Consider the following 57671-nt stretch of genomic DNA (forward strand, 5'->3'; position numbering starts at 1 on the left):
TTTTCGATCAACAGCCAGGACAGGACGCAGGCGACGATGCCGACGACAAGGCCCCAGTGCACGTCCATGCCTGGAATGTTGCCGATGCGGTAGGCATCCGCCAGCGGCTCGGTCGAGGGTTTGTTGAGCGAGGCCGGATCGCGCAGCGGCCCTTCGACCAGATGGTTCATCAGCGCGATGGCGATATAGGCCATCAGCAGGCTGGATATGGTTTCGTTGACGGCGCGGTAGTGGCGGAGTGCGCCGACGGCACCTATCCAGATGCCGCCGGCGACCACGCCCGCCACGCCCATCAACAGGATGACCACGAAAGCCGGCGCGCCATTCGCCGCGACGCCGATGGCGGCGGCGGCAACGCCGCCCAGCACAATCGCGCCTTCGCCGCCGATGACGACGAGGCCGAGCCGAGCCGGCAGCGCCACGCAGAGCGCTGCCAGCAAAAGCGGTGCGGCCCGCGACAGCGAGTTCTGGATCGAGAACCAGGAGCCGAAGCCGCCGCGCCACATCGTCACGTAGAGTTGCACCGGTGATTTGCCGACCAGCGCGATGAACAGGCTGAACAGCGCCATGCCGACGATCAGCGCCGCGAGCGGTATGACGAAGGCTTCCGCCCGCCGTGCCACCCATTCGAGTGCCGCCGGATAATTCCTGGCGCCAAACAGCGCTGGTGCGCTCGCGGTACTGACCGTGTCTGCCATGGCCCCGTCTCCGATCCGGTTCAGGCGGTCGAACCGACCACGCCCTCGACGAGGTAGTCCATGCTTTCGAGCTCGAGCGCGGTCTCGACGAAGGCCTGGCCCTCGGTCGCGACGACGACGCCCTTGTTGCTCTTCAGCGGACCCTTGATGACGGAAAATCCGCCTTTCATCATTTCGGCCAGCGTGCCGTCGAACTGCTTGCGGGCGGCATCGCCGACGGCGGGGCCGAGCGGGCTCATCTTGACGAAGCCGTCTGCCAGGCCACCGCGTGTGAAATTGGGCAGCGGCGTGCCGGCCACCAGATCGTCGACGAACATCTTGTAGACCTTGGCCCAGTTCCATTCCGCGCCGGTCAGGTATTTCTCCGGCGCCAGCGGGCTCTGGTTGGCATGATAGCCGCAGACGAAGGCGCCACGTCCGGCCGCCGTCTCGACCACCACCTTGGGGCTGTCGACATGACAGGTGATGACGTCGGCGCCCTGGTCGACCAGCGCATTGGTGGCCTCCGCCTCCTTGACCGCCAGCGACCACTCGCCGGTGAAGATCACCTGGCAGGTGATGGTCGGGTCGACCGAGCGCGCGCCGAGCAGGAAGGAATTGATGTTGAGCAGCACCTGCGGGATCGGCTTTGCCGCGACGAAGCCGAGCTTCTTGGTTTTGCTGGTGTGGCCGGCGACGACGCCGTTCAGATACTGGCCCATGCCGATATAGCCGAAATAGGAACCGGCATTCATCGGATGCTTGTCCTTGTTCCACATGCCGCCGCAATGACGGAACTGCACGTCGGGGAATTTCGCGCACATGGCCAGCATATGCGGATCGAAATAGCCGAACGAGGTCGGGAAGATCAGCGACGCACCGTCGAGATTGATCATCGATTCCATCGTCTTCTGCACGTCGACCGTCTCCGGCACGTTCTCCTCTTCGACGACGGAAATGCCTTCGATCCCCTTCAGCGTGGCGGCGCCTTCGGCATGCGCCTGGTTGTAGCCGTAATCGTCCTTTGGCCCGACATAGATGAAGCCGACGGTTGCGGTCGCGGCGAAGGCCCTGCTGATCGGAAACGATGCGGACGCAAGACCGAGCGCCGCTCCGGCGGCGGAAGTCTTGAGCAGGTCGCGGCGGCTAAGCATGAATCGCTCGGTCATGTGAATGCTCCCTCTATGGGGCCTTTGGGGCCGGTTAACACCTCAATGAAAGAAGTGTATGCAATCAGCGTGCCAGTTTCAGAAATGGGATTTATTCAGCAATATCAACGAGTGTGCCGATGTGGCCTGCACAAAGCCGGAGCAATTGCATACACTTTTTGCCTCTAAAACGGCCAATTTGACATGAAGGCTAAAACATAGGCATACAGAGCTGCGGAGGAATCGAAGCCGGTGCGTGGCTTATGGCTGCGCGAAGAGACTGGACGGAGGAGACGTGTCGGCAAAGCGCAATTTGATCAGGTCGGGCACGACCGTCGATCAGATGGTGAGGGCGATCAGCGACCGGATCGTCACCGGTTTCCTGCGTCCCGGCGAAAAACTCGACGAAGCCTCGCTCGCCGCCCGCTTCGACGTCTCACGTACGCCGATCCGGGAAGCGCTCAGCCGGCTCAGTGCCATGGGACTGGTCGAAAGGCGGCCCAACCGCGGCGCCACCGTCGCGGTGATGACGCAGGAGCACCTCGCCTCGATGTTCGAGAGCATGGCCGAGCTCGAAGCGATCTGCGCGCGGTTCTCGGCCGAGCGCATGACCGCCGGCGAGCGCCGCACGCTGGAGGCTGAGCATCAAGCCTCCGCGCGCTTTGTGCAGCTCGGGGCCGAAGAAGAGTATGAGCTTTTCAACACCGGGTTCCACACCCGGCTCTATCGCGGCGCCCACAGCAAGCACATTTATGAACTGACCGTCATGACCCGCAGCCGTCTGGCGCCGTTCCGGCGCGCGCAATTCATGCTGCCCGGCCGGCTGGCCCAGTCGTGGCAGGAGCATGACGCCATCGTTACCGCAATCATGCGCGGCGACAGTACGGCCGCCGGAACAGCCGCCAAGGATCATGTCTCGATCGTCAGCGAGGCGAGCGCCGTCTTTGCCATCGGCGACCGCGCCAAAGGCAAGGCCGAGCCGTTTCCGACATCGGCTTCCTAGCCTCAATCGACCAGCACGGCCACCACGGCGGCACAGTCGCCAGCCTTGACCAATCCGGGGAAATGCCGCGCCGCCAACAGACCGGACATTTTGGCCCGGATCTCCTGCGGAGCGCCCCCGGTGCGGCCGATCGAATGGATGCGCGCCAGCACCTGGTTTTCTGCCACCGGCTCGCCGAGATCGATCATGGTTTCGATCATCCCGTCGTCCTCGGCGAACGAGAAGCAATCTCCCGATGGCATGTCGAGCCAGCGGGTCGGCTGCATCTCGACCGCGCCGGCGACGATGCCGGCATGGCGCAGCACATTGAGCATGCCGCGACGCGCGATCCGCACCGTTTCCGCGCGCGAAGTTCCGCCGCCGCCGAGCTCGGTGGTGATGAACAGCTTGCCCATCTCTTCGGCGGCAGTGTCGAACATGCCGACCGCGTCGATCTCCAGCATCTTCATCGACCAGGGTGCCGAGAAAGCTTCAACCGCAGCGAACCCCTTCTCTTCCAGCACCTTGTCGGGCCGGATATGGGCGGCGCAGAACGGCACGAAGTCGAGCGTCTTGCCGCCGGAATGGAAATCGAGCGCGATGTCGGTGCGCGGCAGAAGTTCGCGCTGGAAATAATCGGCGATCTTCTCGGTCACCGTACCGTCGGGCCGGCCGGGAAAGCTGCGGTTGAGATTGCCCTTGTCGATCGGCGAGGTGCGCGTGCCGGCGCGGAACGCCGGATAATTCATCGCCGGCACGATGATGACCGTGCCGCTGACCTGCCTCGGATCGAGCGTGCGGGCGAGATCGTAAAGCGCCAGCGGCCCCTCATATTCGTCGCCATGATTACCGCCGGTGAGCAATGCACTCGGCCCGTTGCCGTTGCGGATGACGCAGATCGGGATCATCACCGATCCCCAGGCGGAATCGTCACGGCTGTAAGGCAGGCGCAAGAAACCGTGCTGCACGCCGTCGCGCTCGAAATCGACGCTCGGCGTGATCGGTGATGGGCGAAGGCTGGACATCGGGCTCAATTCTTCACCACCAGCTTGCGCGGCACATTGGCCAGGCACGCGACCCCGGTTTCGGTAATCAGGATGGATTCGGTGATTTCCAAGCCCATCGTCTCCAGCCACAGGCCGGTCATGAAATGGAAGGTCATGCCGGGCTTGAGCTCGGTGCGGTCGCCTGGGCGCAGGCTCATCGTGCGTTCGCCCCAGTCCGGCGGATAGGAAAGCCCGATCGGATAGCCGGTGCGGTTGTCCTTAACGATGCCGTATTTCTTCAGAACCGCGAAGAAGGCGTTGGCGATGTCCTCGCAGGTGTTGCCGGGCTTGGCGGCGGCAAGCCCGGCCTCCATGCCTTCCAGCGTCGCCTTTTCGGCATCGAGGAATTCCTGCGTCGGTTTGCCGAGGAAAACGGTGCGCGACAGCGGACAATGGTAGCGGTTGTAGCAGCCGGCGATCTCGAAGAAAGTGCCCTCGCCCGATTTCATCGGCCTGTCGTCCCAAGTTAGATGCGGTGCCGATGCGTCGGCGCCTGACGGCAGCAGCGGCACGATCGCCGGATAGTCGCCGCCAATGCCGTCGACGCCGCGCGTGCCGGCATCATAGATCTCGGCGACCAGGTCGCATTTGCGCATGCCGACTTCGATCTTGTCGACGATGCGCTGGTGCATCGCTTCGACGATGCGGGCGGCTTTGCGCATGTAGTCGATTTCGGTCGGGCTCTTCACCGCGCGCTGCCAGTTGACCAGTGCCGTGGCATCGACGAAGCGGGCATTGGGCAAGTGCTTCTGCAGCGATGCGAAGGCAGCGGCAGAGAACCAGTAATTGTCCATCTCGACACCGATGCTGAGCTTGCCCCAGCCACGATCGGCGAGCACGCTGGACAGAAAATCCATCGGATGGCGCTCGGTCGACTGCACATAGTTGTCGGCATAGCCGACGATGTTGTCGTGCGCGAGATAGGCGGTGCGCTTGGCGCCGTTGGCGTCCTGGCCGCGCCCGTACCACACCGGCTCGCCCGACGGTGGCACGACGACCGCCTGGTGTACGTAGAACGACCAGCCGTCATAGCCGGTCAGCCAGGCCATGTTGGACGGATCGCTGACAACAAGCAGATCGACGCCCTTGGCCTCCATCGCCTTCCGCGTCTTGGCGAGGCGCTCCGCATATTCGCCGCGCGAGAATTTCAAATTAGGCTGCATTGTTCTTGGTCCTCGTTTGTTGGGCCTTGCGGCCGGTATCAGCTTTCGAAAATCGTACCGGTCTTGGCTGCACGCGCACGGTCGCGGGCGAGCGTGGCGATCGCCGTGTCCTGCACGCCGGTGCCGGTCAGATCGGCAATGGTGATGTCGCTGTCCGAACGCCGGCCATGCCTTTCGCCGGCGATGATGTGGCCAAGCTCGGTGATCTCGGCATCGGCCGCCATCACGCCCGCCACGATGGCATGGTGCAGTTCGCCCAGGCGCCGCGTCTGTTTCGCACTGTCGGCGATGTAGAGGTCGGCCATGCGCAGGATCGCCGGCGCGATCTCGTTCTTGTGCTCCGCGTCCGAGCCCATCGCGGTGATGTGCTGGCCGGCGGAGACGAAGCCGGCCTTGATCAGCGGCTCGGTCGACGGCGTCGTGGTGACGATGATGTCGGCATCGGCCGCAGCCTTTGCCGCGTCCGGCTCGGCGTGAACGGCGATGCCCAGTCTTTCGGACAATGCGTCCGCCGCGGCTTCGGCCTTGGCGGCATCCCTTGCCCAGATCCGAGCCTCGGTGATCGACCGCACCAGCATCAGCGCCTCGAGCTGCAGTCCGGCCTGAACACCGGCGCCGAAGATTGCGGCAACGGAGGAGTCCGGACGCGACAGATGTTTGGCGGCGACCGCGCCGGCCGCCGCCGTGCGGATGTCGGTGAGATAGCCATTGTCGAGCAGCAGCGCCTCGACCAGCCCGGTCTTCGCCGACAGCAGCACCATCATGCCGTTGACGCTAGGCAGGCCGAGCTTCGGATTATCGAAAAAGCCGGGGCTGATCTTGATCGCAAAACCGTCGATGCCCGGCACATAGGCGGTCTTGACATCGACCTCGCCGCGATGCTCGGGAATGTCGAGCCGCAGGATCGGCGGCATCGCCACCGGCAAGGTAGCGAGCGCGCGAAACGCGTTCTCGACACAGGCAACGGCATCGAGATCAAGCTTCACGATCTTGCGCAATTCAGCTTCGGTGAGGATCGTCATTCGGCTCATGCTGCGCTCTCCGCAATTGCTTCGCCGCAAATGATCTTGCGGTGCAGTGTCATGTCGATGTTGCGGCCGGACAGCACGAGCACCGTCGGGCCGTTCGCCCCGACCTTGCCGGCAAGCACAGCCGCAATGCCGACCGCGCCGGCGCCTTCGACGATCTCGCGCTCCTGCTCATAAGCATGGCGGATGCCGGCGGCGATCTCGTCCTCGCTGAGCAGGATCACATCATCGAGCAGATCACGGCACATGGCGAAGGTCAGCCGGTTGTCGAGCCCAATGCCGCCGCCGAGCGAGTCGGCCAGCGTCGGCAGTTCCTCGACCGACACCGGATGCCCGGCGTCGAGGCTTGCCTTCATCGCCGCACCGCGCGCCATCGAAACGCCGATGACCCTCGTTGCCGGGCTGACGCCCTTGACGGCAGCGGCAACGCCAGCCGCCAGCCCACCGCCGGAAAGCGGCACCAACACCAGCGCGGCGTCCGCAACTTGTTCCATGATCTCCAGCCCAAGTGTTCCTTGCCCGGCAACGACCGCAGGATGATCGAAAGGCGGCAGCATGATCAGCCCCTCTTCCGCGACCAGCCGTTCGACCTCCCGCTGCGCATCGTCCTGGCTGTTGCCGACGATGCGGATCTCGGCGCCGAGCCGACGGATTTCCTCGAGCTTGTTCTCAGGCACCAGCCGCGACATGCAGATCGTCGCGTGGATGCCTTGCAGTCGAGCGGCATAGGCAAGCGCCCGGCCATGGTTGCCGGTCGAGGCCGCGACGACGCCGCGCGCGCTCTCCTCTTCTGTCAACGAGGCGATAGCGTTTGAGGCACCGCGCAACTTGAAGGCGCCGGTGGTCTGCCGATGTTCGAGCTTGAGATAAACAGGAGCGTCCAAGTGTTGGGAAAGACTCGGGGAAGTGACGGTCGGCGTGCGCTCGACCTTGCCTGCGATGCGCTCGCGTGCGGCGCGGATATCGGAGAGGCTCACCTTGGAAGCGGTCATGGCTCTGCAATCAGTTCAGCGGCAGCGTCATCAGACGGCCGAATTCAGGGCGCGACATCTCATCTCCGCAGAGCCGCAGGCAATTCCAGGCTGTCGCCTGGTTGCTGGTGACGACGGGACGGCCGATGGCTTCTTCCATACCGACAACTGCCAGCGCCGACCGCAGCGCCGTGCAGGAGACGAACAGCGCGTCCGAGTGTTCGGCCGTCGCCTCGCGAGCCAGATCGACCAAGGATTTCGGCACAATGCGCGCCATCTCGCGATCATCCTCGAAGCCGAGACAAGTGAAGCTGGCGATCTCGAAACCGTGCGCCGCGAAATAGGCCGCCATCGGCCGGCTGGTCTCCACCGTATAGGGAGTGAGAATGCTGATTGTCCTGGCGCCCAGCGCCTTCAGGCCGCGCACCGCCGCCATCGGCGGCGTCACCACCGGCGCGCCGGGTTTCGCGGCCTTCACCGCCGCCTCGATTTCGGCATCGCCGATCACGACGGAGGCCGAGGTGCAGGAATAGCAGATCGCGTCGAGCGGCTCGTCAGGAAGGATCAGGGCCGCGCCCGCCGTCAGTGACGGCTGCATCTTGCGCAAATTCTCCGGCGTCGTCGGGTTGGCGTAGGGAATACGCGCGACATAGACGCCGATACGATCGCTTGCCACCATGCGGTGAAAATCCGGTTCGCTCGTATGGTCGGTGGCAAGGATAATCAGGCCGACCCGCTTTTCCAGCGGACGTGCATCGAGCGCTGGACGGGCCGAGCGCAGGCGGATATCGGGTGCAGCGCTCATCGTTCGATCCGCCCATAACGGTGTTCCAGCCAGCGCAGCAGCACCACCGAGAACAGGCTGATGGCGAGGAAGAAGGCGCCGACCAAGGTGATCGGTTCGATATACCGATAATAGGTATTGGCGACGCTCTTGGCCTGGTTCATCAGTTCCAGCACGGTGATCGCCGACAGCAGCGGCGTCTCTTTGAACATGGCGATGAAATAATTGGCAAGCGCCGGGATCATCGGCGGGATCGCCTGCGGCATGATGATGTGCGTCCAGGTCTGCGTGGCGTTCAGATTGCAGGCCTTGGCCGCTTCCCATTGGCCGCGCGGCACATTATCGATGCCGGCGCGGTAGACCTCGGCTGTGTAGGTGCCGTAATGCAGCCCGAGACCGATGACGCCCGCCACCAGCGGCGGCAACAGGACGCCGAAATCCGGCAGCACGTAGAAGATGAAATAGAGCTGCACCAATAGCGGCGTGCCGCGGATGAACTCGGCAAGGAAGCCGATCGTGCGCGACAGAGCCCTGTTCGGCGAACGGCGCGCCAACGCGATGCCCAGCCCAACGATGGCCGCCAGCACCGAGCCGAGCAGCGTCGCCAGGATGGTGATCTTCACCCCCTGGATCAGCGTCGGCAGGATCTGCCGGACAAAATCCCAATCCCATTCCATTACAGAGCCCGATCCATCAGACGCGCACCCCGTCGAGGCCGCGCGCCATGCGGCGTTCCAGCGACCGCACGCCCCATGAGATGAGTAGCGCCAGCACGAAATAGATGACGAGAATGGTGCTGAACGGCACCAGCGTGTTGCCGGTCTGCGAGCGCACCACCTGCGCCTGGAAGGTCAGGTCGGCAAGCGAGATCAGCGAGACGACGGCGGTGGCCTTGAGCAATTCAATGGCGTTGTTGCCGAAGGTCGGCAGCATCACCAGCAGTGCCTGTGGCAGGATGATATGGCGCATGGCTTGCCAGCGGCCGAGATTGAGCGCGGTGCAGGCCTCGTATTGTTCGCGGCCGATCGACTTGATGGCGCCGCGCACCACTTCCGCCGCATAGGCCCCGACATTCAGGCCCAGCGCCAGCACGCCGGCCTGCAGCGGCGTCAGCGAGATGCCGGCGAAAGGCAGCACGAAATAGGCCCAGAACAGCTGCACGAAGATCGAGGTGCCGCGGAAGAACTCGATATAGGCGGTGGCCAGCGCGCGTAGCACAAAAAACCGCGACAGCCGCCCCAGCCCGGCAAGAAAGGCCATGATCAAGGCCAGCACCGACCCCATCAGCGTCAGCTCGATGGTGACAAGCGCTCCTTGCAAAATCAGGCCGAAATAGCCGGACCATTGGGTCATTGGTCGAAAGGGCTCCGCATTGAATATTTGGCGAGGCGATCACTTCAGCGTCCTTCTCCCCGTTCACGGGGAGAAGATGCCGGCAGGCAGATGAGGGGCAGAGCCCAATCTGTCAAAAGCTGGCGTCGCCCCTCATCCGGCCCTTCGGGCCACCTTCTTCCCGTGAACTGGGAGAAGGAAAACGCGCCTACTTCGCCGAGCAGAGCTTGTCGCGCGTCGTCGACATCGCCGCCGCCGCCGAGAAGCCGTAGGGTTCGATGATCTTGGCGAACTCGCCGGACTTCTTCAGCTTCGCCAGCTCGACATCATAAGCATCACGTAAAGCTTCGTCGCCCTTCTTGAAGGCCGCGCCATCGCAATAGACCGGCGCACCGACCACCGGCGCGATGACTTCGAGGTTCGGATCATTGGCTTTCTTGACCAGGTCGTTGATTGACAGCACGGGCAGCGAATAGGCATCGATGCGGCCGTCCTGCAGCATCTTCACGCCGCTCTGGCCGTCCGGCACGACAATGACGCGCTCGCGCGGCACACCTGCGGTGAGCGCCAGCTTTTCCTCAGTGCCGCCACCCGGCGCGCCGATCGTCGCGCTCGTGTCCTTGGCGACATCCTCGTAGCTCTTGAAGCCCTTCGGATTGCCCTTCTTCACCAGCATCGCCTCGGCGTCGCACAGCACCGGCTCCGAATACACGACCGCAGCACAACGTTCCGGCTTCATGAACAGGCCGGCGGTGACGACGTCGAAACGGCCGGCCTGCAGGCCAGGGATCATGGCGCCATATTCCGAGATCGAGGCGACGATATCGTTGACGCCAAGGCGTTTGAAGATTTCCCGGGCAACGTCAGGCGCCGCACCCGAAACCTTGCCGTCGGCAGCGACCGCCGTATAGGGCGGCTCGTTGGCGATGGCGACGCGGGCAAAGCCTTGCGCCTTGAGCTCTTCGAGCTTGCTGTCATCGGCCGAGCCGGCCGTCGAGGCGGCCAGCACCGCCGTCAGCGCAATACCGGCGACGCCGGCCAAAATGGCAAATTTCTTCATTGTTCCCAACTCCTTGTTTGTCTGTCTTCTTGGCTTGCTTGAGGCGACGCCGCCTCGCATGGCAGTCAGACCCGATGTCCGGCCGCAATGATCTTCTTCAGGAAACCTTGCGTGCGCTCCTGTTTGGGATGGCGGAAAATCTCGTCGGGCTTGCCTTCCTCGACTATTCTGCCGCGATCGAAGAACAGCACCCGGTCGGCGAAGTCATGGGCGAAACCCATCTCGTGGGTGACCAGCAGCATGGTCATATCGGTCTCGGCGGCGAGCTTGCGCATGACGTTGAGCACCTCGTCGACGAGTTCCGGGTCGAGCGCCGAGGTGACCTCGTCGAACAGCATGATCTTCGGCGACAGCGCCAGCGCCCGGGCAATCGCGACGCGCTGCTTCTGGCCGCCGGAAAGCTGCGCCGGCATCGCTTTGGCCTTGTCGACCATGCCGACCATGTCGAGCAGCTCCATCGCCCGCTTTTCGGCGGCGGCCCGCGGCATGGCTTTGGTCAGCATCGGTGCCAGCGTCACATTGTCGATGACGCATTTGTGCGGAAACAGATTGAACAGTTGGAAGACCATGCCGATCTTCTGGCGCATCTTTGCCAAATGCCGTTCATCCGCCGTCAGCAGCCGGCCGTTGCGCTCCATATGGTACAACTGCTCGCCGTCGACCTGGATGTGGCCGCTGTCAATGCGCTCGAGCGTCATCAGGATGCGCAGGATCGTCGTCTTGCCCGAACCCGACGGGCCGATCAGCGCCAGCTTCTCGCCGGGCATGACTTGCATCGAGAGGCCATCCAGCACCTTGAAGGTGCCGAAGCTTTTCGAAATGCCGTCGATCTTGATGATGGGCGCCGACAATGAATTTCCCGTGCTGGAGAAGCTGTGCCTTTAACGATGCGGATCGCGGCAAATCATGTCAATCAAGAAAATAATATCATGACAATATTTCGGACTCCGCACAATTCCCCGCCAATTGTTGCCTAGATCGCAAGCAGGAGATGCTCGGGATCGCCGAGCAGAAGCTTGGTGACAACGCCGAGACCGGCACGCAGTTCCCCCTCCGTGGTCGAGCCCAGCGAAATCCGCACGGCTGGATGCCAAGGCATCTGCGAAATGCGAAACGACGTGCCGGGCGCGATCGCCACGCCCTGCAGGCGGGCCTGGGAAACAAAGCCTTCCTCGCCGCGATCATCGGGCAGTTGCAGCCAGACATGCAGCCCGTCGCGATGAGCCCGATAGTCCACTCCGGCGAGCGCCTCGGCGGCGATGTCCAGACGCCGCCGCAAAGCCATCCGCTGCCATCGAACGAGTTCCATCGCGGTGCCGTCGGTCACCCATTTGGTGGCGATCTCGGCCACCAGCGGCGTCGCCATCCAGTTCGAGACGAGGTGGCGGTTGGCAACCGCGGCGACATAACGATCGGGTGCCGCGAGATAGCCGATGCGCAGGCCCGGCACCACGATCTTGGTGAAGGAGGTGACGTAGAGCGTGCGCTCGGGTGCAAACGCCGCGACCGGCGGCGGCCGGTCCTCGACCAGCGGGCCGAGGACGTCGTTTTCGATAATGGCGATGTCATGCCTGCGCGCAACGGCGGCAATCTGTTCGCGCCGGGCGGCGTCCATCAGCGTCGCCGTAGGGTTGATCACCGAGGGCTGCACGAACACCGCGCGGATGTCCGACAGCCGGCAGGCCTCGTCCAGCGCTTCCGGGATCAGCCCATTGTCGTCGATCGGCAAACCCTCGAGGTTGAAACCGAGATAACGCGCCAGCGGGATCAGTGTGTGATGGCCGATCGCCTCGGTGGCGACGGTCGAACCGGGCGGCGCCACGCTCATCAGCGCCACTGTCATCCCTGCGGTGGCGCCGTTGGTCAGGCTGATGTTCTGCGGCGACGCGTCGAGGCCGCAGAAGCGTAGCCACTCGACACCCACCGCGCGGTGGCGCGGGAACACCATGTTCGGCCTGAACGACAGCGCCGAGCTCGACGGCAGGTTTTCGGCGAGCCAGCCCAGCGCCTGCTTCAGCCGCTCCAGATGCATCGGTTCGCAGACCGGCTTCAGGATAGAGAGGTCGATGACCTCACCCAGCCGCTCCGGCAAATAGGGCGGCTCCGGCTCGCGGCGCTGCGTCTGCACGAAGCTGCCGCGGCCGACCTCGCCGGACACCAGCCCGCGGCGGATCAGTTCCTCATAGGCGCGGCTGACCGTCTGCACGGAAAGTTTGAGATCGTCGGCCAGCTGCCGGTGTGTCGGCAACCGAGCGCCATTGGCCAGGCGCCCGTCATGGATGGCCCGCGCGAACTGGTCGGCGAGCGATTGGTAGGCCGGCCGCCGGATAAGAGCGGGATCTGGACGCCAAAATGTCATGACTTATTAGAGATCGAAATCAGTGCAATTGACAATCGAAATAATGCGCCGTCATGGTGTCCGGCACTGGAAGTGGACGATCATGGCTGCAGCGAAACTCGATCCGATCGACCTGAAAATCCTCGAGGCCATCCAGCGCGACGGCCGCATCACCAAGCTGGCGCTGGCCGAGAAGGTCGGCCTGTCGCCGACGCCGTGCTGGATGCGGCTGCGCAAGCTGGAAAAGGCCGGCATCGTCTCCGGCTATCACGCCAGGATCGCCATGCGTGCCATCGCGCCGGTCGCCACCGTGCTGATGGAGGTGACGCTGGCCAGCCACCGCCAGGCCGATTTCGACCGTTTCGAGCGCGTCATCCGCGACATCCCCGAGATCGTCGCCTGCTGGTCTGTCGGTGGCGGCGTCGATTACCTGCTGAAGGTGATGGCGCGCGACATCGACNATCGACGCCTATCAGCGGCTGGTTGACACTCTGCTCGAACGCGAGATCGGCATAGACCGCTATTTCACCTACATCGTCACCAAGACGGTGAAGGAGGAGAGTGTGCTGCCAGTGGCCGATCTGCTGCCCGCATTTTCCTGATACAGGAGAGATCGTCTGCCCGGGCGATGCAATAGAGACAATCTCTCTACGTGCAGGCACCGAAACAGCCTCTCTGTTTGCGCGGCAGAGATAGTCTTGCGGCGTCACCCGAACCGGGAGCCCGATGATGTCCGCACATTTTGCCCGCTCGCAGCGCCATGAAGCGCTTGATCGCCTCGCCGACCGACGGCTGCTGCGTGAACTCGCCTATGTCGATGGCCACTGGACGGCAAGCGAGACCGCGGAGAGTTTCGAGGTGACCGATCCGGCCACCGGATCCACCGTCGCTTTCGTTGCCGCGCTCGATGCCCGGCAGACGACGTCGGCGATCGATGCGGCATCGCGCGCCTTTCCCGCCTGGCGCGCATTGCTGCCGCAGGAACGTTCGAAAATCTTGCGCAAATGGTTCGATCTGATCGTCGCCGCCAAAAATGATCTGGCGCTGCTGATGACGCTAGAACAAGGCAAGCCGCTGAAGGAATCGCTCGGCGAGATAGACTACGCCGCCTCTTTTGTCGAATGGTATGCCGAGGAGACCAAACGCCTCAACGCCGAAAGCGTCACCAGTCATCTGCCGGGCGCGGAGATGATGGTGCGGCGCGAGCCGCTCGGCGTCGTCGGCGTGGTCACGCCGTGGAATTTTCCAGCGGCCATGCTGACCCGCAAGGCGGCTGCCGCTCTTGCCGCCGGCTGTACCATCGCCGCGCACCCTTCCTCGGAAACGCCGCTGTCCGCACTGGCGCTGGCCGAGCTTGGCGAACGTGCCGGCCTGCCGGCTGGCGTGTTCAACGTCCTCACCGGCAAGGCTTCGACCATCGTTGGGCGGATGTGCGAAGACCCGCGCGTTCGCGCCATGAGCTTCACCGGCTCGACCGAGGTCGGCAGGTTGATCGCCGCGCAGAGTGCGCCGACGATGAAGCGTCTGGTAATGGAACTCGGCGGTCATGCGCCGCTGATCGTCTTCGCCGACGCCGATCTCGACAAGGCTGTGGCCATCGCGGTCGACGCCAAATTCGCCACCTCCGGCCAGGACTGCCTCGCCGCCAACCGCATCTATGTCCAGCGTCCGCTATACGATCGGTTCTGCGCTGCTTTCGCCAAACGCGTCCAGGCATTGCGGGCCGGCAATGGCCTGGCTGACGACACCGAAATCGGACCCTTGATGCATGAACGCGCCGTCAAGAAGGTCGAGGAGCAGGTCGCCGATGCGCTGGCCAAAGGCGCGCGCTGCCTGACCGGCGGCAAGCGCCATCCGGCCGGGCCGCTGTTTTACCAGCCGACCCTGCTTGCCGACGTTGGAGACGACGCTTTGATCATGCGCGAGGAGACCTTCGGTCCGGTTGCGGCAGTGACGCCTTTCGACAGCGAGGACGAGGTCATCGCCCGCGCCAACGCCACCGAATACGGCCTGGTTGCCTATGTCGTGACTGAGAATGGCGGCAGGCAATTGCGCATGGGTCGCGCGCTCGACTATGGCATGGTCGCCATCAACCGGGTCAAGATCACCGGCGCGCCGGTCCCGTTCGGCGGCGTCAAGCAGTCCGGCATCGGCCGCGAGGGCTCGCGTCACGGGCTCGAAGCCTTTACCGATCTCAAATATCTCTGCCTCGACGTTGCGTGAGCCGCGCCCGACACATTTTTCTCAGGAGTAAAAAAATGCTCGACCAGTCAAACGAACTCGCCGCCTGGGATCGCGATCACTTCTTCCATCCCTCGACCCATATGGGCACCCATGCGCGTGGCGAGAGCCCGACGCGTGTGATTGCCGGTGGCGAAGGCGTCACCATCTGGGACAATACCGGTAAGAAGAGCATCGACGCCTTCGCTGGGCTCTATTGCGTCAATGTCGGCTATGGCCGCCAGAAGATCGCCGACGCCATCGCCGCGCAGGCCAAGAACCTCGCCTATTACCATGCCTATGTCGGCCACGGCACCGAGGCTTCGATCACGCTTTCCAAGATGATCATCGACCGCGCGCCGCAAGGCATGTCGAGGGTCTATTTCGGCCTCTCCGGTTCCGACGCCAACGAAACCAACATCAAGCTGATCTGGTATTACAACAACGTGCTCGGCCGGCCGGAGAAGAAGAAGATCATCTCGCGCTGGCGCGGTTATCACGGCTCCGGCATCATGACCGGATCGCTGACCGGCCTCGACCTTTTCCACAACGCCTTCGACCTGCCGCGTGCGCCGGTCCTGCACACCGAGGCGCCCTACTATTTCCGCCGCGCCGACCGCTCGCTGAGCGAGGAGCAGTTTTCGCAATACTGCGCCGACAAGCTCGAGGAGATGATCCTGGCCGAAGGGCCGGAAACGGTCGCCGCCTTCATCGGCGAGCCGATCCTCGGCACCGGCGGCATCGTGCCGCCGCCGGCCGGCTACTGGGAGAAGATCCAGACGGTGCTGAAGAAGTACGACGTGCTGCTGGTTGCCGACGAGGTCGTCACCGGCTTTGGCAGGCTGGGCACCATGTTCGGCTCCGACCATTACGGCATCAAGCCCGACCTGATCACCATCGCCAAGGGCCTGACCTCAGCCTATGCGCCGCTCTCCGGCGTCATCGTCTCAGACAAAGTCTGGCAGGTGCTGGTGCAGGGTTCCGACAAGCTCGGCTCGCTCGGCCATGGCTGGACCTATTCGGCGCATCCGATCTGCGTGGCCGCCGGCGTCGCCAATTTGGAACTGATCGACGAGATGGATCTGGTCAGGAACGCCGGCGAGACTGGCGCCTATTTCCGCGCCGAGCTGACGAAAGCCGTCGGTGGCCACAAAAACGTCGGCGACGTGCGCGGCGACGGCATGCTGGCGGCAATCGAGTTCGTCGCCGACAAGAACGATCGCGTGTTCTTCGATGCCTCGCAGAAGATCGGTCCGCAGATCGCGACCGCGCTTGCGGCAAGCGGCGTCATTGGCCGCGCCATGCCGCAGGGCGACATTCTCGGTTTTGCGCCGCCGCTCTGCCTGACGCGGGAAGAGGCCGACATCGTCGTCTCCAAGACGGCCGATGCGGTGAAGAGCGTGTTTGCCAACATCTGAAGAACCGACATGCCAACATCTGAAGAACCGACATGAATGCCATGACCAAGACCATCCCCGCCACCATGGCCGCCGTGCAGTTGATCGGGCACGGCGGACCGGAAAAGCTCGTCTACCGCACCGACGTCAAAGTACCCTCGCCCGCCCCGGGTGAGGTGCTGGTCAAGGTCACCGCTTGCGGTATGAACAACACCGATGTCTGGGTGCGACAGGGCGCGTATGGCACTGAGGAGGATGCCGCCGCTGTGTCGACCTGGCGTCGACAGGGCAATACGCTGACCTTCCCGCGCATCCAGGGCACCGACACGGTCGGCAACATCGTTGCCGTCGGCGACGGCGTGTCGCCGGCTCGCATCGGCGAGCGGGTGATGGTCGATTTCTCCATCTACAATCGCGACGACGATTCATTGGCCGACATCGACTATATGGGCCATGGCCGCGACGGCGGCTATGCCGAATACCAGACAGTGCCTGCCGAGAACGCCCATGTCGTCGACACCGATCTTAGCGATGTCGAGCTCGCCACTTTCTGCTGCGCCTATCTCACCGGCGAGCAGATGCTGGAACGCGCCGCGTTGAAAGCCGGCGAGCGTGTGCTGGTCACCGGCGCCTCGGGCGGCGTGGGCTCCGGCATCGTGCAGCTGGCGCGGGCGCGCGGCGCCATTCCCTATGCAATTGCCGGCAAGGGCAAGGAACAGGCCGTGCGTGACATCGGCGCCGAGGCGGTGATCACACGTGGCGTTGCCGATCTGCCGGCCGCCGTCAGCGCGGCGACCGGGGGCCAGCCGATCGACGTCGTCGCCGATCTGGTCGGCGGCGCGATCTTCAACGACCTCCTGCGCATCTTGAGGCCGGAAGGCCGCTACACCACGGCTGGTGCAATTGCCGGCCCCGTCGTGCAGCTAGATCTGCGCACCATGTATCTGAAACAGCTGCAACTGCATGGCTCGAGCCAGGGCACACGGGCGGATTTCCGCCGCATCGTGCGCTACATCGAGGAGAAGAAGATCCGGCCGCTGGTCGGCGGCGTCTACAAGCTGTCTGATTTCCATCGCGCCCAAGCCGATTTCATCGCCAAGGATTTCGTTGGCAAGCTGGTCGTCGTGCCGGATGCGGTCGGCATCGCTAAATAGCGCGATCAGCTTGGCGATCGGACCTGCTTGACGGCAGCCTCGAGCGATCTTTCAAACGCGTCGATCACCTGGTCGACCTGCGGCTCGGTGATGATCAGCGGCGGGCAGAAAGCCAGCGCATCGCCCATATTGCGCGAGATGACGCCGTTCTGCTGCATGAAGCCGTTGACGAGCCCGCCCAGTTCACCGGTCTTCCCCCACGGCGCCTTGTTCGCCTTGTCGCCGACCAGTTCGACCGCCGCGATCAGGCCGATGCCGCGCACCTCGCCGACAAGCGGGTGCGAAGCGAGCGTGCGCAGCCGCTTCTGCATATGCGCGCCGACCGCACGCGCATTGCCGACAAGGTCGCGCTCCTCGATCAGCTTCAGGTTCTCGAGCGCGACCGCTGCCGCAACAGGATGGCCGCCGCCGGTGAAGCCGTGGCCGAAGGTGCCGATACGATTGCTTTCGTCGGCAATCGGCTGGAACACCTTGTCGTTGATCAGCAAGGCCGAGATCGGCAGATAGGACGAACAGATCTGCTTCGACAGCACCATGATGTCGGGCCTGATGCCGAAGGTCTGCGAGCCGAACATCTCACCTGTCCTGCCGAAGCCGCAGATCACCTCGTCGGCGACCAGCAGGATGTCGTATCTCGACAGCACCGCCTGGATCTTTTCCCAGTAGCCGGAAGGCGGAACAATGACGCCGCCAGCACCCATGATCGGTTCGCCGAAGAAGGCGGCGATGGTTTCCGGTCCTTCGGCCAGGATCAGCTTTTCCAGCTCGTCGGCGAGCCGGCTCGAAAACTGCTCTTCGTTTTCACCCGGCAGCGCCTCGCGCCAATAGTGCGGTGTCGAGGTATGCAGCACATTGGCGATCGGCAGATCGAACGAGATGTGGTTGTTGGGCAGTCCGGTCAGGCTCGCCGAGGCAATGGTGACGCCGTGATAGCCCTTCTTGCGGCTGATGATCTTCTTGCGCGCCGGCTGGCCGAGCGCATTCGACCGGTACCAGATCATCTTCATGGCCGTATCGTTGGCCTCGGAGCCGGAATTGGTGATACGCCTTGCTCATCGGCACCGGCGCCATCTGCACCAGTCTCTCGGCGAGATCGATCAGCGGCGAATGCGATTTGGAGCCGAAGTCGTGATAGTAAGGCAGCTTCGACATTTGCCGTACCGCCGCATCGACCAGCCGCCTCTCCGAAAAACCGACCGCGACGCTCCAAAGCCCGGCCATCGCCTCGATATAGCGGTTGCCGGCGAGGTCCTCGACATAGATGCCGTCGCCCTTCTCGATGACGAGCGGCCCTGCCTCCTGATGCTTGCGGGCGTTGGTGTAGCCATGCATGTGATAGCTTATGTCGCGGGCTTCGGGCGAATTCGGTCGTGCGTCCATGACGGCTCCTGTGCTGCACGCAGAAACAGTTCCGCCGCCGGTCCGGCTCGGCAGGTCCCCGTGCATTATGCGGTTTGATGCATCTTTCTCGAACGATATAGTGTCAAGCGCTTTCGACAGGGCCAGCGGATGGATGGACGCATGCAGAACTTCGGCTTGACCTGATCGTGGACCAAATCGACTGCATTGTCGCCGGCGCCGGCGTCGTTGGCCTGGCGATCGCGCGAGAGATGGCGAAGCGCGGCATCGACACGCTGGTGCTGGAAGCCGAGAGCGCCATCGGCACCGGAACAAGTGCGCGCAATTCCGAGGTCATCCACGCCGGCCTCCACTATCCACTTGGATCGCTGAAAGCCCGGTTCTGCGTGGCGGGCCGGGAAAAGCTCTATCGCTACTGCGACGAGTGTGCGATCCCGCATTTGCGCTGCGGCAAGCTCATCGTCGCCACAAATGCCGAACAGGAGCCGGTGCTCGCCTCGATCCGGGCCAATGCGCGCGCTTGCGGCGCCGGCGACCTGGCGCCCTTGAGCGAAGCCGAGGCACATGCGCTGGAACCCAGCCTCAAGTGCACGGCGGCGCTGCTGTCGCCGGCCACCGGGATCGTCGACAGCCATGCCCTGATGCTTGCCTTGCTGGCTGATGCCGAGGAGCACGGGGCGGCACTCAGCCTCAACACCCGCGTCGCCGCCGGCCGCATCGAAGCGGGCCGCGTCGTGCTCGACACGGTGGACGCTACCGGCGGCGAGCGCTTCGAGACCGCTACCACACGCTTCGTCAATGCGGCCGGGCTTAGCGCCGCAGCGCTTGCCCGCTCGCTTGAAGGGCTAGATCAGCAGTTCGTGCCAAAGCTCCATTACGCCAAAGGCAATTATTTTTCGGTGGCCGGCCGGGCGCCCTTCTCGCGGCTGATCTATCCAGTACCCGAACCAGGCGGACTCGGTGTTCATCTGACGCTCGATCTCGACGGCGTCACCCGCTTCGGGCCGGACGTCGAATGGACTGATCAACTCGACTATCGCGTCGATCCAGCTCGTGGCGAGCGCTTCTACAGCGAGATCCGCAAATACTGGCCGAACCTGGCCGATGGCAGCCTGCAGCCCGCCTATAGCGGCATCCGGCCAAAACTGTCCGGTCCCGGTGAGGCCAATGCCGACTTCGTCATCCAGGACGTGGCGGTGCATGGCGTGGACAGCCTGCTCAACCTGTTCGGCATCGAAAGCCCCGGCCTGACCTCCTGCCTGGCGATTGCCGATCATGTCGCGCAGCGCCTCGCGCCGAAGTTGTAGCGTGCGGCGCCCGCGCCACGATCTGAGGCGCATTGCGTGAACTTTCAGGCGCAAGTCGCCTAAGAGGCACATCGCGCACTTGCAGCCCGCTCCGCGCTCTGATTCCCTGCATTCTGGGCTGTTCTGATTCGCACTGCCCGGTTCAAAGTTTTCGCAGTGCGCCCGGGACAAGCTTCCAGCGACCACTCGGCGTATCCAGGGAGAACGGCAATGAACACCGCGACGAGGCCGGTAATCTCGGAGATGAGGCCTAAGATCACCGTCGTCGGGGTCGGCGGCGGCGGCGGCAACGCCGTCAACAACATGATCGCCGAAGGCCTGCAGGGCGCGGAATTCATCGTCGCCAACACCGATGCCCAGGCCCTTGCCATGTCGAAGGCAACGAGGCTGATCCAGTTGGGCGCTCATATCACCGAAGGTCTGGGCGCCGGGTCCCTGCCCGAGGTCGGCCGTGCCGCGGCCGTGGAATCCATCGACGAGATCATGGATCACCTTGCTGGAACGCATATGTGCTTCGTGACCGCCGGCATGGGAGGTGGAACCGGAACAGGTGCCGCGCCTGTTATAGCGCAGGCAGCGCGGGCAGCTGGAATACTGACCGTCGCCGTCGTCACCAAGCCATTCGTCTTCGAAGGCAGGCGCCGCATGCACGCTGCCGATGACGGCATCGAGCGCCTGCGCGAAAGCGCCGATACCGTCATCGTCATCCCCAACCAGAACCTGTTCAGGATCGCCGACGCCAGAACCACGTTCGCCGACGCATTCGCCATGGCCGACCGGGTTCTCTATGCAGGTGTCGGCTGCATCACCGATCTGATCGTCAAGGAAGGGCTGATCAATCTCGACTTCGCCGATGTGAAGTCGGTGATGCGCGACATGGGTCGCGCCATGATGGGAACCGGCGAGGCCGCCGGAGAAGGCCGTGCCAAGAAGGCGGCGGAAGCGGCAATCGCCAACCCGCTGCTCGACGAAGCTTCGATGATGGGCGCCAAGGGCGTCCTTGTCTCGATATCGGGCGGCATGGACATGACGCTGTTCGAGGTCGATGAAGCGGCTACCCGCATCCGCGAGGAGGTCGACAACGATGCCGACATCATCGTCGGCGCCATCTTCGACAAGGCACTCGCCGGAAAATTCAGGGTGTCGGTCGTCGCGACCGGCTTGCGGCGTGGCCTGGAGATTCCACTGCTGGCGGAACCGGAAGTTCGAATGAACTGAACGCGTATCGCGTGCGGCTCGCTCAGCTGATTGCCAGCCTCTCCTCACCAGGGCCGCGTGCCATCGATGACTTCCATGGCGCGTGCAGCAAAACGGCCGGCCAGCGGCGACACGTCGGCCGCATCGGCCGCAACCGCGCTGCCGGCCATCACGCGGTCGGCGATGCCGACGAAAATCACGGCAAAGCGGAACATGGCAAACACCAGATGGAAGTGCTGCAGCGGCGCCGTCAGCACTGCGTAGGCAAAGTAATGATCGAGGAATTCGCGCTGTGTCGGAATGCCGAGCGCTGCCTGATCGAGGCCGAGGATGCCGCCATATTCGTCAGGCGAGGAATGCCAGGGCATCGAGCAGAAGCCGAGATCGGCAAGCGGATGGCCAAGGGTCGATAAAGTCGCCATGCGCGATCGAGACGTGGCCGTCATCTGGCGGAAGATGTCGCGGCAGCCATTCGGCGACGGCTTCGAGCGCGGTGATGCGCTCGCTCGGCGATTCCCGCAACTGTCTGGTCCAGCGCGCGATCTGTCGTTCAAAATAGTTCCCGGGACGGCCATAATCGCCGAGCCCGACCTCTTCCGGCCGGACTGCGTGCAGTTTTGCCAGCGCCTCGGCCATGCCAAAATAGATGCCGCGCCGCTCGTCCGGCGCCAGTCCCGGCAACGAGCCATCGTGGAACACCCGGCCGTCGAGCCGCTGCATCAGGTAGAATGGCGTGCCGAGCGGCTCGTCGCCGTCGTGAAAGAGCACCGGCCGCGGCACCGGCACCTCTGTCGCCGCTAGCGCTTCGATCACCCTGTATTCGCGATCGACGGCATGAGCGCCGCGCAGGATCGGTCCCGGAGGTTTCTTGCGCAGCACCATGCGGCGGCCGCCGTAGTCGACGAAATAGGTCGGGTTGGATTGGCCGCCGACGATCCGCTCAAGCGACATCTGGCCATCGCCAAAATGCGCTCTCAGAAAATCCTCTGGCAGCCGCGGCCGGAACGGACGAACCGAGCAACAGCCAGGACACGATTCCAAGCGCCAGGGAGAAACGCAAATTCCGAGTAGTTTTCGGCATCTCGTCCACAGAATTTCTCCTCCTCTGTCAACAGTCTACCAAATCTCCCAGTAGAACATTACCAAAAAATCAACGCTCTCACCATTTTCGATATTCTGTGGACTGGAAACTGACCTCCCTCTTCTTCTATCTTGAACCTGCTGGCGGCATATCGTATCGCATCAGATCAATTCGATGATAGCACAGCCATAGCCGTCCAGGGTCAGCACTCCGGAGACAGGCCTTTTGCCGTCGAGCAGGTTGCTGCCGGCGGGAACGCCGCTTACCGCAACCGGCGTGTCCTTGATGTTTTGCATGAACAGAAGCTGGCGTTCATCATTCTCGCGCATCGTCACCTCGACGCCGTCCGGCAGATCCGGAACCAGAGGCTCCACGTTCGCGTCGGCGAAAGTGCGGGTTGCGAGCTGAGCCGTCAGTTCCGGAGTCAGGTAGGTGCCGACATAGAGCACACGGCCCTTGCCGACGGCGCGGGAAGTGATTGCAGGCGCTCCCACCGCGTAGCGGTTCGACCAAACCCCGATAATTTCGACTTCCGGTTCGACTGCGAGGTTCTCATAGAAATAACCGGCATCGAACTCGTGGTTGCCGAAGGTATAACGACGGATGCGGCGGCTGGATTCGGCCGGTCTGTCAGGGGGAATGACGAGCCCGCCGGAGCGCGACATGGTGTTGAACAGGCCATTGGCCCCAGGTGCCGCCAGCCGCCCGAAATCCTCGACGCGAACACCGGTCAGCTTCGACAGCGACCGGCCCGGCGCTGTCTCGCGGATGACGTGGTTGTTTTCGTCGCGGGTTCCCGTGCGCGCGCCAACGATGACGGTACCGCCATTTTCGGCAAAGACTTGCAGCCGCTCGGTCCAGCTGTCCTTCCAGATCACCCAATGCGGCACGTAGAACACCTTGAGCTTCGACAGATCGTCTTCCGGGTGGATGAAGCCGCAGGCGATGCCGCGGTCATAGCAATACTGATGCAGCAAGGTTGCGTCGTCCTGCGGGCTTGGCAAGCCGATCGGGAAGGTTTTGTGGGCTTCCTGATTGTCGAAGTCCGAGCCGGCGATGCCGACATCCATCCGCACATGGGTGCCTAGGATCTTGTCTTTAAGCGCCATCATCTCGGTGGCGAACTGCCTCGCTTCGTCATAGCGGCGGCGAGCGACATCATCGTGATCGATGATGCCCATCCAGTATATCTCGGCGCCGAAATGCGCGGGACGCCAGCGGAAGAACATGATGCCATCGGCGCCACGCGCAACCGACGACATCGCCATGCGTCGCATTTCGCCCGGCTCCGGCGTCAGCGTGCAGAAGCCCGGCTGGGCGCCAAAACCCGACTGTTGTTCCGGCACTATGTAGTTGCCGGAAAATCCCCTGCAGATGTCGAGATGCAGTGCCTGGATCTTGGCGTGGTTGCCGAGGCGAAAGAACTCGTCATAGAGGAACGGGTAGATATCGTAGCCGACAAAGTCGAGATCGGTGGAGAACTGGCCTCGAAAATCGATATCGCGCAATCCGCCGAGATTGTGGAAGATGAACCAACCGGCATTCGTGGCTCTCAGGATCTCGACCTGGTCGTGCTGGAACCGTGCTGTCGAAAACGCGAGAAAACGGTGGTAGTCCTGGAGGTGACCGGGACCGGGAAAGGACGGGGAAAAATCCAGCGGGAAGACAATTTCCCTGAAATCGCCGTAAGCCGTCGCCCAGAAATCGCCACCCCAGGCGAAGTTCAGCCTGTCTATCGTCTTGTAGGTTTCCTGGAGATAAGCCTGGAATTCCTTCAATGCCGACGGCGAATAGGATTCCGGCATGCTGGTGTTGAGTTCGTTGTCGGTCTGCCAGCCTATGACATTTGCATTGTCGCGGTAGTGGTCCGCCATCGCCCTGGTAATCTTGCGGCTATAGTCGCGAAACACCGGGCTGCTGGTGTCGGCATACTGGCGCGAGCCGTGGCCCATCGACCGGCCATTTCCATCAAGCCGCAGGATTTCCGGATGCTTTGCGGTCAGCCAGCGCGGCGGGGTGGCGGTCGGCGTGCACAGGATCGTGTTGACGCCGCGACGCGCGAGGCCCTCGATTGCCCGGTCGAACAGGTCGAAATCGAAGGTGCCTTCACGCGGTTCGAAAATGTGCCAGGCGAATTCGCCGAGGCGGGCGACGTTGAAGCCGGCCTCGGCCATGCGCCTGGCGTCATTGTCCCAGTAACTCTCGTCCACATGCTCGGGGTAATGCGGCGCGCCGACCAGAAAGCGGTCGGTCTGGATCGTCCGCCAGACCGACAGGGCGCGGCCGTTTGAAGTCTTGTTCACGAAGGATACTCCTGCAGGTCAGTCGGTGATGGTGGGTTTACGGGCACTGATGGTCCGCTCATCGACAGAGGAAAAGAGATAGACGTCACGCGGCTCGACCTTTAAGCCGACGGTCGCGTCGGCAGAGACAGCGCTCGCATGGCCGATCTGGACGGTGACGTTGCCGCTGCCGCTTTCAGAACTGACGCATTGCAGCGGGCCGGCGTCGGCATAGAGGATGGTCTCGCGGCCGAGATGCTCGACCAGCCGCACCCGTCCTGCAAAACTCGCTGTCCCTTCCGCGGCCAGGCTGATGCTCTCCGGCCGAATCCCCATTGTCACCCTATCGCCGACCTGTACGGATGCCGCTTCCGTCAGTTCGACAGCCAAAGGAGAAAGACCGGCGGTCGACAGCGTGGCGGCGCCGCCGGAGACAGCGGCGACGGTCACTTCGAAAAAATTCATTCGGGGTGCGCCGAGGAAGCCCGCGACGAAGAGATTGGCCGGATTGCGGTAGAGTTCGAGCGGAGCGCCCACCTGCTCGACCGAGCCGCGATTGAGCACGACGATACGGCTCGCCATTGTCATCGCCTCGGTCTGGTCGTGCGTGACATAGACCATGGTGGCGCCGAGCCTGGCGTGCAGATCGGAAAGCTCGACGCGCATCTGCGTGCGCAGCGCTGCGTCAAGGTTGGATAGCGGTTCGTCGAACAGGAACACGTCGGGCGAGCGGGTTATGGCACGGCCAATCGCCACACGCTGACGCTGGCCGCCGGAAAGCTGTTTCGGCCGCTTGTCGAGCTGGTCGGTAATGCGAAGGATCTTGGCGGCTCGCAGCACGGCGGCATCGATCTCGGCCTTGGGGCGATGCGCCATGCGCAGGCCGAAACCCATGTTCTCGGCGACGGTCATATGCGGGTAAAGCGCATAAGACTGAAAAACCATGGCAATGCCGCGCTCACCCGGCTCGGTGGTGGTGACATCACGGTTGTTGATGAGAATTTCACCGGTCGAAACGGTTTCAAGCCCGGCAATGATCTTCAACAGCGTTGACTTGCCACAACCGGACGGCCCGACGGTGACAATGAACTCGCCCTGTTCGACGCTGAGATCAATGCCGCGCAGTGCATGATAGGTGCCATAATTCTTTTGTATCTGCCGGAGTTCAAGACTGGTCATGGAGCCCTGCTTGCAAAATCGGTTTCGAATCGGATGGGCGACGCCTTGAAGCCATGGTCGTTCATCCCTTGACCGCTCCCATTGTGAGGCCGGTGATGAAGTGCTTCTGCATAAGGAAGAACATGGCGACTGGTGGCAAAGCCACGACGATGGTTCCAGCCGAGATCAAGTTCCAGGCCGAGATCCATTCGCCGCGCAGATTGGCAAGGCCGGCGGTGACCGGTTTTACGGTATCGCTGATGGTGAGCACGACCGCCCAGAAATAATCGTTCCAGATGAAGGTGAAGAGCAGGATGGCAAGCGCCGCGAGAGCCGGCCGTACCAGTGGGACGACGACGTGTACCAATGTCTGAAACGGTGTCGCGCCCTCGGCCCTGGCTGCCTGAAACAGCTCTCCCGGCAAGGCGGCGATGAAGTTGCGCATGAACAGTGTTGCAAACCCGGTCTGGAAGGCGATGTGGAAGATGATCAGGGCCGACATCGTGTCGTAGAGGTTGAGCCGCACCATGAGATCGCGGACCGGGATCATCATGATCTGGTGCGGCAGGAAGTTTCCGCCGACGAACAGGGCGAAGACGAGCATGTTGCCGCGAAATCGGTAACGGGCGAGCACGAACCCGGCGAGCGTGCTCAAGATGAGAACGCCGATCACCGAGGGGATGGTGATCGTCAGGCTGTTGAGGAAGTAGCGGGCCATCGGCGTCTGGGTGAAGACTGCCGTGTAGTTGTCGACCAGGCCGAATTGGGTCGGCCAGCCCCACAGATTGCCGCCCATGACATCCTGCGTAGAGCGGAACGAGGTAAGAATGATGGCAAAGAGCGGCGCCAGCCAGACAATCAGGATGCCGACCACCAGCACGACATAGAGGCGACGCTGCCAAATAGCAGTTTCGGGAATCGGGCGGGGAAACATCAGCCGCCCCTTTCATCGGCGCGGATCATCCGCGTCAGGTACCAGGCGATGAAGACCGCCATGATCACGAACAGCACCGAGGCAATGGCCGCGCCATAGCCGAAGCGGTAGGAAAAGATGGACTGCTCGAACATCTGATAGGCAAGCACCTCGGACGAACCGAAGGGGCCGCCGCTGGTCATCACCGAGACCATGTCGAAGGAACGCAGTGCGCCGACGACGGTGACAGCGATGGCGATAAAGGTGACCTGTGTCAGCTGCGGCAACACGATGTGGCGCAGCATGTTCCAGCCCCTGGCGCCGTCGACCCGCCCGGCGCCGATCAGGTCCTCGCTGAGATTGTTGAGGCCGGCGAGATAGAGCACCATGCAGAAGGCGATCTGCGGCCACAACGCTGCGATCACGACGGCGAAGGTGACGAAGTTTTCATCCGACAGCACTGCCGGGGCGGTCGCGCCGAAGGTGCGGAAGATCAGGGCGAGAAGTCCGAATTCCGGCGTATAGACCCAGGTGAAGACAACGCCGACGGCAACCGAAGCCAGCACCAGCGGAATGAAGAACAGCGACTTGAGCAGGCGCATGCCGCGGATTTTCTGGCTGACGAGCAGCGCGATGGCGAGGCCGAGCGGCGGCGCCAGCATGAACATCACCAGCCAGATCAGATTGTTCTTCAGCGAAACATAGAACTGCGGGTCGGCGAACAATTCGCGGTAGTTGCCAAGGCCGATCCAGACCATCGGGCTGAAGCCGTCCCATTCGTGCAGGCTGATCCATAGGCTCTCGACCGCAGAGGCCAGAATGACGACGGAAAACAGCACAGCAGCGGGCAGGATCAGAAGTGTCGGTGTCAGCCACCAGCGATGGCGGCGCCAAAGCTTCGTCATTTTGGGAGACCTCATTCACCGGAACGCATCGGGGAGCGGGCAAGACCCCGCTCCCCTCGGCTGGGAGGCGCTAGATCTTGAAGATCCGGCGACGGGTTCCCTCGAGTCGCTGAAGAATGGCATCCCGGCGCTCCGGCTTGGCCATGAATTCCTGGAAACCGACCAGACCCGCCTGGGCCATGTCGGGATCGGTGTCGCGGTCGTAATATTGCGACGTGCCGGCCACCGTCTTGAGGCTTTCCACAGCCGCGTTGACCAGCGGGTCCTTGCTGGCTGGAAGGTCGTTGCGCGGCGGAACGTTGCCGCCAGGTTCCAGATAGGGGCCGAAATTTTCCGGCTGGTAAAAGAAGGCGAGGAACTCGCGGGCACCCGCCTTGTTCTTGGCGTTGGCCGGGATGTGTACCGAATTGACCGAGAATTCTTCGTAGCGGTCGAGGGCGGCGTCAATCTTCGGGAAAGGCGCGAATGTCAGCTGCTCGAGATCCTGCTCAGGGAAAGTAGCCTTCACGAAGGCACCGAGGTTCATCATGCCGGCCTTCTTCTGGGCGAGGAAGGCGCCGGCCTCCTGCCAGCCGAACGAGGTTTGATCCGGCGTGAAGAAACCCTGCCTGATCAGCTCCTCCCAGTGGTCGAAAACAGGCTTCAGCGCCGGGTCGGTATAGGCCATCTTGCCGTTCATCAAGGCGAAGTGCTTGTCGAGACCATTGATGCGCAGGTTCATCTGATCGAACCATCCGGCCGCCGGCCAGAGTTCCTTGGTGCCGATGCTGACGGGGATTAGGCCGGCGGCCTTGGATTTCTGGCCGTAAGCGAGGAATTCGTCCCAGGTCGCCGGTACCGTAAGTCCGTGCTCGGCAAAGACGTCCTTGCGATAGAACATGCCCCACATCGTGCCGCCGGTCGGCAGTCCATACTGCTTGCCGTCGACCGTGACGGCACCGGTCGTAGCACCCAGCACGTCCTTGTATTTTTCCTTCTCGAACAGATCCGAAATGTCGTCGAACAGGCCGCGGTTGACGAAGGCACGCATGCGGTTTCCGGAGAACCAGAAGCAGACATCCGGCGCGCCGGCCACAAGGTAGTTGCGGATCGCGGTCTTGTGGGCCTCGTGATCCATGTTGTTGATCACAACTTTGGTGCCTGACTGCTTCTCGAAATCGGCCGCGATGCGCCGCAAAATCTGCAGGGCATCGGCATTGTTTTCATCTGAAATGATGGTGACTTCGCTCGACTGGCTGAGTGCCGGCATTGGAAAGCCCGTGAGCACCGCGGCGGAAACGCCACCGGCTCCCTTAAGGAAATTGCGCCGCGTCGACGGCTTTTCGATCCACTTGAACGTCATTGTCACTCCTCCCTTGTTGTTAATTCTGCCCGGCATCGCGGCCGACGCGGTCGTCCCCCTCACCCGGCGCTGTGCGAACCCGACAACGCATCTCCCGGGCAAGACAACATGCTTGCCCGCTCCTTCAGAGCGCGGTGGCTGCCGGTATGAACCGGATTATTTTCGTTAACCCCGGTTCGGGTGTTGAACAGTTGGGCAAACTTACGCATATGTTTGATCGAGAGGCAATAATTAATTTACAAAATTAAGGAATAAATCCGTGAAGCTCAAGGGTGACCCGAGCACGACCCGGGCGATGAACCGGAGACTGATCCTCAATCTCTTGCGGCAGGAGGGTCCGCGCAGCCGGGCCGACATAGCGTCCGTTACCGGCCTCAGTCCGGCGGCCGTCACCTTCGTCGTGGCGGACCTCATCGAGGATGGCCTGCTGATCGAGGGCAAGACAGTCGTGGGCTCGGCCGGGCGCCGCCCTATCCCGGTGGATATCAACTACGCAAACGGCCTCGCCATAGGTTTCAAGCTGATGGTCGGGTCGGTCGAATGCGTGGTCACCGATCTTGCGACCAATCCGCTGGGTTCCATGCGCGTCAAGCTCTCGGACAGCGATCCCGACCGTATTACAAAGGCGTTGGCCAAGGCGGTGCCGGAGCTGATTGCGATTGTCGATCGGCCCGGCGCCAAGCTTGCCGGGATCGGCGTTTCAATGCCTGGCGTTATAGACAACCAGAAGGCCGTGTGTATCCGCAGCAATCGCTATAACTGGGACAACGTTCCCCTTGGCCCGATGCTGGCCGAACGGGTGGACGTCCCCGTGTGGCTTGAGGACGACACCAATGCCTACGCCATTGCCCAGCAACTCTTCGGCCTCGGACGCCAGCACCGCAATATGGCGGTGCTGGCGATCGGCGTCGGGATCGGCTGTGCGCTCGTCTTCGAAGGCAAACTCTATCGCGGTGCGAACGGTGCTGCCGGCAAATTCGGTCACACCTCCTATGAGGAGAACGGCCGCCTTTGCGAGTGCGGAAAACGCGGCTGCCTGATGGCCTATTACGCCGAGCCGGCGATCCTGCGCACATGGCGCGAAGCCACCGGGCACGACGAAGCGGATTGCAAAGCGACCCTTATGGAAGCCTTGGCAGACCGCGAACCGCGAGCCGTCGCCATTCTCGAAGAAGCCGGACGTGGCATCGGCCGGCATCTCGCCAATCTTGTCAACATCACCGACCCGGAGGTCATTGTTGTCGGCGGTGAAGCGGTATCGTTTGGCGACGCGCTGTTTGGCCCGATGCGGGTGATGCTCGGGCAAAACACCTTTCGACAAGCACCGCCAATGCTGCTGGACTGGGAGGACAATTCCTGGGCAAGAGGGGCGGCTGCACTGGTGACGCAGAAGCTCTTCGATTTCGAGACATCGGCCGGCAACGCCGCGCCGCTTTCAAAGCGGGCTTTATGGTCGGCATAGGCGAGTGAAATAGACAGCCCTGCGCCTCAGGCCGCCCGAACGCTGCGCGCTCCGCGCGTCCAGGCCGGCAGCCAATCGCCATGCGCAACCAGCAAATCATCGACCAGCGACCATATCTGGTCGAGGTCGAGCTCAGCCGCCGTGTGCGGGTCCATCATCGCCGCGTGATAGATGTGCTCGCGGTTCTCGGTCATCAGCGCCTGGACCGTCAGCTCCTGGACGTTGATATTGGTGCGGATTAGCGCAGTAAGCTGCACCGGCAGGTCGCCGATGAAGGTGGGTTGAATGCCGGAGGCGTCGACGAGGCACGGCACCTCGGCCGCGCAATTATATGGCAATGACGTGATGCAGCCATTGTTGCGGACATTGCCGTAGATCACCGACGGCTCGCCGGTCCAGACCGAATTCATGATCGAGGACGCATATTCCTTCGACTGCTCCACTTCGATCTTGTCAGCCGAGCGATAGGCTTCCGCTTGCCCCTTCCAGCGTTCGATCTGCTCGATGCAGCGCTTCGGATACTCGTCGAGCGGGATACCGAATTTCTCGATCAGATCTTCGCGCCCGTCCTTGATGAAATAGGGCGTGTATTCCGCGAAATGTTCGGAGCTTTCAGTGACGAAGTAACCGAGGCGCTTCAGCATCTCGTAGCGCACCTTGTTCGGGCAGCGCGGGTTCCACCCCGGCTTCGGCGCCCGCCCTTCGCTATAGGCGCGCAGCAGATCCGGATAGAGGTTGCGATAGGTGCCGTCCGGCTGGCGATGCTCGAACTTCAGGTAGAAGGCCATGTGATTGATGCCGGCCGAGCGATAGCGAATCTCCTCGTAGGGAATGTCGAGATCATGCGCCAGCTCCATTGCCGTGCCTTGCACCGAATGGCAGAGGCCGACCTGCTTGATGTCGGGGTATTTCTCCGCGATCGCCCAGGTGTTGATCGCCATCGGGTTGACATATTGCAGCATGATAGCCTGCGGGCAGACCGCGAGCATGTCTTCGCAGATCTTCCACAGATGCGGCACGGTTCTCAAGCCTCGCATGATGCCGCCGACGCCGAGCGTATCGGCGATGGTCTGGCGCAGCCCGTATTTCTTCGGAACTTCGAAGTCGGTGACCGTGCAGGGCTCGTAGCCGCCGATCTGGAAGGCGACGACGACGAAATCGGCGCCCGCCAGCGCCTTGCGCTGGTCCGAATAGGTTTCGGCTTTGGCCTTTACGCCAAGCGTCGAGATCAACTTGCCAACGACGATTGCACTTTCTTCAAGTCTTTGCGGATTGATGTCCATCAGTGCGATCGTCGCGCCGGATAAAGCCGGACGCTGCAATATGTCACCAACGATGTTCCTCATGAACACCGTCGAGCCAGCTCCGATGAAAGCGACCTTGGGATTTCTTGCCACAATAACCTCCGGCATAACAATCAGGCTACCTCGAAAGCGGCTTTGACCAGCCGTTCGGTATAAGCGGTTTTGGGATGGGACAGGACTTCGTCGACAGGCCCCTCTTCGACGATCCGGCCGTGCTGCATGACGATGACGCGATGGCACAGCGCCCGCACGACTTTGAGATCGTGCGAGATGAAGATGTAGCTCAGGCCCCGTTCGCGCTGCAGCTTGCGCAGCAGTTCGATGATCTGCGCCTGGACCGAGAGATCCAGCGCCGATGTCGGCTCGTCGAGTACGATGAATTCCGGTTCGAGCGCGACGGCGCGGGCAATCGCAATACGCTGGCGCTGGCCGCCGGAAAACTCGTGCGGGAAGCGCGACAGGATATCGCCCGGCATGCCGGCGCTGATCAGTGCCTCGCGCACCCGCTCGATCCGATCGTTCCTCGTGGCGCCGATGCGGTTGACGACAAGCCCTTCCTCGATGATCTGGCCGATCGTCATGCGCGGGTTGAGCGACGAGAACGGGTCCTGGAAGACGACCTGCATGCGCGACCGCAGCGGCCGCATCTGCGCCCGCGAACAGCCATGGATCGGCTGGCCATCGAAATAGATCTCGCCGCTGTCCGTGGTGTTGAGCCTGAGCAACGCCTCGCCGAACGTGGTCTTGCCCGATCCGGATTCGCCGACGAGGCCCAGCGTCTCGTGCCGCCGGAGGGTCAGGCTGAGGCTGTCGACGGCGACAAGTTCGCGCAGATCCGGCTTCATGAACGTGCCGTGCCGCAGCATGAAGGAGACGCGCACACCCTTGGCCTCAAGAATGACGTCGGCGCCTTCCGGCAACGGATTTGCCTGGCCGCGCGGCTCGGAGGCAAGCAGGTGGCCTGTGTAGGGATGCTGCGGATTGGCGAACAGCTTCTCCGTCACATTGTGCTCGCGCATCTCCCCATGCTGCATGACGTAGACATAGTCGGAGAACTGCCGCACCACGGTCAGGTCGTGCGTGATCAGGATCACCGCCATGCGCAGTTTCTTCTGCAGGTTGCGGATGAGATTGAGGATTTGCGCCTGAACCGTCACGTCGAGCGCCGTCGTCGGCTCATCGGCGATCAGCACGTCCGGATCGTTGGCCAGCGCCATGGCGATCATCACACGCTGGCGCTGACCGCCGGAAAGCTGGTGCGGATACTGCTTCAGCCGCGCCTGGGGCTCAGGAATTTGCACCTGCTGCAGCAGCTCGAGCGCCCTTGCCTCGGCCTGCCTGCGGCTCATCTTGCGATGCACCCGTATCGCCTCGACGATCTGGCTGCCGATCGTGTAGATCGGGTTGAGCGAACTCATCGGCTCCTGGAAGATCATCGAGATGCGGTCGCCGCGCAGTTTGCGCCGGGCACGCTCGGAAAATTTCAGGATGTTCGCCCCATTGTATTCGACGGTCGATTTCGGCGACACGACCGCACGCTTCGACAACAGTCCCATGACGGTGCGCGCCGTCACCGACTTGCCCGATCCGGACTCGCCGACAATGGCGATCGTCTCGCCGCGATAGAGCTGGAAGGAGATGTCCTTGACCGCTTCCACCATGCCGTGCTCGACCTTGAAATCGACGGCGATGTTGCGGGCATCGATGACCGGGTTTTCCGAACGTCCATCATGGTCGAGCCGGACAGGCGGTGCGAAAGATTTGACGAGCGCGTGTTGCATCATGTCACGTCAATAAGGATCGACTGCATCGCGCAGTCCGTCGCCAAGCGCGTTGAACGCGAAGACGGTGACAAGCACGAAGCCGACCGGCGAGAGGATCCAGGGATAGGTGCCAATGACCGAATAGGTGGCGGTGTCTTGCAGCATCAGCCCCCAGGAGATCAGTGGCGGCTTCACCGCGAAGCCGAGAAAACCGAGGAAGGATTCGAGCAGGACGACACTGGGGATCGCCAATGTGACGGCAACGATCACGTGGCTCATCACGTTTGGGAAAATGTGCTGCATGATGATGCGGCCATCCGTGGCGCCGACCGCCATCGCCGCACGGACGTAGTCGATTCGCGCCAGCGCCAGGGTCTTGCCGCGCACCTCGCGCGACATCTGCGCCCAGCCAAGCGCCGACATGACGACGATCACGAAGGCCAGGAAGACATTTGTCGGCGCCGTCACCGGAACCAGCGACGTTAGCGCCAGATAAAGCGGCAATTGCGGAAATGCGAGCACCAGTTCGACGAAGCGCTGGACCCAGACATCGAATGTGCCGCCGAAATAACCCGACACCATGCCGACCGTCGTGCCGATCACGGTGACGATGAAAACCACGGTCAATGCGATCATCAACGAGATGCGCGAACCGTAAATCGCACGAGCCAGCACATCGCGGCCGAATTTGTCGGTGCCAAGGAAGTGCACCGGCTGGCCGTCGGTCGAGCCGAAGAAGTGCCGGTTCGCGGGAAGCAGGCCGAGCAGTCTGTACTCCGCTCCCTTGACGAAGAAGCCGAGCAGCCGCGGATGGTCGTAGTCCGGCCCGACGACGGGTTGGAAGGTAACCGGGTCGAGGTCTTCCGAATCCGCCAGGGCATAGACGCGTGGCTGGAAGACGAAGTTGCCGTCCTTGTCATGGAAGCTCATCATCTGCGGCGGGGCGAAGCCGACATCGGTCACCTTGGGATCCATCGGTGCGAAGAAGTCGGCAAACACCGCCAGCAGCACCAGAAACGCGACCAGGATGAGCCCGGCCATGCCGGTCCAGGACCGTTTCAGGCGGCGCCAGACGAGTGCGATGTAGCTCTCATTGCCGCGCGGCTTGATCTTGGCCGGCTCCTCGGCAAGTGGCGGCAGCGAGGGCTCGAACACAAGCATCTCAGGACCCTGCATATTGGCGCACACGCGGATCGAGCATGACGAGCAGCATGTCGGCGATGATGTTGCCGACGATCAGCGTCGCCGACAGCACCATCATGAAGGTCGCCGTGACATAGACGTCGCCAACCGCCATCGAACCGACGATCGCCGGGCCGACGGTCGGCAGGGCAAAGATGATCGCAGTCTCGATCTCGCCGGTCAGCATATAGGGCAGCACCACGCCCTGATACATGACCAGCGGATGCAGCGCATTGGGCACCGCATGGCGCATCACGACCGCACCACCGCTGAGACCCTTGGCGCGAGCGGTTTCGACATATTGCGCGTTCAGCGTGTCGAGCAAATTGCCGCGCATCACCCGCATGTTGTAGGCGAGCCCGCCAAAGGTGGCGATGGCGACAACCGGCCAGACATGCCGGACGAGATCGACGAACTTCGCCCAGGACCACGGGGCCCCGCCAAATTGCGGCGAAAAGAAGCTGCCGATCTCGGACACATTGAACTGGAAGACCAGCAGGTAGACGATGATCAGGGCCATCAGGAAGCGCGGCACCGTCATGCCGAGGAAGGAAATCGCTGACAGCGTACTGTCGATCCAGCTGTACTGTCTGGTCGCCGCCCAGATGCCAAAGCCGATGCCCAGCACCGAAGCCAAGAGATGGCAGACAAGCGCAAGCAGCAGCGTGCGCGGCAGCCGCTCGCCCACCACGTCGGCGACGGGCTTGTTGTAATACAGGCTGTAGCCGAAGTCGCCGCGGGTGACGATGCCGGCGATCCAGTTCAGGTATTGGAGCGGAACCGGCTTATCGAGGCCATGCTCCACGCTATAAGCCTTCGCCTGCGCATCGGCCTCGGCAAAGGAGGCTCCACCCTGGTTGATGAGCTGCAAGCGGATGTAGTCGGCATAGTTGCCCGGCGGGGCCTGGATGATCGCGAAGGTAACCACGCTCAAAATGGCGAGAACCGGTAATGCGGATGCTATGCGCATAAGCAGAAATCGCAGCATCGGCCGTTTCTCTCCTCGCTCGGTTTCAGTTATCCCCTTGCCGCTGGCTTTGTCCCGGCCGCGCCAGCAGCGCGGCCGGGAATTTTCAAGTCAGGGGAGGAAACTCAGTTCGTCGGACCCTTGTCGCCGGGCTTTCCGGGAAGCTGTTCGGGGAACAGTTCATATTTCTGCTGCTTGTCGACAGCGACCCAGACCCTTTCACGAATGATCGAATCTTCGGCCCAGTTGAACATGAAGATCGGCGTTCCCTGCGGGATATTGGAGAAGCGGTTGTTGATGATCAGCGCGCCGGGATATTCGGTCAGCCCGACGGTATAGACGTGTTGCGTCGAGATCTTCTGGAACTGCTTCATCAGGCTGGCGCGCTCGTCGTTGTCCTGCGCCGAGACGAACTTGTTGACGATGTCCACGAGGTCCTTCTCGAACGGCATCAGATCGACCTGGCCGTTTTCCGGAGCGCGATGGTTCCAGCTTGTGCGTGGGCCGATCGGCGCCAGTTGCTCGGTGTTCTGTACGACCGAGGTGAGCTCCTCATCATTGCGCCTGACCATCCAATCGAAACGGCCAGAATACATGGACGCGTCGCGCTGGACGCCGTTCAACCCGTTCAGGACAACGCGAAGACCTAGCCTCTCCATCTGGCCGACGACGCCCTCCGCGAGGCTCTTGTCGGTGGTGTAGTCATTGTTGACGAGCATCACGATCTCGACATTCTTTCCGCCGGCGGTGCCGGCAGGAAAATTGACGAAGCCGTCGCCGTCGCTGTCCTTCAGGCCTGCCTTGGCGAGTTCCGCCTTGGCGCCTTCGAGATCGAAGGGGTAGTAGACCGTCGACTTCCGGTCGTAGAAGCTCGTACCCGAGGAGAAGCCGCCCGGATAGATGGCGGTGAACGGACCCTTGACCAGCGAGTCGCCGAGCGCCTTGCGGTCGAGCGCCATGGTAACGCCCTTGCGGAAATCCTCGTTGCGGTTCAGCTCGCGAACCGCCTGCCCACGCTCGTCGGGATTGCCCCAGCCGTTGGCGGAGAAGTTCATCCGCAGATTATAGCCGATCAGCCGCGGACCGAAGGCAAGCCGGGCCGGCGCGTCCTTTTGCGCCGCCCGCTTCAGCGAGGCGACGAAATTCTCCGGCTGCTCCAGATTGGAGATGTCGGCCGCCCCCGACACCGCCTGAACGTCGCGGTCGGCCCAGGTCGATAATTTGTAGTGCAGTTCATTGAGATACGGCAGTTGGTTGCCCTTCTCGTCGACCTTCCAATAGTACGGATTACGGCGCATGACGATGATGTCGTCGGGGCGGTATGCCACCGGCACCCAGGCACCCATCACGGGCATGTTCATATATTCCGGCGGGAACGCGTTCTTGAACTGCTCGTAAGTGTTCTTCGAGTATTTCGGATGCTGCGGCTTGAGGATGTGCGACGGTCCGGGGCAGAACTTGCCGTAAGCCATGGCGTAGAGGTGTTGCTTCGGAAAGGCGTCCTTGAAGGTCCACTCGACGGTGTAGTCGTCGATTTTCTTCAGCGTCGTGCCGACGCCGAAGGTCTCCTGCGTGGCGCCGTTCAGCGGCGAGACATTGGGGTCGATCACCTCGTCGTCCCAGTAGAACATCACATCGTCGGCGTTGAACGGAACGCCGTCCGACCATTTCGCGCCCTCGACCAGATGCATCGTCAGCGTGTGGCCGTCCTTCGACCAGTCCCAGCCCCTGGCGAGGTTCGGCAGCGGCTCGGTGTCCTTGGCTTCGACCTGGAAAAGCGGGGCCGTTCGCGTAAGGCATTCGGAGAGGCCGATGTCGATGCCGCCCCAGCCTTGCGTCTGCCCCGCGCCGTAGTTCCAGCCCTCCGGCCGGCCGCCGATGACATGGCGCATCGTGTCACCGTAGACGCCGACGCCGTCCGGCATGTTGCCGGTCTTGAAGACCAGCGGCTCCTTCGGGAGCCGGTCCTTGACCGGCGGCAGCTTGCCTGGCTTGACGTATTTGTCGGTGACCCAATCGGGTTCGTGGTATTCTGGAAGTGCCTTGAACTCCAGGATGGAGTCGCGCGCGACATATTTGATCTTTCCCTCGGCGGGAAATTGCGCGGGCACCGGCGGCACGGTCGGCTCGGATGCATATGCGCTCAGCGCCGAGGCCGAGACGCCAAGCGCCAGCCCTGCGAGAATGCCAATGTTTCGAAAATTCCTCATCGTCTCTCCTCCCTGTTGTTCAGGAGCGCGTTGACGCCGCTCCATTTCTCCTCGAACGCTATGCAGACGGTGCGGCGCCGAAAATCCCTCCGAAACTTTACCGCAATCCGTCCCGATGAAATTCAGACGGCCTGCTTGAGAGCCGTTTTTTCCGCACGCAATTCCTCGATCGAACGGACGTCGCGCCGTGCCGCACCGGCCCATTCTCGGGTCTTGACCCTGGATTTCGAAAGCCGTTCCTTCGCGGCCGGCACCGCATCGGCATATTGCGGCAGCCAGCGGGCCTGGGCGACGACCATCTCGTCCACCATTTGCCAAACCTCTTCCGGGGTCGAAACCGCGCCGACCAGTGGGTCGTGCAGGACCGCGAGCTTCAGCAGGTCGATATCGCCGGAGATTGCCGCATGAACCGACATGCGCTGGACGTTGATCGAGGAAATGCAAGTGGCGGCGCAGCCCTCCGGCAGCGTGATGCCGGCCACCATGTTGATACCGAAGCGATCGACGAAGCCGGGCGACTCGACGATCGCATCCTGCGGCAGGTTGGCGATGATGCCATTGTTCTTGACGTTGAAATGACCGCGATAAACGCGGTTCGTCTCCAGCGCCTCGAGAATATGGCTGGCATGCTCGTTGGAGCGCTTGGCAGGATCGATCGGCCTCGCGGCGGATTCCAGAAATTGCGGGAATTCGGTTTCGAACCAGTTGCGCGTTTCGGTCGAATAACGAAGGTAGCCGCCGGTCTCGCCGTGGATCCAGTCGGACATGTCGATCCAGCGGGTGATTTCGTCCGGCCGCTTGCGGTACCAGGGCAGGTATTCGGAAAGATGGCCGTTGCTTTCGGTCGAATAGACGCCGAACCGCTTCAGGACGTCGATGCGCAGCTTTTCCTGTTGCGAATAGACCGGATGCGCCTCGAAGGCGGCAACCAGCTCGTCCTTACCGATCTTGCGGCCGTTGAGACGCAGGTCGATGAACCAGGTCTGGTGATTGATGCCGGAGCAGATGTAATCGAGTTCGGTGCGCGACTTGGCGCCGAGCACTTCGGCGATCTGGTCGGCGCCGTGCTGGACGCCGTGGCAGAGGCCGACGGTATCGACCTTGCCATATTCGATCGCCGCCCAGGTGTTCATGGCCATCGGGTTGGCATAGTTCAGGAATTTCGCCCCAGGCTCGGCGACTTCGAGGATATCCTTGCAGAAATCGAGGATCACCGGAATGTTGCGCTGGCCGTAGAGGATGCCGCCGGCGCAAATCGTGTCGCCGACGCATTGGTCGATGCCATACTTCAGCGGAATGCGGATGTCGTCGGCATAGGCTTCGAGACCGCCGACGCGAACGCAGCTGATGACGTAGCGGGCACCCTCGAGGGCAGCACGGCGGTCGGTCGTTGCTGTAACCCTGGTCGGCAGCCTGTTGAATTCGACGACCCTGTCGAGGATCGACTTGATCATCTGGAGATTGCGCTCGCTGAGATCGGTCAGCGCGAATTCGACATCCCTGAATTCAGGAACGCACAAAATGTCGGTGAAGAGCTTCTTGGTGAAGCCGACGCTTCCCGCACCGATGATAGCGATCTTGAAACTCATCAGTCTCACCTCGACCTGATCGAATGTTAGGGCAAAGGCGGCGAAAACAGGCCTGGCCCGCCTCCCATGGCGTGCAGGCTGGACTCCGGCGCTTCCTCCCGTCCGCTCTTTGACCGCGGTTTCTTTTGCTTTTCTCGAGGGATTATGCGCCTAATTCAGCACGCGACCAGAGAAGGATTATGCTTTTAGGGGTAATTTTGTGCTGCGGAACTTGATCGACGCCGGGCCGGCGGGCAGGACGGTATCGCTGCCGCGCGGCCGCCAGCGCCTGCACACCATGCCGACAAGCACGGGCTATGAAGTGCGCGAGAACGAGGTCTACGACTGGGATGGGCGCAGGCGCGGCCAGACGCCGTTTACCGTGCTCCAGCACACGATCAGCGGCATCGGCCGATTGCGCTACGAGAACCGGAACTACCGTCTGCAAAGGGGCGATACGTTGCTGGTTCTCGTGCCGCACAACCACCGTTACTGGCTGGCCAGGGGCGAACGCTGGGAATTCTTCTGGATATCGATGAACGGCGAGGAGGCACTGCGCATTCACAAGTCGATCCTTGCCGCCGTCGGTCCGGTGCTTCGGCTGAAGCCCTCGACGATCGATCATCTCGCGGATTGCAGCGTACGCCTGATCACAGGCGCGGTCTCGCCCGGAGCCGCCTCGGCTGTCGCCTATGAAGCCGCCATGGCGCTCTACGACGATGTCTTCGGCTCGCATGCCGTCACCGACGACAAGAGCGCCATGCAACCGGTCATCGATCACATCAAGGCTAATCTCGACAGGCCGCTCCGCGTTGCCGATCTCGCCGAGATCAGCGGCCTGAGCCGCGCGCATTTCTCGCGCTGCTTCGCCGAGAGTGAAGGTCTTCCGCCCGCCGAATTCGTGCTGCAGCAGCGACTGCAGCGCGCGGCGAAGTTGCTGACGAAGGCCGATTTCCTGCCGGTCAAGGAAGTCGCCATCATGTGCGGCTTCGAGGATGCCAATTATTTTTCGAAGGTCTTCCGCCGCCTCTACGGCATCAACCCGACGCAATTCCGCACCAACGGAATGTATGCCAGCCTGGGAACCGCCCGATAGATTCGCACCGCGCTTGGCGTCGGAATCGGGAACGCTTTTGCTTCCCCTTGGTTTAGGACAAGAGAGCCTGATCGCCGCTGCGACAACCCACTCTGAGCGGAGATCAGGCCACAGATGTCAGGGGAGTGATCGATGGACAATCCCGATCCGAACAACCCGAATCCACTGCCGGACAATCCCAATCCCGAGCCGGCCCGGCCGCCTGCCCCGCCGGAGACTCCGCCGGGAGAACCTCCAGGCGTACCCCCACCCTCGCCGGATCCAATTCCAATGCCGGACCAGGAGCCAATCGGGATTCCTCCTGGCACCCCTTCCGAAATTCCTTCGGAACCGACTTTTCCCGGGCCGACCGCCTGAAGGGCGGTCGGAGTGGAGGATGGCAAGGGTGATTTGGCGGAGCGCTCGAAACGGGTCTTGCCATGGAACGTTTTGCGCTGGCGCTCATTCACCCTTCCATCACGGAATTGGCGGCAGGGCCTGCAACCAACGGAGGTTAAAATGAAAGTTGGCAACTGCATGACAAAGGACGTCGAGATCGCCAGTCCGCAGCAAACCCTACGTGATGCGGCAGAAATGATGGGTCGCCTCGACGCCGGCGCGATGCCGGTGGGCGAGAACGACCGGCTCGTCGGCATGATAACCGATCGCGACATCGCAATCCGCGGCGTCGCCCAAGGCAAGACACCTGACGCCAAGGTACGGGAAGTGATGAGCACCGAGGTCAGGTATTGCTTCGACGACGAAGACGCGGAGGATGTTCTGCGCAACATGGCTGATCTGAAAGTGCGCCGGTTGCCGGTGCTTAATCGCGACAAGCGCCTGGTCGGCATCGTTTCGCTGGGCGACCTCGCCACCAACAGCGAGACGGCGACAGCCGGTGAAGCGCTAAGCGGCATCTCGCAACCCGGCGGCGAGCATTCGCAAACGATACACTGACGGCGCACCGTCGACCGGCCTTGCCACGACCGAACCGCCGGCCGGATAGACGCCAGCCTGCCGGTGAAACTGTTCAGAGGCGAACTGGACCGCAAACCGACGAGGAGCAAGCCATGATTACCATGAAGGCCGTCCGTATCCACGATTTTGGTGGACCGGAGGCTCTTTCGCTGGACGCGGTTCCGTTGCCTCAGCCGCATGACGACGAGGTCACGCTCAAGGTCTACGCGGCAAGCGTCAATCCCGTCGACTACAAGGTTCGCGAGGGCTCTTCGGGCGCGGATCTGCCCGTCACGCTCGGCCGTGACGTATCCGGCGTGGTGGAATTGTGCGGCACGCGGGCCCATACGCTGAAGAAGGGCGATCCGCTATATGCCATGCTCGGCAACGACCGCGGCGGCAACGCCGAATATGTCGTCGTCAAGGCAACGGAGGCGGCGGCGAAGCCGCAACGCTTAAACCACGCCGAAGCCGCCGCCGTGCCGCTTGCGGGCCTTACCGCGTGGCAAGGCCTTTTCGATCACGGCGGCCTCAAATCCGGGCAGCGGGTCCTCATCCATGGTGGCGCCGGCGGCGTCGGTCATCTGGCGGTGCAGTTTGCAAAGGTTGCGGGCGCCTTCGTCGCGACGACCGTTTCCGCGCAGGATTTCAATTTCGTCCGCGCGCTTGGCGCCGACCAGGCGGTCGACTACAAGAACCAGCGCTTCGAGGAGGTTGTCGAGGACGTCAACCTCGTCTTCGACCTAGTAGCAGGTGAAACACAGGACCGCTCGTGGGACGTGCTCAAACCCGGCGGCACGCTCGTCTCAACGCTTTCCGAACCGTCGGCGGAAAAGGCCCGCCAGCATCGGGCTCGCGGCGTCTCCTATCTGACCAAGCCGAACGCAGCACAGCTTGCCGAAATCAGCCGCCTCATCGACGCCGGGAAGGTCAGGCCGTTCGTGCAGGCAATCTATCCTCTCGAGGACGTCGCCAAAGCCGAGGAACGGCTCGAGAAGCAGCATACGCGCGGCAAGATCGTGCTTCAGGTAGCCGCCTAGCGGACGCAGGCCGTTTCTCCTGTTCAGAAGCCCGGCGGCCGAGAGTTTGACACAGGACGGCGCGCCGGGCCTGGCCGGCTTAGACAGGCGCCGGCCGAAGCAGCATGCGTCGGGTTTGCCGGAATACGCAAATCAAACAAATCAGGGAGATGCAACGGAATGTGAGGCACCTCGCGACGGCACCGGCGCACGGCCCGCTGTCAGTGAAATGCGAAGCGAAGGGGCGCAGCGTTTACCGACAGGCGGGTTAGGTTCCTACGGCCCGCAAGCCGCAAAAAACCGCTTCAATCTGTCGGACAGCGGCGATAGGCTCGAACCATGTCTCAATCTGCCAATCCGATCTCCATTGCCCGTCGCGATCAGATGTTTCCCGCGCTGGCTGAACCTGACCTGGACCGCATGGGCCGTTTCGGCGAAGCCGTGTCCTATGCTGCAGGCGAACAGATCGTCAAAGCCGGTGAGCTGGCGCCCGGTCTGATCGTGGTCCTGTCCGGCAAAGTGGATATAATCCAGGGCGGCAGCTTCGGCCGGCGCGAAACGATCGTCACGCACGGTGCGGGCAATTTCGTCGGCGAGCTGGCGCAGCTTTCAGCCCGGCCCTCACTGGTGGATGTGGAGGCGGTCGAGCCGGTCGAGGCGCTCGTCATCGCCTCGCAAAGGCTGCGGGACCTGATGGTACAGGAAGCAAACCTCGGCGAGCGCATCATGCGGGCGCTGATCCTGCGCCGTGTCGGCCTGCTCGAGAGCGGCACAGCCGGACCGATCATTGTCGGACCGGTCGACAGCGGTGACGTATTGCGGCTGCAAGGTTTCCTAGCCCGCAGCNCAGCGGTCAGCCGCATCGGGTTCTCGATTCCGCTACCGATCCCTGCGCCAAGACGCTGATCGAACGCTTCCATGTCGATATCCACCATTTGCCGATCGTGCTCTGCCCGAACGGCAAGCTGCTGCTCAATCCCGGAGAGAACGAGCTCGCCCGCTGCATCGGCCTGGTGAGGCCGATCGACGCCGACAAGCTGTACGACGTGGCCATTGTCGGCGCCGGACCAGCCGGCCTCGCGGCGGCCGTCTATGCGGCTTCCGAAGGGCTGTCGACGATCGTGCTCGATTGCCGTGCCTTTGGTGGACAGGCGGGCGCCTCCTCGCGCATCNATCGAGAACTATCTCGGCTTCCCGACCGGCATTTCGGGAATGGCGCTGATGGCGCGCGCTTACAATCAGGCGCAGAAATTCGGCGTCGAAATGGTGATACCGGACGAGGCGAAGCTGCTGGGCAGCGCAAGCGACGCGTCCGGTGCCCACTACACGCTCGCCGTCGGCGGCGGGGAGACCGTGCGGGCACGGTCGGTGGTGATCGCCAGCGGAGCGCGCTATCGCCGCCTTGATATGGCAAACCTGGCGCAATTCGAGGGAACCTCCGTGCACTATTGGGCTTCGCCGATCGAAGCCCGGCTTTGCGCCGGGCAAGAGGTGGCCCTGGTCGGCGCCGGCAATTCGGCTGGCCAGGCTGCTGTTTATCTGGCGGCGCATGTGAAGAAGGTATGGCTGCTGGCGCGCGGCAGCAGCCTGGATGCGAGCATGTCGCGCTATCTGGTGGAGCGCGTCAGGGCACAGCCGAACATCGAGGTGCTGGCTGAGACCCAGATCACGGCGCTGGAAGGCGACGACGGCAATCTTGGCAAAGTGCGCTGGCGCAACCGCGACACCGAGACAGCACGTCCGATCCGCCACCTCTTCCTGTTCATCGGCGCCGATCCGAACACCGACTGGCTGGCGCAATGCGGCGTGGCGTTGGACGCGAAGGGCTTCGTTCGCACCGGGCCTGACATTGGCCAGGAACGTGGTGCGCTGGAGACGAACCGCGGCGGGGTGTTCGCCATCGGCGACGTGCGCTCCGGCTCGATCAAGCGCGTCGCCGCTGCCGTCGGCGAAGGCGCCCAGGTGGTTGCAGCGCTGCATGCATATCTCGCGCGAAACGGCAGTCTCGCCGTGGCGCCACAACTGGTCAGGAGCGTATGATGGCAGACGAATGCAGGCACGCCGGGGACATTCGCGACGTGACACCGAGCGCGCTCGGCTGCGAGGAATGCCTGAAGAGCGGTTCGCAGTGGGTGCATCTGCGGCTCTGCCGCACATGCGGCCATGTCGGCTGCTGCGACGACTCGCCCAACCGACATGCCACCAAGCATTTTCGGGCAACCGGCCATCCTGTCATCGAAGGCTACGATCCNAGTTCAGACGTGTGCTCTTCCGATCTACCAAGCATTTTCGGGCAACCGGCCATCCTGTCATCGAAGGCTACGATCCGCCGGAAGGTTGGGGATGGTGCTACATCGACGAAATCTTCCTCGACCTCGGCGACCGCACCACGCCGCAAAACGGTCCGATACCGCGCTTCATTTGAGCTTTTTGCGAGCGGGCCGCTACAGCAATTCCAGGAAAAGTGTGAACGGTTTTCGTCCGGAATTGCGTCAAAACAAAAGATGGAGCTGTTCCGCGTTTCCGTGAAACGATGAACCGTTCTAAAGCATGTCGCGCAAAAGTGTGCAGCGATTTTGCGATAACGACATGTATAAAACAAGAATCTAAAGCGCGTCGCATGAGGCCGATCGAATGCGACGCGCTTTTAAGGCCCAGCGGCGCTCTAAGCCAGCCTGTCGAGCAGCGGCNGCCGATGACCGCTCGCGCATATGCCTGACGGTCTGGAGGACACGATCGGCAAGAGATGCAAGCGCGCCCTGTGCCGTGCGCGTCCCGATGACGGATTCCAGCGTAACCGCCTGCGTTGAGAATTTGTGTTTGAACGACTCTGCGCCACAGAGGAAATCGACCGTGCTCAAGCCGTGATCGATCGACCACTGCACGTAATCCATCAACAGGATCACACCCGGCGACGCCCGGCCGAAATCCGGATCGAACGTCGTCACGAAGGCCATCATCACGTCGTGCTGGACGAAGTTGATCGACACCGCGACCATCACGCCATTGCATTCGAGGACGAAGATATGCAGCACGCCGGCGCGCGCCAACGCATCGACGAGCGCGGCGAGTACCGGCACGCCCTCTTCGAAGAGGTCTGATTCACGCATGCGCTCGGTCAGCCATTTCCGCTTCAAGGCCGCGAGGCGCTCCAGTACCGGTTGCAGCGGCTCGTCGGGCGCAAGCAGGCGAAATCTCACCTCTCCGGTTTCTTCCAGCGCCTTGATGCCGCGCCGATAGTTCTGGCGCGTCTTTTTCGACTGGTCCGCCAACCATGCCGCTCCGCTTTCCCATTGTCCGGCAACGCGATAGCTGACTTCCGTTCGGTGAAAGTGACGAAGCCTGATGCCGCCGGAAGCTCCCGGCGTGAAAATTTTGCGGGCCGCCGCATCCGGCGAGAGACGACTGATCAAGGCAAGATCGAAGCCGCCTGCATCGCAGAGTTGGCTCCATAGCTCCTGCAACGCCGACAACGAGCATTCCGGAGCAACGAGAATATCCCCATAGTCGGTATAGCTGCCGGCCGCCCATTCGAGAAACCGCAGCCCCCTGCGCCTGCCGATCGCCAGCGGAACGACAGCAACGAGTCTCTCGCCCTTCCAGACCAGGCCGATCCGCAACGCGCGCTGGTCACGGCGTTGTACGGTACTCCACCATGCCGAAATCCAGGCATGGCTTTGAAAGATCAGCCCGTCGGTACGATGCCAAAGCTCCATCCAAGCGGCTTCGACCGCAGCCAGGCGATCCGCCGAACGGACGATTTCCAGGCGCTCCGCGCCTAGGACGTCGATGGAAACAGCGGTGTTCATGAAGGAGAACTGTCCTGTGGCTGCGCGACCACATTGGGCCGTCTGTGAAACAGTCGCATGACATGCCTTGCCATCTTCTTGAGCGGCAGGATGTAGAGCCCAAAGAGCGACTGGTAATCGCGCACATCGCGATCGACCAGGCCAAATTTCAGGTCTTCATCCGGCTCCGGGACAAATTGCGTTCCGAACAGACGATCCCAGAACGAAAAAAGCAGGCCGAAATTCTTATCGTAGTGACGCGGGTCGATGCTGTGATGCACCTGGTGCCAGTGCGGACACAGGATGATGTTGTTCAACGAGCCGAACGATATCTTGAGATGCGTATGGCGAACAAAGTCCATCATCAGGATGTTGCGGATGACGTAGACGTTGATGCCGAAGATAGCGATCTCTACCGGATCGAGTGCAATGAGGCTCCAGATGCCGAAGCAGATGCCCGGGATGACGCCATCCCACATACGGTTCATCAGATCGTCCAGCGGATGAACCCGGTCCTTGGTGATCCCCACCATCACCTCGGCCGAATGATGCACCTTGTGCAATTCCCACAGGAACGGAAAGCGGTGCTGGGCGACGTGGTAGAGGTAGTAGGAAATATCATAGGCGACCAGCATGGTTGCGGTGAAGATGACGATCGTCATCGGTCCCGCCGGGCCGCCGAGAAGCGGCGCGTGGATGTTAAGGAGCCAGCCGATTGCCTCGCGTGTGCCGTAGCCCACCGCGACGACGAAGGTGACGCCGGCAGGAATGAGCAGGAAAGGCATCATCGCCCGTTTCGTGATCCAGAACAGGGCGTCGGCTCGCGCCGACGGGTGCAGGATGACTTCCGCCGGGAAGGCGAAGTCGAAAAAGTCCCTGAGGGACTTATGTTCGGCAGTTCGCCAGTAGGCGATCACCGCGCTGCCCAGTGCGGTGAGGAGAAGCAGGCCGAGCGTGGTCAGATTGACGTTCGAAAGCTTTTCCACAATCGCTCTGGCAAATTCGGAAAACATCGTTGCAGCGGCTCCTGGGGCGAATTGCAAAGCACGAAATCCCCGCCACACCTGCTACGCCGCCTGCAACCAGTGGCTGTTGCGGGCGCAGCGGGCAAAGCAGGCTGGATGATGCGAGACTAGCAGATCAACGGTAACGAAACCGCTAAATGTCCAAACGTAATTAATGTCGAATACGGCTGGAACTCGCCCGGCAACTCTACGTTGGCGCCGGTTTTTGCCGTTGCGGCGGGTGAATTGGGGCAAGATGGATATGGATTCCAGCTTCGCCCACTTCACCGTGCCAGGCGAGGCGTTCGGCTTGCTGCCTGGTGCCAAAACGCAGTGAAACCCAACCGCCTTGCCCCGGCATGTCACCGCCGGCGCGGATATCGAGCGCGGCATCAGGAAAGCGGATGGCCAATAGCGCCTCGTCGCCGCGCAACACCGTGACCGTGTTTTCATGCCGGTCGGTATGGAGGCCGGCGGCCAGTTGGAAGACGATCTCGGACTGATGCTTGCCGCTGAGCAGTTGGTCGGTGATGAGGATGCCATCGGCCTGGCGCGCCAAAGTGCGCTGATGCATGACGCCGAAGCGGCTTCTATAGCCGTCGTGCCGGCCACACAGCCTCCAGTGCGTTCCAGGCTCGCTGTCCACCAGCGTCGCAACTGCCTTGTGCGACCAGTTGAAATTCCCAGCGATGGTGCTTTGGTTTTTACCCTCGATGTTCAGCGTGTTGTGCGCCGGCGTGGAGCGGAACCAGTCGCGCCATGCGCCTCCCGAACCGTAGAGCCAGGTGCCCGGATCGACCAGCACCGGCTCACCGTCGATGCACAGGGTGAGCGACAGCGCGTCGGCATGGCCGTGCGCCGCTATCGAGAGATAGCCGAGCGGCCCATGGTCGAACGTCAGTTCGACATCGCGGCCATTCATTGCTCCGCGCCAGACGGAGAGCCCACCTCGCGCGAATGTCTGCAAGCCATGCACCGCCGGTGCCGGGCCCGACGGCGCACCAAAGAAAAGCGAACGAAAGTCGTCGGGCCCCGGCGCGTTGCCCGGCGTCCCCAGTAAGCTTTGGATGGCGGCCGCGACGGATCGGATATAGTTCGGCTCGTCCCCCAGCTTCAGCACGCGGCCCTCATCGTCGTCGCCGAAGCGGGCGGCTTTCAGTGGCAGCCAGCCGACGAAATTGGCGAAGGCACCCAGACGCGCTTCGACAGCGTGGGGAAACGGCGTTCCCGCCTGGCGTGCCGCGGCGGCGCACAGCAAGATGAGTTCGGCGCTGAAAGCTGCGTAGGTCGGCGTTTGCTCGGCACCGGCGCCGTCGGCGAGTATCTGCTTGTGCGTCTCATTCAGGAGGGCGCCGTGGGCGATTTCGGATTCGGCCCCGAGCGCCAGGCCGACCAGATATTCGCCAGCCAATTCTGCGACGAGATGGTTGTTGGCGGAGGAATATCGCGATGGAAACCGCGGCAGCCAATAGGCGCTTGCCGCGAGTATCTCACCGGCTTTCCGCAGGGTCGTCGGGTCAAGCCGGTCGCCAACGAGGTCCAGGGTGACGATCAGGCTGATGGCTCGCAGCGCTACCTCGATGCCGGACGCCCAGCCAATGCCTCGGAACGGCGGATTGGCGGAATGCCAACTGCCGATTGCCACCTCAATGGCCCTCCGGGACCGATTGTCCTCGCTGAGGAGCAGGTGTGCAGCCAGTGGCGGCAATTGCTGCAGCCGGTTGATTTCCCAGACATATTTTATATCGCCAAGGTCGCCGCCATGGCGAAAATCGATGTCGAAAGTATGAGCCTCGGAGCCAGGCCAAAGCCTGCCGGTCACCGGATCAAGACGCCAAAGCTCAGCAGGAAACAAAACATCGGGCTCGCGCTTTGGCCATGTCCGCCCGAGTGCCGAAAACCGGCCCTGAAGCGTCTCTTGCGCGGCCGCCGCTATGGCTTGCCGTTGAGCGTCGGTCGCTGCCAGCACAGCGTGGCGAAATCCCGGCAGCACCGGGTGCAACTGCGGCGATGGATAGCGCTCCCACCCATCATCGCGGCGGCGCGACGCGATCCTTCGACGTTGCTCGCTCAGCCGGTGCAACACCTCGGCCGGTCCCATGCTGCGCAATCGGTTGATGTACCAGCCGATTCTCATGCACGCCCCGTCAACGTTTCGGTCCTTGTATACCATGCCGTCGAAAAGCTGCGCGCCGGCAATCTTCTTTCCCGTTCGTTGCGGTTAATATCTCCGGCACCATGCGGAGAGAGCGATGAGAAAAGCGGTGTGTGTTGTTGCCTGGGTGCTCGCCTTGGTTATGGCGGCCGAGGCAGCGCCCATCCCTCTCAAGCGCGGCGTTGGCGTGCATGAGTGGCTCAACTGGTCGCCGGTGGAGAAAGACGGAACCTACGTTTGGCCGCCCTATCGCAGCGAAAAGGAGTGGCTTGCGGGAAGCAGGCCGTTCACCGATTGGCCGGCCGGGGAGGTGTTTGCCCACATCCGATCGATGGGCTTCGACTTCGTCCGGCTGAGCGTCGATCCCGGCCCTCTGCTTGCCAGCGAGGGCGCCAGGCGGCAGCAGGCGCTGGACATACTTGCCGCCGCCGTCGAGCGGATCACGTCGACCGGCCTCAAGGTGGTTTTCGACCTGCATGGCGTCACTCAGGTTCCGGACTACAGCATGGAGATGATCTACGGCGGCGCCGACAGCGAGGGCGTTGCCGGCTACCGCCAGATGGTTGTGGCGGTCGCCGCCATGCTGGTCAAGATAGGCACCGACAAAGTCGCCCTCGAACCTTACAACGAGCCAGCATATTACCCTTGCGATCCAAGCGGCAGCGATGACTGGCAGCGGATCATGGCGGGGACCGTCCACGACATTCGAGCGGTCAGCAGCGAACTCACCATCGTTGCGACCGGCGCCTGCGGCGGCAGCATTGCCGGACTGGTCAACCTCAGCCCCGGCTTTGATGACCCAAACCTCTATTACAGCTTCCATATGTATGAGCCGCACAGCTTCACCCACCAGCGGCCCGACGACACAAACAGCTTTGTTTCGGGACTTCCCTGGCCTGCCGACAGCAGTACACCCGAAGTGGTGACCGAAACCCTTAGGGCGCGGATGGAAGCTGCCGGCTTGAGCAGGGTCGAGCAGATGATGAACATGGCCACCGCGCGCGAAGCAGTAGCGAAATATTTCGAGCAGAACTGGGGGCAGAGCCAACTCGAGACGAGCTTTCGTCAGGCCGTCGACTGGGCTGAAGGCCATGGCATTCCAAGCCGGCGGCTCTTCATGGGCGAATTCGGCGCTATTCTCATGTCAGCGGACGGCCGCATGGGCGCCTTCGAGGCCGACCGTTCGCGCTATCTCAAGGCGGTGCGCCGAGAGGCCGAACGCTTCGCGATCCCATGGTCTGTCTGGGAGTTCTCCAATCGCTATGGGATGAGCCTCATCCGGCCCGATGGCCCCCCGGTGCCCGACCCGGAGATGCTGCAGGCACTGGGCCTGCCCTAATTGCCGTCAGTTCTCGTCGCGGATGAGCAGCCGTCAACTTCGATCCTCTCAACGCCAGGTTGGATCGAGAACGGCCTGTGGCAGTTTTTCCCTCGCGGCTCGATCTGTTAGCCACGAAGTGTTTAATACATTTGTTGTACTGGAGTGAGGAATACGCGCGCCTAGGGGGAAACAATGTGTGGAATTGCCGGGTGGATCGGCCGAAGGGCCGAGAACCCACAAGAGCGGGCCGCCAGAATGTCAAATGCATTGCGGCATCGCGGTCCCGATGCCGAAGGCATCGAGTTCTTGGACTTGAATACTGGCGAGGAACAATTGGCATTGGTCCATCGCCGCCTGGCGATTATTGACTTAGCGCCAGAGTCAAATCAGCCGATGCATATCGAGGACGGCTATCTCAGAATAATTTTCAACGGCGAAATATACAACTATATCGAGCTGCGCCAGGAACTGATCGGCCTCGGTCATCATTTTCGAACGCGCTCCGATACCGAGGTGCTGCTCAGAGCTTATGATCAGTGGCACTTGTCCATGTTCGAACGGTTGAGCGGCATGTTCGCTTTTGCGCTCTGGGATGCTCAGAGGCACGAATTGATCCTCGCCCGTGATCCGTTCGGCAAAAAGCCCCTTTACCTCATGCAGAGCGAAAAACTGCTGTCCTTTGCCTCAGAGATCAACGCGTTGTTGTCATCGCAGCCAAATGCGCAGCAACTCGATTTGGACGCTGTGCACGAGTACCTGCGCTGGCGTTACGTGCCTGGACCGCGCACGCTTTTTAAACAAATCCGCAAGCTCAACCCCGGAAGCTATGCCGTTTGGTCGCAAGGGACTGTGACGGAAACGCGCTATTATACGCCTCCAGATCAAACGGACCTGACCGAGGACATCGACCACGAAACCGCCAAGCGACGATTTCTGGAACTGCTCGACCATTCCGTCGAGATCAGAATGCGCAGCGATGCACCTTTCGGCGCCTTTCTCTCCGGAGGCCTCGACTCGTCAGCAATCGTCGCCCTGATGACCAAGCACAGCGACAAGCCCATTCGCACATTTTCGGTCGGTTTCAGCGAACCGGCCTATAGTGAACTTCCATTCGCCCGACGCGTCGCCGATCATTTCAAGACCGATCATTGCGAACTGGTCATAGAAGCGGACGACCTGATTGACCACCTGCCGAAGTTGATTCGCCATCTGGGGGCGCCCGTTTCACAAAGTTCGGACATTCCGATTTACCTGATGTCGGAGCGAGCCTCACAGGACGTCAAGATGGTGCTCACAGGTGAAGGGGCAGACGAGGTTCTCGGCGGGTATCCCAAACATCGCGCAGAGTCACTGGCTGGAATCTACCGGTCGCTCGTTCCAGCCTTGCTCCACAACAACCTCCTCGCCCCTTTGATACGTGCCATGCCTGGCGCATCGGCCAAGTTCGATACATTTGCCCGAAGCGCGGGTGAAAGGGACTTTGCCACCCGGATGATCTCCTGGTTTGGAGCCATGACAGAGCAGGAACACAGTCGCCTCATCGGTGCGCCGGCCAATTGCCGCAATGGACGCAACAACTTACCGTTTTCCTCAAGCGCGACAGCATCCCATCTTCGCCGCGCGCTATTTTTCGATCAGACATCGTGGTTGCCCGACAATCTCCTGGAACGAGGCGACCGGATGATGATGGCCGGTTCAATCGAAGGAAGAATGCCGTTCCTCGATCGCGATCTGGTTGCGTTCGTCAGCAAATTGCCCGATCGCTACAAGGTGGGTTGGCGGAAGGGTAAGCTGATCTTGCGCAGCAGCATGGCCAACATACTTCCGGAGGAAATTCTCAACCGCCGCAAGATCGGATTCAAGGTGCCCGTCGCCGAATGGTTTCGGGGGTCGATGAGGAACTACGTGCACGACCACCTTTGCTCGCCTAACTCCGTCATTCGCAGCTATTTGAGCCCGAAACAGCTTGATCAAATCGTCTCGGAACACACCACAGGTGCCGCAGACCACGAAAAGCTGATATGGGCGCTGTTGAATTTGGAGATATTCCACCGCGAATTCGGGCTTGAGGCGCCGCCGCGATCATCAGCCTCAGCGCTTGACCGGTTGACGGCTTGACGCCGCCGACCGCCAGACATCGCAGATTGCGCCGACAAACGGGGCGAGTTCAAGCCGTTCCCGATGCACGGCCATGGCACCGGCACCAAGCCTCGCCCTCAGTGCTGGGCTCTCCACGAGGCGGCCCAGCGCATCGGTCAACGCAGTAACATCGCCTGGCGGCACCAGCAGCCCGGATTGCCCGTCGGTAATTATGTCTTCGACCGCGCCAACCGGGGTTGCCACCACCGCCAAACCGGCTGCCATGCCTTCGATCACCGACATAGGCAGGTTTTCGGCGAAGGAGGGAAGAACCAGAATATCCGCGAAAGAGATCAGCGACGCGACATCGTCGGGTCCCACCCAACCCGGAAAGGCGATCCGGTCTGCGATCCCTAGCCCGGCCGATTTTGCCCGTGCCGCATCGATTTCGCCATCGCCGGCAATCGTGGCGCGCCAGTTCTTGACGGGGTTCATGCGGTGCAGCGCGTCCAACAATTGCGGTACGCCCTTGCGGTCGCCGATACGACCCAGGAACAGGATATGCACGTGGCCGCCGCCACCGACGTGCGCCAGCGACGGGACTTCGGTCGCATTGGGCACGATCACGATATTGCCGGCAGCGCCTGGCGCCCGGCTGGCGACGAAATCGCGCCAAAGCCTGCCCAAAACGATCACCCGATCGGCATGCTCGAACAGAGCTTTGATACGGCGGCTTATGAACCCGTGATCGTCTTTCCAGAATGTCTGATACTGCGCCCCGTGCAAATGCAGGACATAGGGTATCGACAGCAGCCGTGCGCAGGCGGCGATCACCATCTTGCGATAGGTGCTGCCGGAGACTGAGATGTTGATATGAACGACATCGGCGCGTCCAGCCAGACGCGCTTTAAGCATCCGCAAGCAAAAGCCGAGCATATAGAAGATCGAAAGTCCGACATGCCCCGAGCCACGACTGGCAAGGAAGCGCACATCGATGTCGGTGACTTCTTGCCGTTCGAACTCCTGCTTCAGCGCCCCCATGATGCGGTCGATGCCGCCCTGGCCCGAAACGCCCGACGGCGTCGCGACCAAGACATGTATTTTTCGATCGGATATGAGGCGCTGCAACATGATGGTACTCTAAATAACACAGACCGGGTAACTGCAAAGCAAACGTTCCCGATAAGGTTTACGGCAAATCTTTTAGTTCAAACTGAATCTGTTCACCCTTCGCCGTCATCGCGCTGGATTTTCCGCCAATCGGCGGCTAGTCGAAGGTGAATTTTCCAGGGACACGCCTTTGCTGCTCCGTTCCACGCTCATTTATGCTCCGGCGATCCTGCTGACGCGAATCTCGGCGTTGCTCCTGCTGGTCGTCGTGACGCGTTTGATCGACCAGACCGAGTATGGCCTGCTCACTCTGGTGGTGACCGTCGGCGAAATGACCGACATTGCCGTCACCAACTGGCTGCGCATCGCGTTGCTCAGGCTTGGCGGCAAGGGCGAAGTCAGCCGCGGCAGCCTGATGCTGGCCGGGCAGGTGTTGCTTGCCACCACGGCACTGGCGCTGGTCATATCGGTAGGCGCGTCGGCGGTGGTCGTGCCGGAACGCTGGGTCGAGTTCGCGATCGCGGTCTGCGGCTATCTCGTCGCCGGATCCATCAGCCGCTTCGCGTTGACGGTGCTGCAGATGCAGCAGCGCCACTCGGTCTATTCGATGCTCGAAGCCCTGCGTGCCCTGCTGCAACTCGCGCTGCCGATCGGCGCCATCCTTATCTTCCAGGATAGCTTTCTGACGGTATCGCTCGGCTCGAGCCTCGGCGCCTTGATTGCCGGCATCGTGGCGGGCATCATGGCATCCCGACGCGTCGTTACCGGTCCGCCGCGCTTCACCCACAGAGACTTCTTTGCGCTCGGTGTGCCGCTGATCATCATGGCGCTGGTTGGCTTCGGGCTCAACAGCGCGGAGCGTCTGTTCCTCAAGTTCTATTACGATGCCAGCGCTGTGGCGATCTTCGCCGCAGCCTATGCGCTGGCCCGCCAACCGATCGACATGGTCGCTAACGCCATCAACATGGGCGCCTTTCCCGAGGTGGTCAGCCGGTTCGACGAGGACGGGCCCGCCGCATCGGGTCGGTTGCTATCGCAGTTGATGGCCTTGATGATGCGGCTTTGCCTGCCGATTGCAGCTATGCTGGTCGCGCTCAGCAGCGATATCACTGAGCTCATGCTGCCCTCGCAATATCACGGCCGCTTCGGCCTGCTGTTTCCGATCATCGCCTTCAGCGTGCTGTGTGCCAACCTCACCAGCTTCGTCTATGGCGTCGTGGTGCACGCGCACAAACGGCCGTGGCTGCTGATCATCGCCAATCTCTTCGGCTCGGCGGCAACAATCGCATTGTCTCTGCTATTGATCCCTTCGATGGCGGAGATCGGCGCCGCTTTGGCGCTGGCGGGCGGCTCGGTGGTGGGCTCCATAACCTGCATCATCATCAGCGAACGGCTCACGCCGGTGCCGGTGCCGTGGCGCGACATTGGCGTTTCGGCAATCATCTCGCTCAGCACAGGGGTGGCCGCCAAGCTTGCCAGCATGGTGGCCGGCGATGTGCCGGCAATCTTCTCGCTTATCGCCGGCGGCACCGCCGGAGCTGCGGTTTTCTTCGGGCTGACCTCGCTATTCCACCCTGTGGCAGCGACGCAATTCCTCGCCCAGCTGCGGGCGCGGCTACGGATCGCGTAGGCGCATAAGCGATCTGTAAGCGGCTCTTTCCTAAATCTGCAAACAACATCCCGCGGCTTGCGGAAATGGAAATTTTTGGTCTTCCAAGGCTTGCCCGGCCGTTCATCGCGGAGTGGACGAAACGTGCGCAGTTCCATCGTTTCGGCAGAGAACGAGCCTGGAATTCTGGTTCAGGACTGCCAGATATTGCCGGATTACTTTCCGGCGCTGATTGGCGCCATTTACGACTGCGCGCTCGATCCCTCACGCTGGGAGCAGACGTTGGCGGAAATCACAGCGGCACTGTCAAGCGAATCCGCAATCCTCTCCCTTAACGATCTCCGCCATAACCGGCTCTTGATCGACAAGAGCGTAGGCTGGGATAGGTTTGGGCTCGAGGAAAGACAAAAGCATATTCCCGAAATCCATGCGCGGCTAGAGGAATGGTTCGCTAAGGGATGCTCGGTGAACGAGCCTTACGTGGCCTCGCGGCAGCTCTCGCCCGACTACCTGCGGAGGTCGCCATACGTCCAACGCTGCCTGAAGCCGCTCGGCATTGTCGACGTCATGCATCAATTCCTGATGCGTACCCCATCGCATTTCTCGGAACTCGTTATTGGACGCCACAAACAGCACGGCGCGATCACTGATCGGGAAATTGAGATTGGGGCACTTCTCCTCCCGCACCTGCGTCGTGCGATCACCATCAGCAATGTGCTGGACGCCCGCACTGTCGAAAGCGCGCGCATGGCCGAAGTGCTCGATACGCTCCGCTGTGGTGTAGTGCTGACCGACGACAAAGCCACCATTCTGCACGCGAATCGCGCGGCGGAGCACATGTTTGGCACCGGAGCGGCGGTGCAAGGCACACGAGGTGTCCTCAGCGCGAAATCGTCGGCGGCAGCGCATGAGCTGCGCAAGGCGATCCGCGTTGCAGCCAACAACGAAGTCATGCTCGGCAAGGCCGGCCTTGCCGTCCGCTTAACCGAACCCGAAGCGCGGCCAATCTTCGCCCATGTTCTGCCGATGAATGGCAGCCAGCAGCGTGCAAGGCTGCAGCCTCAGGCGGCGGCGGCTATATTCATTGGGGCGCCGATCCGGGCAGCCTTTGACGTGCCGCCTGGCGAAACAAAAGAGAACATGCGCCGCCAGTTTGGATTGACCAAAGCCGAGGCCGATGTGGCCGCGGAAGTTCTTAAGGGAGGCGGGCGTGATGCAGTGGCTGCCCAGCTTGGTGTCTCAGTGACGACTGTTCGGACGCATCTCACCCACATTTTTGAGAAAACCGGCGTGCGCCGCCAGGCGGAGCTGGTCAGCATCCTGCTGAGCGGCGAAGGGCACGGCTGAGGAAGACCCCGGCCGTTATCCCCGAAGTAAGTCTGACTGATGTTTCACTCAGTCGCACTGGCACTTCCATGACGAGATCTGATCGTTCCACAGGTCGCCGACATAACGGTAGCTGCCGCGAAACACTTTGCTGTCTCCTTGATAGTCCCGATGCTGATAGGCGCGAATGCCGCAACCGTTCCTCATTCTGAAAGACGAGATCTTATCGTTCCAGCCGCCACCTACATACCTCCAACCCCTCCCGGCGTTTTGAGTAATGGTTGCGCCACCGAAATCCCGGTGTTCATAACCAATGCAGTCGTGCCTTCTTGGCCCGCCTGGCTCTGGCGCCCCCGCAGCTTGCGCATCAAGAACGTTTGAGGTGGTGAGTCCGAGGCCTGTGAGAACAAGGACAACATGCAGTTTTGAAACCATGACCGATATCCTTTCTGTTTTCGCCATTGGTTGGCGAACATCCGTCTCATGGATCGGTTCTTTGCGCATCGGACGTTCGTTCTACGCTTGTCGGTCATGAGATGAATGATGCAACCGCAGCCGACAGGCCAGGAACGCTCCTGAGAACGCCCAACTCGGCGTGCTCGGTTACCTTGGAAATGCATATCGCGTTCGAGACGGGCGTCGTCCCATCGTGAAGCATCAGTTGACCAGCGGCAAGCACTGGATCAGCGCCCCAGGCTCGTGAGCGCGAAACTCAATCTCAGGCAAAAGTTTGGTCGAGGCAGCCGGATCTCATAAACCGGCGTTTCGGCGCCAGCGACGCTCCCAGAACTCCCGGCACAGCAGCCCGGCATAGGCAGTGTTGGTGTCGTAGTAGCGGCGCCACAAGCGTCGCGGCTCCTGGACCACGCGGAACAGCCACTCCAGGCCGGCTGCTTGTATCAGCCTCGGCGCACGGGCAACCTTGCCG

45 protein-coding genes and 4 pseudogenes (2 of these 49 only partly in view) are annotated in these 57671 nt (G+C 62.0%); 17 read left to right on the forward strand and 32 right to left on the reverse strand.

What is annotated here, in order from left to right:
- Nucleotides 1–698, reverse strand: partial view of an ABC transporter permease gene (locus X760_RS61805; RefSeq protein WP_023720645.1) — the 5' portion only. It extends 427 nt beyond the left edge of the window; only the first 698 of its 1125 coding nucleotides appear in the window; the start codon lies at nucleotides 696–698; the stop codon falls past the left edge of the window.
- A gap of 20 nt (nucleotides 699–718) precedes the next feature.
- On the reverse strand, nucleotides 719–1846 hold the full coding sequence (locus X760_RS61810) for a BMP family ABC transporter substrate-binding protein (protein WP_023720646.1): 1128 nt from the start codon (nucleotides 1844–1846) through the stop codon (nucleotides 719–721).
- 322 nt (nucleotides 1847–2168) lie between these two features.
- Here X760_RS61810 and X760_RS61815 point away from each other — a divergent pair, with 322 nt between their 5' ends.
- A complete protein-coding gene (locus X760_RS61815; RefSeq protein WP_198030523.1) occupies nucleotides 2169–2828 on the forward strand; it encodes a GntR family transcriptional regulator in 660 nt (219 codons plus the stop codon).
- 2 nt (nucleotides 2829–2830) lie between these two features.
- Here the strand turns inward: X760_RS61815 and doeB are convergent, their stop codons facing one another.
- The 10 genes from doeB to X760_RS61865 form a co-directional block, all read right to left on the reverse strand.
- On the reverse strand, nucleotides 2831–3832 hold the full coding sequence (gene doeB / locus X760_RS61820; protein WP_023720648.1) for a N(2)-acetyl-L-2,4-diaminobutanoate deacetylase DoeB: 1002 nt from the start codon (nucleotides 3830–3832) through the stop codon (nucleotides 2831–2833).
- A gap of 5 nt (nucleotides 3833–3837) precedes the next feature.
- Nucleotides 3838–5016 (reverse strand): ectoine hydrolase DoeA, encoded by a 1179-nt coding sequence (doeA, locus tag X760_RS61825; protein ID WP_031194479.1) that lies wholly within the window; start codon nucleotides 5014–5016, stop codon nucleotides 3838–3840.
- A 38-nt stretch (nucleotides 5017–5054) separates the two neighbouring features.
- Nucleotides 5055–6047: a cyclodeaminase gene (locus X760_RS61830; protein ID WP_031194480.1), complete on the reverse strand. Its 993-nt coding sequence runs from the start codon at nucleotides 6045–6047 to the stop codon at nucleotides 5055–5057.
- Nucleotides 6044–7036 carry a hydroxyectoine utilization dehydratase EutB gene (eutB, locus tag X760_RS61835; protein WP_023720651.1) on the reverse strand — a complete coding sequence of 331 codons (993 nt, stop codon included), beginning with the start codon at nucleotides 7034–7036 and terminating at the stop codon, nucleotides 6044–6046. Before eutB ends, X760_RS61830 begins: the two co-directional genes overlap by 4 nt.
- A 10-nt stretch (nucleotides 7037–7046) precedes the next feature.
- Nucleotides 7047–7820 carry an ectoine utilization protein EutA gene (gene eutA, locus X760_RS61840; RefSeq protein ID WP_023720652.1) on the reverse strand — a complete coding sequence of 258 codons (774 nt, stop codon included), beginning with the start codon at nucleotides 7818–7820 and terminating at the stop codon, nucleotides 7047–7049.
- The gene (ehuD, locus tag X760_RS61845; protein ID WP_023720653.1) at nucleotides 7817–8476 is read right to left on the reverse strand and encodes an ectoine/hydroxyectoine ABC transporter permease subunit EhuD; all 660 of its coding nucleotides are present in this window, start codon (nucleotides 8474–8476) and stop codon (nucleotides 7817–7819) included. Before ehuD ends, eutA begins: the two co-directional genes overlap by 4 nt.
- A 16-nt stretch (nucleotides 8477–8492) precedes the next feature.
- Entirely contained in the window at nucleotides 8493–9152 is a 660-nt protein-coding gene (gene ehuC / locus X760_RS61850) for an ectoine/hydroxyectoine ABC transporter permease subunit EhuC (RefSeq protein ID WP_023720654.1), read from the reverse strand.
- Between the two features lie 187 nt (nucleotides 9153–9339).
- On the reverse strand, nucleotides 9340–10191 hold the full coding sequence (gene ehuB / locus X760_RS61855; RefSeq protein ID WP_023720655.1) for an ectoine/hydroxyectoine ABC transporter substrate-binding protein EhuB: 852 nt from the start codon (nucleotides 10189–10191) through the stop codon (nucleotides 9340–9342).
- A 65-nt stretch (nucleotides 10192–10256) separates the two neighbouring features.
- Nucleotides 10257–11042, reverse strand: a complete 786-nt coding sequence (gene ehuA, locus X760_RS61860) for an ectoine/hydroxyectoine ABC transporter ATP-binding protein EhuA (protein WP_023720656.1) — start codon at nucleotides 11040–11042, stop codon at nucleotides 10257–10259.
- Nucleotides 11043–11164: 122 nt separating this feature from the next.
- Nucleotides 11165–12550 (reverse strand): PLP-dependent aminotransferase family protein, encoded by a 1386-nt coding sequence (locus tag X760_RS61865; protein WP_023720657.1) that lies wholly within the window; start codon nucleotides 12548–12550, stop codon nucleotides 11165–11167.
- A gap of 82 nt (nucleotides 12551–12632) precedes the next feature.
- On the opposite strand from X760_RS61865, the pseudogene X760_RS61870 reads away from it, so the two are divergent.
- From X760_RS61870 to X760_RS61885, 4 genes and pseudogenes are all read left to right on the forward strand, one after another.
- Nucleotides 12633–13131 (forward strand): annotated as a pseudogene (locus tag X760_RS61870) (Lrp/AsnC family transcriptional regulator).
- Between the two features lie 127 nt (nucleotides 13132–13258).
- Nucleotides 13259–14752 carry an NAD-dependent succinate-semialdehyde dehydrogenase gene (locus X760_RS61875; protein ID WP_031194481.1) on the forward strand — a complete coding sequence of 498 codons (1494 nt, stop codon included), beginning with the start codon at nucleotides 13259–13261 and terminating at the stop codon, nucleotides 14750–14752.
- Nucleotides 14753–14787: 35 nt separating this feature from the next.
- A complete protein-coding gene (locus X760_RS61880; RefSeq protein WP_023720660.1) occupies nucleotides 14788–16167 on the forward strand; it encodes an aspartate aminotransferase family protein in 1380 nt (459 codons plus the stop codon).
- 32 nt (nucleotides 16168–16199) lie between these two features.
- On the forward strand, nucleotides 16200–17300 hold the full coding sequence (locus X760_RS61885; protein ID WP_023720661.1) for an alcohol dehydrogenase family protein: 1101 nt from the start codon (nucleotides 16200–16202) through the stop codon (nucleotides 17298–17300).
- Nucleotides 17301–17305: 5 nt separating this feature from the next.
- Here X760_RS61885 and X760_RS61890 read toward each other — a convergent pair.
- A pseudogene (locus X760_RS61890) lies at nucleotides 17306–18680 on the reverse strand (aspartate aminotransferase family protein).
- Between the two features lie 167 nt (nucleotides 18681–18847).
- Between X760_RS61890 and X760_RS61895 the strand changes: the two are divergent.
- Complete coding sequence (locus X760_RS61895; RefSeq protein WP_023720664.1) at nucleotides 18848–19966, forward strand: NAD(P)/FAD-dependent oxidoreductase; 1119 nt, start codon at nucleotides 18848–18850, stop codon at nucleotides 19964–19966.
- Nucleotides 19967–20176: 210 nt separating this feature from the next.
- Complete coding sequence (gene ftsZ / locus X760_RS61900) at nucleotides 20177–21184, forward strand: cell division protein FtsZ (RefSeq protein ID WP_023720665.1); 1008 nt, start codon at nucleotides 20177–20179, stop codon at nucleotides 21182–21184.
- A 44-nt stretch (nucleotides 21185–21228) separates the two neighbouring features.
- On the opposite strand, the gene X760_RS78070 is transcribed toward ftsZ, so the two are convergent.
- From X760_RS78070 to X760_RS61930, 7 genes are all read right to left on the reverse strand, one after another.
- Nucleotides 21229–21531, reverse strand: a complete 303-nt coding sequence (locus X760_RS78070; protein WP_023720666.1) for a hypothetical protein — start codon at nucleotides 21529–21531, stop codon at nucleotides 21229–21231.
- Nucleotides 21509–22114 (reverse strand): phosphotransferase family protein, encoded by a 606-nt coding sequence (locus X760_RS61905; protein WP_023720667.1) that lies wholly within the window; start codon nucleotides 22112–22114, stop codon nucleotides 21509–21511. Before X760_RS61905 ends, X760_RS78070 begins: the two co-directional genes overlap by 23 nt.
- A 291-nt stretch (nucleotides 22115–22405) precedes the next feature.
- Nucleotides 22406–24547, reverse strand: coding sequence for a beta-galactosidase (locus X760_RS61910; RefSeq protein ID WP_023720668.1), 2142 nt, complete (start codon nucleotides 24545–24547; stop codon nucleotides 22406–22408).
- Between the two features lie 18 nt (nucleotides 24548–24565).
- On the reverse strand, nucleotides 24566–25705 hold the full coding sequence (locus X760_RS61915; protein ID WP_023720669.1) for an ABC transporter ATP-binding protein: 1140 nt from the start codon (nucleotides 25703–25705) through the stop codon (nucleotides 24566–24568).
- Nucleotides 25706–25766: 61 nt separating this feature from the next.
- Nucleotides 25767–26618, reverse strand: coding sequence for a carbohydrate ABC transporter permease (locus tag X760_RS61920; RefSeq protein WP_023720670.1), 852 nt, complete (start codon nucleotides 26616–26618; stop codon nucleotides 25767–25769).
- Nucleotides 26618–27502: a sugar ABC transporter permease gene (locus X760_RS61925; protein WP_023720671.1), complete on the reverse strand. Its 885-nt coding sequence runs from the start codon at nucleotides 27500–27502 to the stop codon at nucleotides 26618–26620. The genes X760_RS61920 and X760_RS61925 overlap by 1 nt, the downstream gene beginning before the upstream one ends.
- A gap of 70 nt (nucleotides 27503–27572) precedes the next feature.
- Nucleotides 27573–28844, reverse strand: coding sequence for an ABC transporter substrate-binding protein (locus tag X760_RS61930; RefSeq protein WP_023720672.1), 1272 nt, complete (start codon nucleotides 28842–28844; stop codon nucleotides 27573–27575).
- A 259-nt stretch (nucleotides 28845–29103) separates the two neighbouring features.
- Here X760_RS61930 and X760_RS61935 point away from each other — a divergent pair, with 259 nt between their 5' ends.
- Nucleotides 29104–30306: an ROK family transcriptional regulator gene (locus X760_RS61935; RefSeq protein ID WP_023720673.1), complete on the forward strand. Its 1203-nt coding sequence runs from the start codon at nucleotides 29104–29106 to the stop codon at nucleotides 30304–30306.
- A 26-nt stretch (nucleotides 30307–30332) separates the two neighbouring features.
- Here X760_RS61935 and X760_RS61940 read toward each other — a convergent pair whose 3' ends face one another.
- The 6 genes from X760_RS61940 to X760_RS61965 all read right to left on the reverse strand — a co-directional run bounded on the left by X760_RS61940 (nucleotide 30333) and on the right by X760_RS61965 (nucleotide 39321).
- Nucleotides 30333–31703, reverse strand: a complete 1371-nt coding sequence (locus X760_RS61940; protein ID WP_031194483.1) for an alpha-glucosidase/alpha-galactosidase — start codon at nucleotides 31701–31703, stop codon at nucleotides 30333–30335.
- A gap of 20 nt (nucleotides 31704–31723) precedes the next feature.
- On the reverse strand, nucleotides 31724–33391 hold the full coding sequence (locus tag X760_RS61945) for an ABC transporter ATP-binding protein (RefSeq protein ID WP_031194484.1): 1668 nt from the start codon (nucleotides 33389–33391) through the stop codon (nucleotides 31724–31726).
- A 9-nt stretch (nucleotides 33392–33400) separates the two neighbouring features.
- On the reverse strand, nucleotides 33401–34534 hold the full coding sequence (locus X760_RS61950) for an ABC transporter permease (protein ID WP_031194485.1): 1134 nt from the start codon (nucleotides 34532–34534) through the stop codon (nucleotides 33401–33403).
- 1 nt (nucleotide 34535) lies between these two features.
- Nucleotides 34536–35543 (reverse strand): ABC transporter permease, encoded by a 1008-nt coding sequence (locus X760_RS61955; RefSeq protein ID WP_031194486.1) that lies wholly within the window; start codon nucleotides 35541–35543, stop codon nucleotides 34536–34538.
- Between the two features lie 104 nt (nucleotides 35544–35647).
- Nucleotides 35648–37732, reverse strand: coding sequence for an ABC transporter substrate-binding protein (locus X760_RS61960; protein ID WP_023720678.1), 2085 nt, complete (start codon nucleotides 37730–37732; stop codon nucleotides 35648–35650).
- 122 nt (nucleotides 37733–37854) lie between these two features.
- Nucleotides 37855–39321, reverse strand: coding sequence for an alpha-glucosidase/alpha-galactosidase (locus X760_RS61965; protein WP_023720679.1), 1467 nt, complete (start codon nucleotides 39319–39321; stop codon nucleotides 37855–37857).
- 277 nt (nucleotides 39322–39598) lie between these two features.
- Between X760_RS61965 and X760_RS61970 the strand changes: the two genes are divergently transcribed.
- The 5 genes and pseudogenes from X760_RS61970 to X760_RS76540 all read left to right on the forward strand — a co-directional run.
- Nucleotides 39599–40396 carry an AraC family transcriptional regulator gene (locus X760_RS61970; protein ID WP_084642854.1) on the forward strand — a complete coding sequence of 266 codons (798 nt, stop codon included), beginning with the start codon at nucleotides 39599–39601 and terminating at the stop codon, nucleotides 40394–40396.
- Between the two features lie 498 nt (nucleotides 40397–40894).
- Nucleotides 40895–41332: a CBS domain-containing protein gene (locus X760_RS61975; protein WP_023720681.1), complete on the forward strand. Its 438-nt coding sequence runs from the start codon at nucleotides 40895–40897 to the stop codon at nucleotides 41330–41332.
- Nucleotides 41333–41445: 113 nt separating this feature from the next.
- A complete protein-coding gene (locus X760_RS61980; protein ID WP_245278648.1) occupies nucleotides 41446–42372 on the forward strand; it encodes an NADP-dependent oxidoreductase in 927 nt (308 codons plus the stop codon).
- A gap of 318 nt (nucleotides 42373–42690) precedes the next feature.
- Nucleotides 42691–44391 (forward strand): annotated as a pseudogene (locus tag X760_RS61985) (FAD-dependent oxidoreductase).
- Nucleotides 44388–44602 (forward strand): annotated as a pseudogene (locus X760_RS76540) (UBP-type zinc finger domain-containing protein); the annotation flags it as partial. The pseudogenes X760_RS61985 and X760_RS76540, both read left to right, overlap by 4 nt.
- A 355-nt stretch (nucleotides 44603–44957) precedes the next feature.
- Here the strand turns inward: X760_RS76540 and X760_RS61995 are convergent.
- From X760_RS61995 to X760_RS62005, 3 genes are all read right to left on the reverse strand, one after another.
- Nucleotides 44958–46160 (reverse strand): GNAT family N-acetyltransferase, encoded by a 1203-nt coding sequence (locus X760_RS61995; protein ID WP_023720686.1) that lies wholly within the window; start codon nucleotides 46158–46160, stop codon nucleotides 44958–44960.
- Complete coding sequence (locus X760_RS62000) at nucleotides 46157–47152, reverse strand: sterol desaturase family protein (protein WP_023720687.1); 996 nt, start codon at nucleotides 47150–47152, stop codon at nucleotides 46157–46159. The genes X760_RS61995 and X760_RS62000 overlap by 4 nt, the downstream gene beginning before the upstream one ends.
- Before the next feature lie 199 nt (nucleotides 47153–47351).
- Entirely contained in the window at nucleotides 47352–49280 is a 1929-nt protein-coding gene (locus X760_RS62005; protein ID WP_031194489.1) for a heparinase II/III-family protein, read from the reverse strand.
- Nucleotides 49281–49395: 115 nt separating this feature from the next.
- On the opposite strand from X760_RS62005, the gene X760_RS62010 reads away from it, so the two are divergent.
- Together X760_RS62010 and asnB are read left to right on the forward strand one after the other, a co-directional pair.
- Nucleotides 49396–50637, forward strand: coding sequence for a cellulase family glycosylhydrolase (locus X760_RS62010; RefSeq protein WP_023720689.1), 1242 nt, complete (start codon nucleotides 49396–49398; stop codon nucleotides 50635–50637).
- 174 nt (nucleotides 50638–50811) lie between these two features.
- A complete protein-coding gene (asnB, locus tag X760_RS62015; protein ID WP_051409709.1) occupies nucleotides 50812–52737 on the forward strand; it encodes an asparagine synthase (glutamine-hydrolyzing) in 1926 nt (641 codons plus the stop codon).
- On the opposite strand, the gene X760_RS62020 is transcribed toward asnB, so the two are convergent.
- Nucleotides 52711–53829, reverse strand: coding sequence for a glycosyltransferase family 4 protein (locus tag X760_RS62020; protein ID WP_023720691.1), 1119 nt, complete (start codon nucleotides 53827–53829; stop codon nucleotides 52711–52713). The genes asnB and X760_RS62020 overlap by 27 nt on opposite strands.
- A gap of 169 nt (nucleotides 53830–53998) precedes the next feature.
- On the opposite strand from X760_RS62020, the gene X760_RS62025 reads away from it, so the two are divergent.
- Nucleotides 53999–55438, forward strand: a complete 1440-nt coding sequence (locus X760_RS62025) for a polysaccharide biosynthesis C-terminal domain-containing protein (RefSeq protein WP_023720692.1) — start codon at nucleotides 53999–54001, stop codon at nucleotides 55436–55438.
- Nucleotides 55439–55561: 123 nt separating this feature from the next.
- Nucleotides 55562–56764 carry a helix-turn-helix transcriptional regulator gene (locus tag X760_RS62030; protein ID WP_031194491.1) on the forward strand — a complete coding sequence of 401 codons (1203 nt, stop codon included), beginning with the start codon at nucleotides 55562–55564 and terminating at the stop codon, nucleotides 56762–56764.
- A 48-nt stretch (nucleotides 56765–56812) separates the two neighbouring features.
- Here the strand turns inward: X760_RS62030 and X760_RS76550 are convergent, their stop codons facing one another.
- Both X760_RS76550 and X760_RS62035 read right to left on the reverse strand, forming a co-directional pair.
- Nucleotides 56813–57247, reverse strand: a complete 435-nt coding sequence (locus tag X760_RS76550) for a peptidase inhibitor family I36 protein (RefSeq protein ID WP_156948150.1) — start codon at nucleotides 57245–57247, stop codon at nucleotides 56813–56815.
- A gap of 246 nt (nucleotides 57248–57493) precedes the next feature.
- A protein-coding gene (locus X760_RS62035) for a WecB/TagA/CpsF family glycosyltransferase (RefSeq protein ID WP_023720694.1) crosses the window boundary here: on the reverse strand, nucleotides 57494–57671 show its end. 626 nt of this gene lie beyond the right edge of the window; only the last 178 of its 804 coding nucleotides appear in the window; its start codon lies off the right edge, out of view; its stop codon occupies nucleotides 57494–57496.

The sequence above is a fragment of the Mesorhizobium sp. LSHC420B00 genome, from assembly GCF_000503055.1.
In the GTDB taxonomy this organism is placed as follows: domain Bacteria; phylum Pseudomonadota; class Alphaproteobacteria; order Rhizobiales; family Rhizobiaceae; genus Mesorhizobium.

What these genes read in the sequence shown, in the direction of transcription:
- X760_RS61830 (WP_031194480.1), bottom strand. Translation starts at nt 6,047, where the DNA reads ATGAGCCGAATGACGATCCTCACCGAAGCTGAATTGCGCAAGATCGTG.
- X760_RS61875 (WP_031194481.1), top strand. Translation starts at nt 13,259, where the DNA reads ATGTCCGCACATTTTGCCCGCTCGCAGCGCCATGAAGCGCTTGATCGC.
- ftsZ (WP_023720665.1), top strand. Translation starts at nt 20,177, where the DNA reads ATGAACACCGCGACGAGGCCGGTAATCTCGGAGATGAGGCCTAAGATC.
- X760_RS61915 (WP_023720669.1), bottom strand. Translation starts at nt 25,705, where the DNA reads ATGACCAGTCTTGAACTCCGGCAGATACAAAAGAATTATGGCACCTAT.
- doeA (WP_031194479.1), bottom strand. Translation starts at nt 5,016, where the DNA reads ATGCAGCCTAATTTGAAATTCTCGCGCGGCGAATATGCGGAGCGCCTC.
- X760_RS61965 (WP_023720679.1), bottom strand. Translation starts at nt 39,321, where the DNA reads ATGAGTTTCAAGATCGCTATCATCGGTGCGGGAAGCGTCGGCTTCACC.
- X760_RS78070 (WP_023720666.1), bottom strand. Translation starts at nt 21,531, where the DNA reads ATGCCCTGGCATTCCTCGCCTGACGAATATGGCGGCATCCTCGGCCTC.
- X760_RS62005 (WP_031194489.1), bottom strand. Translation starts at nt 49,280, where the DNA reads ATGAGAATCGGCTGGTACATCAACCGATTGCGCAGCATGGGACCGGCC.
- X760_RS61920 (WP_023720670.1), bottom strand. Translation starts at nt 26,618, where the DNA reads ATGTTTCCCCGCCCGATTCCCGAAACTGCTATTTGGCAGCGTCGCCTC.
- X760_RS61975 (WP_023720681.1), top strand. Translation starts at nt 40,895, where the DNA reads ATGAAAGTTGGCAACTGCATGACAAAGGACGTCGAGATCGCCAGTCCG.
- X760_RS76550 (WP_156948150.1), bottom strand. Translation starts at nt 57,247, where the DNA reads ATGCGCAAAGAACCGATCCATGAGACGGATGTTCGCCAACCAATGGCG.
- X760_RS61885 (WP_023720661.1), top strand. Translation starts at nt 16,200, where the DNA reads ATGAATGCCATGACCAAGACCATCCCCGCCACCATGGCCGCCGTGCAG.
- X760_RS61930 (WP_023720672.1), bottom strand. Translation starts at nt 28,844, where the DNA reads ATGACGTTCAAGTGGATCGAAAAGCCGTCGACGCGGCGCAATTTCCTT.
- eutA (WP_023720652.1), bottom strand. Translation starts at nt 7,820, where the DNA reads ATGAGCGCTGCACCCGATATCCGCCTGCGCTCGGCCCGTCCAGCGCTC.
- ehuD (WP_023720653.1), bottom strand. Translation starts at nt 8,476, where the DNA reads ATGGAATGGGATTGGGATTTTGTCCGGCAGATCCTGCCGACGCTGATC.
- X760_RS61955 (WP_031194486.1), bottom strand. Translation starts at nt 35,543, where the DNA reads ATGCTGCGATTTCTGCTTATGCGCATAGCATCCGCATTACCGGTTCTC.
- eutB (WP_023720651.1), bottom strand. Translation starts at nt 7,036, where the DNA reads ATGACCGCTTCCAAGGTGAGCCTCTCCGATATCCGCGCCGCACGCGAG.
- X760_RS61810 (WP_023720646.1), bottom strand. Translation starts at nt 1,846, where the DNA reads ATGACCGAGCGATTCATGCTTAGCCGCCGCGACCTGCTCAAGACTTCC.
- X760_RS61905 (WP_023720667.1), bottom strand. Translation starts at nt 22,114, where the DNA reads ATGTCGCTTGAGCGGATCGTCGGCGGCCAATCCAACCCGACCTATTTC.
- X760_RS61945 (WP_031194484.1), bottom strand. Translation starts at nt 33,391, where the DNA reads ATGCAACACGCGCTCGTCAAATCTTTCGCACCGCCTGTCCGGCTCGAC.
- X760_RS61815 (WP_198030523.1), top strand. Translation starts at nt 2,169, where the DNA reads ATGGTGAGGGCGATCAGCGACCGGATCGTCACCGGTTTCCTGCGTCCC.
- X760_RS61865 (WP_023720657.1), bottom strand. Translation starts at nt 12,550, where the DNA reads ATGACATTTTGGCGTCCAGATCCCGCTCTTATCCGGCGGCCGGCCTAC.
- X760_RS61970 (WP_084642854.1), top strand. Translation starts at nt 39,599, where the DNA reads ATGCCGACAAGCACGGGCTATGAAGTGCGCGAGAACGAGGTCTACGAC.
- X760_RS61960 (WP_023720678.1), bottom strand. Translation starts at nt 37,732, where the DNA reads ATGAGGAATTTTCGAAACATTGGCATTCTCGCAGGGCTGGCGCTTGGC.
- X760_RS62020 (WP_023720691.1), bottom strand. Translation starts at nt 53,829, where the DNA reads ATGTTGCAGCGCCTCATATCCGATCGAAAAATACATGTCTTGGTCGCG.
- X760_RS61980 (WP_245278648.1), top strand. Translation starts at nt 41,446, where the DNA reads ATGATTACCATGAAGGCCGTCCGTATCCACGATTTTGGTGGACCGGAG.
- ehuB (WP_023720655.1), bottom strand. Translation starts at nt 10,191, where the DNA reads ATGAAGAAATTTGCCATTTTGGCCGGCGTCGCCGGTATTGCGCTGACG.
- ehuC (WP_023720654.1), bottom strand. Translation starts at nt 9,152, where the DNA reads ATGACCCAATGGTCCGGCTATTTCGGCCTGATTTTGCAAGGAGCGCTT.
- X760_RS61880 (WP_023720660.1), top strand. Translation starts at nt 14,788, where the DNA reads ATGCTCGACCAGTCAAACGAACTCGCCGCCTGGGATCGCGATCACTTC.
- asnB (WP_051409709.1), top strand. Translation starts at nt 50,812, where the DNA reads ATGTGTGGAATTGCCGGGTGGATCGGCCGAAGGGCCGAGAACCCACAA.
- X760_RS62010 (WP_023720689.1), top strand. Translation starts at nt 49,396, where the DNA reads ATGAGAAAAGCGGTGTGTGTTGTTGCCTGGGTGCTCGCCTTGGTTATG.
- X760_RS61950 (WP_031194485.1), bottom strand. Translation starts at nt 34,534, where the DNA reads ATGCTTGTGTTCGAGCCCTCGCTGCCGCCACTTGCCGAGGAGCCGGCC.
- doeB (WP_023720648.1), bottom strand. Translation starts at nt 3,832, where the DNA reads ATGTCCAGCCTTCGCCCATCACCGATCACGCCGAGCGTCGATTTCGAG.
- X760_RS61925 (WP_023720671.1), bottom strand. Translation starts at nt 27,502, where the DNA reads ATGACGAAGCTTTGGCGCCGCCATCGCTGGTGGCTGACACCGACACTT.
- X760_RS62000 (WP_023720687.1), bottom strand. Translation starts at nt 47,152, where the DNA reads ATGTTTTCCGAATTTGCCAGAGCGATTGTGGAAAAGCTTTCGAACGTC.